Source organism: Marivirga salinae (genome assembly GCF_030503855.1).
Taxonomy (GTDB): Bacteria; Bacteroidota; Bacteroidia; order Cytophagales; family Cyclobacteriaceae; genus Marivirga; species Marivirga salinarum.
Genome location: NZ_CP129971.1, coordinates 2,170,001 through 2,227,671 on the forward strand (window position 1 = coordinate 2,170,001; position 57,671 = coordinate 2,227,671).

Sequence of the window (57,671 nt, forward strand, 5' to 3'; positions counted from 1 at the left end):
AGTCAGGGGAAGTAGACGCGAAACCTTGTGATCTACCCATGGTCAGGGTGAAGTTCCGGTAACACGGAATGGAGGCCCGAACCAGTTGACGTTGAAAAGTCTTTGGATGAACTGTGGGTAGGGGTGAAAGGCCAATCAAACTGGGAAATAGCTCGTACTCCCCGAAATGTTTTTAGGAACAGCCTCGGGAGATGTTTGATAGAGGTAGAGCTACCAATAGGACTAGGGGGAGTCAAATCCTACCAAATCCTGATGAACTCCGAATGCTATCAAATTATCCCGGGAGTGAGGGCAAGGGTGCTAAGGTCCTTGTCCGAGAGGGAAAGAACCCGGACCATCAGCTAAGGTCCCCAATTGTATGTTAAGTTGAACTAAGGCGGTTCAGTTGCTTAGACAGCCAGGATGTTGGCTTGGAAGCAGCCATTCATTTAAAGAGTGCGTAACAGCTCACTGGTCGAGCGACAGAGCATCGATAATGATCGGGCATCAAACATACAACCGAAGCTATGGTCTTGCTGGCAACAGTAAGAGGTAGGGGAGCATTCCATTTGCAGAGAAGGTGTGGCGTCAGCCATGCTGGAGCGGATGGAAAAGCAAATGTAGGCATAAGTAACGATAATGCTAGTGAGAAACTAGCACACCAATAGACTAAGGTTTCCTCAGCAATGCTAATCAGCTGAGGGTTAGTCAGGACCTAAGGCGAAGCCGAGAGGCGTAGTCGATGGACAACAGATTAATATTTCTGTACTACCTTATAGAGTGAAGGGGTGACGGAGTAGTGAAAGTCCCGCGTACTGACGGAATAGTACGTTGAAGGGTGTAGGTATTGGACTTGTAGGAAAATCCGCAAGACTAGCTGAACCTGATAGTACCACAACGCTTCGGCAGCGTGGATAGTGGACCTAATCAGACTTCCAAGAAAACCCTCTAAACATATGTATAAGGTACCTGTACCGCAAACCGACACAGGTAGTCAAGGAGAGAATCCTAAGGTGCTCGAGTGATCCGTGGCTAAGGAACTAGGCAAAATGGCCCTGTAACTTCGGGAGAAGGGGCGCCTCGTTAGTGATAACGAGGCCGCAGTGAAGAGGCCCAGGCGACTGTTTAACAAAAACACATGGCTTTGCGAAATCGAAAGATGAAGTATAAGGCCTGACACCTGCCCGGTGCTGGAAGGTTAAGGGGGGACGTTAGTCAGCAATGGCGAAGCGTTGAACTGAAGCCCCAGTAAACGGCGGCCGTAACTATAACGGTCCTAAGGTAGCGAAATTCCTTGTCGGGTAAGTTCCGACCTGCACGAATGGTGTAACGATCTGGGCACTGTCTCGGCCACGAGCTCGGTGAAATTGTAGTAGCGGTGAAGATGCCGCTTACCCGCAACGGGACGAAAAGACCCCATGAACCTTTACTATAGCTTCACATTGACATTGGGTAAAATATGTGTAGGATAGGTGGGAGACTTCGAAGCTGTGTCGCCAGGCATGGTGGAGTCGTTGTTGAAATACCACCCTTATTTTATCTGATGCCTAATCCCGTGTAACGGGAGACATTGTGTGGTGGGTAGTTTGACTGGGGTGGTCGCCTCCAAAAGAGTAACGGAGGCTTTCAAAGGTTCCCTCAGCACGCTTGGTAACCGTGCGCAGAGCGCAATAGCATAAGGGAGCTTGACTGTGAGACCTACAAGTCGATCAGGGTCGAAAGACGGATATAGTGATCCGGTGGTTCCGCATGGAAGGGCCATCGCTCAAAGGATAAAAGGTACTCTGGGGATAACAGGCTGATCTCCCCCAAGAGCTCACATCGACGGGGAGGTTTGGCACCTCGATGTCGGCTCGTCACATCCTGGGGCTGGAGAAGGTCCCAAGGGTTGGGCTGTTCGCCCATTAAAGTGGCACGCGAGCTGGGTTCAGAACGTCGTGAGACAGTTCGGTCTCTATCTGTTGTGGGCGCTAGAAGTTTGAGAGGACCTGATCTTAGTACGAGAGGACCGGATTGGACAAACCGCTGGTGTACCAGTTGTGCCGCCAGGTGCATCGCTGGGTAGCTATGTTTGGAAGGGATAAGCGCTGAAAGCATCTAAGCGCGAAACCCGCCTCAAGATGAGACTTCTTTAAAGGAACCCTATAGATGATGGGGTTGATAGGCTGCAGGTGTAAAGGCAGTGATGTCATAGCCGAGCAGTACTAATTATCCGTAGCTTTCCGTTCAACAAGTCTTGTGTTTACTTTAAGACTCTTTCACTTTAACATGTTGATTAATCCGTAAAAGATCGGGTTAATTATAAAATATTGATACTACCGTATCATAAAGATATTAAGTCGATAACACTATAAGTTATTGCAGACTTTATGGTGACTATAGCGGTGGGGTACACCTCTTCCCATTCCGAACAGAGAAGTTAAGCCCACCAGCGCTGATGGTACTGCCGTAAAAGGTGGGAGAGTAAGTCGTTGCCAACTTTTATTATATAAGCCTGATAGCTAATCGCTATCAGGCTTTTTTTATGTCTATACTTTTTGGATTTCCTCAAATCTCCCTACAGATAATCAGGGTTGAGCCAGCCCTGCTTTTCCATATACTCCACTTCTAACATCGGGTAATTATAATCTAACACCACTTTTCCTACTAGGCTATAGAAACCTTTGCCTCTAAAAGGATATTCCTCGCTGATTTTGGGGAAATGAACTGTGTCGAAAGTATTCTCATAACTGTCATGAAAAGTACCGAAGTACATTGATTCTTTGTTTTTTGTAGAGGTTCTTTTTATAGTAACCATATAGCCGATGAGATGTACTTTCTTATTTATTTTATTTCTTAATTCTGTAGCATAGGTATCAGGCTTGATTTGACTATTAATTAGTATGTAAGGATTACATGTGGGATAGCCCAATATCATCAATTCATTAAATGACTTTTCTAAAGCGGTTGTTTCCATTTTTGGAAGGCTGTAATTTACAGGCTCTTCTTCAAATAGATTTATATTATTTTTCTCTTTCTTTTTGAGGTAGAGGGAATAGGCTTTCCATAAAAGATGTTTGTTGGGTTTATTGAAGCTGTTAAAGGCTCCAATTTTTATCAGGATGAATAGTTGCTCTTTTTTGATAGGAATTCTTACTTTAAAGTCCTCGATACTTTTGAAAGACCCATGGTTTTCTCTTTCAATTACAATTCTTTCAGCTACTTTTCTTTCGAGATCTTTAATATGAATAAACCCTAAGTAAATTCTCTTTCCTTCTATTCTGGTGAGGTAATGACTTTTATTAATGCAAGGAGTCACAATTTCTGCTCCTGCTTTTCTCGCTTCGTGGATATAAAATTCGGTTTTGTAAAATCCTCCGAAATTATTGATAACGCCTACCATAAACTCTATTGGGTAGTGTGCTTTAAGGTATAAACTCTCATAGCTTTCGACTGCAAAGCTGGCAGAATGTCCTTTTGCAAAAGAAAAACCTGAGAAACTTGATATCTCGAACCAAACTCTTTGAATTACCTTTTCATCATATCCTTTTTCACGACAATTTTTAAAATACTGATTTTCTACTTTTTCAAATTCTTTACGAGACCTATATTTACCTGACATTCCTCTTCGTAATATATCTGCTTCACTTAAAGTTAGTCCACCAAAGTGATGGGCTACACGGATAACATCTTCTTGATAGACCATTACACCATAAGTTTCTTTCATGAGTTTATCCATTATGGGATGGATTGATTCATAATTCCCATTGCTATGGTGACGCTCTATATAAGTTTTCATCATGCCTGACTGCGAAACTCCAGGGCGAATAATAGAACTGGCTGCTACTAAAGTGAGATAATCTTCACATTCTAGCTTTGCAAGCAACATTCTCATTGCGGGAGATTCCACATAGAAGCAACCCATAGTATTTCCGTTTTTGATTAGATTCTTAATGGCGGGATCTTTTTCCAGTATTTTTGTATGAATTTTACGGGGATCTATTTTTTTGCCTTGATTTTCTTCTACTATTTTAATGGTATCTTGAATATGCCCAAGACCTCTTTGACTTAGGATGTCATATTTGTAAATACCGATATCTTCTGCACTATACATATCAAAATGGGAAACAGGAAAGCCCTTTGGTGGCATTTCTGTTGCTGTAAATGCATAAATGGGTTGTTCGGTGATTAATAATCCGCCTGCATGAATCGAAATATTGGCTGGAAATTCTTTGGCTACCATGTGTTGGGTATAGTGCAATACCTTGCGCAAGTAATCATCTTTCTTTCCGTAGTTGGGATTTTCAGACAGTTTATCAATTTCACTTTTCGGCATACCAAATACTTTAGCTATTTCACGTAGCATCATCCGGTATTTCATAGTAGTATGAGTGCCTAGAAGGCAAGTGTGATGTGCATTATGTTTATCAAACATATATTGAATTACAGCATCTCTATGTTGCCAAGAGAAGTCGATGTCAAAATCTGGGGGTGAGGTGCGTGAAGGATTTAGAAAGCGCTCGAAATAGAGATCAAGATCAATGGGGTCTACATTGGTTATACCGAGACAATAAGCTATCATACTATTAGCGCCACTACCACGCCCTACATGAGGAAACCCTTTTCTTTGAGCAAATTGTATCATATCATAAGTGATAAGATAATAAGCAGTGAAATCCTTTTGCCTTATGATTTCCATTTCTCTTTCAAATCGTTCGGTAAGCACTGCATTTTGTTTTCCGTATCGATTTTTAAAGCCTTTTCTAGCTTCAGATTCAAAATAGTGCCAATCTTCTATGGCAGAACCCAATAAAGAGCGTTTATTTTTAGATTGTCCAAATTGAATTTCAAAATGACATTCTTCTATTAGTTTATCTGATTGCTTTAGCATAAATTCAAAACCTTGATAATGCTGTTGGAGCATTTCTTTAGGTTGCATGAATTCATTGGGTTGTGCCTGAAATTTTTTATCCAAACGACTAAGTAATTGGTTTTGCTGAATCGCTCGTAATAGGCGATGCATATTAAAACCTGTTTTGTTTTTGAAGGTAACAGGAGCTAAAGCCAATAATTTTTCTTTTTGAAATTTATGATGCTGATACCTCAAGCGGTTGAGTTCTTCAGGTTTTATTCCAATGAATTCGTTGGTGCGCAGATTTTCAGGAGCAGTATGCATAAGGTAAATAACAGCAACATTATCAGTAAACCGAGGTCTGCTTTGCAAGGGAAAATCATTTCGGTTGTGGTAAGATAAAAAGGCATTGAGTTCTTCGAAGCCTTGATTGTTCCGGGCCATGCCTATATAGATTAATTGTTCTTGTTTACGAAATTCAATTCCAGGGATTACTTTTAGTGGATAGTGAGCATATTCATTTTTCAAATAACGAAAAACTTCGATATAGGCAGCTGTACTATGGATATCAGTCAATGCAATTTTATGAATACCATTTTCAATGCATTCTAATATCAGTTCTTCGGGCGATAAAGTACCGTATTTGAAGCTGAAGTGTGTGTGACAATTAATATACATTACTAATATTTTTAGTAAAATTACTAATAATATTAGTCTCAATTCAAATTTATTTTATTTTTCTTGAATTGAAGTAAATTCTTGTTTAGCAACTGACTGCACTATATATTCGAAACTCTATGGAGCTATCCTTTTTAATTACCATTCTGGTTATATTAACTGCCATTGTTTTATTCGCTACCGAAGCTGTCCGCGTAGATTTGGTAGCGATTGGTGTGATGGTATTGTGGATAGTGTTTGGCGTTTTAGAGCCGGAGGAAAGTTTTAGAGGCTTTGCTAATAGTGCTACGCTTACCGTAACAGCAATGTTTATTTTAAGTAGTGCATTGATAAGGGGTGGGGTCATAAAATTGTTAGCGCCTTTGACTACTCGTTTATTCAATAAATCCTATAGTGGGGCTATTTTGGGGATGAGTTCGGGAGTAGGTTTGTTGTCTGCATTTATCAATAATACACCAGTTGTAGCAACTTTTATTCCCATTGTTTCTAAAGCTGCAAAAAAGCTCAATTTGCACCCTACTAAGTTCCTTATCCCACTTTCATATGGAGCTATATTAGGTGGAACCTGCACATTAATAGGAACTTCTACCAATCTTCTGGTGGCGGGTATTGCCAAAGATAACGGTTTCGATGAAATCGGATTATTTACTATGACTCCTATTGGACTTGTGTTTTCAGGGGTAGGTTTACTGTATCTGATGTTTGCAGGAAAACATTTATTACCTAAGGAATCACAATTAAAGCCTTTACAAGATGAAAGTCAAATCAATAAATTTTTGACTGAGGTTGAAATACAGGAATTACCAGATGAACAAAAGGGGATAAGCATAGAAGAATTGTTTAAAGAGAAAGATTTATCCTTTGAAGTACAGGAGTTGAAAAGAGGGGATGAATCTATCAAAAATCCAAAAATGAGCACTAGACTACAAACTGGTGATGTGATGTTGATTAAGGGAGAGCTGGATAAGGTGAAAAAAGTGGTGGCTGATAAGCACCTTTCTATAGTGAAATCCATAACAGATAAATATTTCCCAAGGGAAGAGACTAAGGTGGTAGAGGTTATTATTATGCCGGGGACTCATTTGGTCGATAAGAAACTTAAGAACATAAATTTTCTAAAGAACTATCATTCTCATTTGCTCGCCATTAGACATAGGGGGAAACGTAAGTTTAGCGACATGGGAAATACCCGATTAAAGGTTGGAGATATTTTATTATTGCAAACAAGTAAGGAAGGTTATGAGCTTTTGCAAAAGGCGGAAAGTAATCCAAATGCTCCTTTTTTATCAATCAAAGAGACCGATTTAAATATACCGAACAAAAAGAAGCTTTATATATCTGCAGGAGTTTTAGCATTGGTGATATTGACAGCTACTTTTAATATTTTACCTATAGTGGCTTCCGCTTGGGCGGGTGTTTTTCTATTAGGGGCTTTTAGGATTATTAGCATGACGGATGCCTATCGTTCAATAGATTGGCAAGTGATATTTTTATTGGCAGGTTCTTTAAGCTTTGGGGCAGCAATGGAGAAAAGTGGATTGAATGATTGGTTGGTAACTCATTTAACATCATTAACTGAAAAAGAGTTAGCACCATTTATTATAATAGGCGTCATTTATTTAATGACCATGATTTTTACCGAAATCATGTCGAACAATGCAGCTGCTGCTTTAATGGCTCCGCTTTCCATGGCAATTGCAGATGCTTTAGGCTACAGTCCTCTACCTTTTTTAATAGCGGTGATGATAGCGGGTAGTGCCAGTTTTATGACACCAATCGGCTATCAGACCAACACCATGGTGTATAGTGCCGGAAATTATGAGTTTAAAGATTTCTTTAAAATAGGAGCGCCACTCGGATTAATTTTTTGGATTATTGCTTCCTTACTAATTCCTATTTTTTATTCTTTTTAAAGCTGTGGTTTTTAGGTAATCAAACGCATTTTAAGGTTTTTTAAGTGTAGGGATGCCATTCAAGTTAAATCGTGTAATAGCTTGATTATTTTGGTTGTCCGATACAGTAAAAACGACATCATTATAATCCTTATCGCTTCTTTCATCATTTATAAATTGGTCTTCAAATGCAAGTACTATTGAATTAAAGTTTTTGAACTGGAATAATACATGTTGTTGTACTTCTTCTGAATTAAGGTAAGTATCTGTGTAAAAAGTTTTATTTTCGTAATTTACCTGACCCGTTCTCCAGCCATCTAAAATTAAAAAGAATCCAACAGTGGTTCCGGCAGGGAATGTCTGATCACCCAATTGCAGCATGTCTCCCTGATTCAGAATATCATCACTTATATGTGGGAATAAAATACTTAAATCTAATTCCCCTACTTCTACTGTACTTGTACTTGGATTGTAAATATAATAACCTAAAGAATTTTTCAAAGTGGCTCCCTCTAATACAAAAGTTATGTAAACTTCTGACTCTTTGGTTAATACAATGTTAAGACTATTTGATTCCTCAAATAAAGAGGGGTATTCATTCGTAAAATCTTTACTAGGAGGAAAAATACTATCTAATTCTTCGAGTATGTCTGGTTCTAAATCAGAAGGAATAATCTCATCTGGTGTTTCTGGAATATCTGGATCCACCTCTGATTGCTTACAGGCAAACGTTAAAACAGAAAGTATAACTAAGATAATTAAGGTATTTAAGATTTTCATTACTGGCTTTATTAAGGTGTAATTTATTTATTACTTTCACCAAAGATAGCCAGGGTCATTATATGAACTGTTACATATCAAAAGTTAGGATTTGTATATATGCCATGTTTATAAAAGGTATAAGCTGAATATATTCTTACCAAAGCATTGATTAAGAGTAGAATATACATTCAGCTGTTAGAGTGAGTTTTTAAGCCCCAAACCAATTCTCATCCCGTCTCAGTCTCTTATCCAACCCAATAGTATTGCCTCTGACTATGCTTTCCAAACCATGCTTGTGGCGGATTTTATCCAAGGCTTGGTAGAGCTGGATGTATTCTTCCGTATCGTCAAACAGATTGATTTGGTAGTTACCGTGTACCAGTCCGCTGAGGCGTACTCCAATTAGTCGAAGCATCATTCTACGGGTATATAATTGGTCAAATAGTTCTTTTCCATAGCGGATTAAAGTTTTATCGCTGGCGGTATAGCTGATTTTCTTTTGCTTGCTTTCCGTATCAAAATTGCTATAGCGAATTTTAATAGAGATGTTGGAAGTCAAGCGGTTCTGCTCACGGAGTTTATGCGCCAGTTTTTCTATCATGGCTACCAATACAGCTTTCATTTGTTTCACGTCCATGCTGTCATCATGGAAAGTACTTTCTGTAGAAATGGATTTTTGTTCGCTATAGGGCGTAATAGGCGTATGGTCTATGCCTTGCGCCCTTTGCCACATCACAATCCCATTTTTCCCAAAGGTATATTCCATCAGTTTTTTTGGGATTTGCCTGAGCGTTTCCACTTTCTTCACCCCCATGGAGCGCAAAAGCTCCGAGGTTTTCTTTCCAATCATCGGGATTTTATGCACGGGCATAGGATCCAAGAAGGCGATTTCGGTTCCCGGAAGTATTTGCCTAGTATTGTTAGGTTTTGCTTCTCCTGTGGCTACTTTCGATACCATTTTATTTTGCGAAAGCCCCATGCTGATCGGTAATCCACTTTCACTGATAATTTTCTTTCTCAGCTCTTTTCCCCATTCATAGCAACCAAAATATTTATCCATTCCGCTTACGTCCAGATAAAATTCATCCACAGAAGCCTTTTCAAAAAGAGGCGATTCGCTTCTAATGATTTCCGTAATCAGTTTAGAGTAATGACTGTAGTTTTGCATATCTCCTGCTATCACCAAAGCTTCTGGGCAGAGTTGTAATGCCGTTTTCATGGGCATGGCTGAATGTACGCCATATGCCCGAGTCTCATAGCTACAGGCCGCTACCACCCCCCTGTGTCCGCCCCCAACAATAACAGGCTTACCGTTTAGTGTTGAATCTAAAAGGCGTTCGACAGACACAAAGAAGGTGTCCATATCTAAATGAATGATGGATCTGGTAGCATTTTCCTGCATAAAACTAAAATATTTAGCTTTTTTTTGGCTTTTTTGATAATTAATACTAAATTTATTATCAAAATTACTAAAATAAATAGTAATTCAATCGAAAAAGTTCACGGCTTTTAAAATTATTAAGTGGGATGGATGTAAAAATTAGATTATCGAGTAAGCGCCTTAATTCAGGAAGGTGTCAGGTGCATTTTCATGTGCGTACTAAGACTGGTGACAGCAGATGGTACGGTTACACACTGGCTGAACCACAAGATACCGTAAGTGAGGTGGTTGACAGAATTAGGAATCGTTTTAGCCGAGCTGAAGATAAAATTTCTTTGCATCAAAAGGTGCTGTATCATTTGAATGAGCACTACAGAGAAACGGATGATTTGATGATTTTCAGAGAAGCTTGATTATATTTGAGGTGGGTACAGAGTGCTGAGTACAAAGTACAGGCAGAGTAAAGATGGAAGATGGAAGTATGAAACAGTTGGATGAGGGGTGTTTAGTTTAGTGCCGAAAATCTACCATTTTCTAGATACTGGTTACTTGATACTAAGAAAATTGAATTATTTTGAAATAATAAGTTGAAAGTAAGAAGTAAAAAAATAAATAGTGTGAGGTTTGTTGAAGTTAATTTTGCACACTCGTTCACAATTAAGATTTTACTTAATACTTATAACCTAAAACTTAAAACTAAATAAAGCGATGAAGGAGTCTTAAATCTGGACTCTTGATTCTTTAATCTGATAAAATGAGCTTGATCAATAACAATATTAAATACCTCCGAAAGGAAAAAGGCTGGACACAACAGGACTTGGCTGATGAGTTGGGTGTGAAGCGTCCGCAGATTGGTTCTTATGAAGAAGGTAGGGCAGATCCTAGAATTCAAACTTTGATCAAATTGTCGGATCTTTTTAATGTGAGTGTAGATGATTTATTGGGAAAAGATTTATCGAGCCCGATGACAATTAGCCGAAAACCTACTAAAGTTTTGGCGATTACTGTGGATAGCCAAGAAAGAGAAAATATTGAATTAGTTCCTCAAAAGGCTTCTGCAGGCTATACCAATGGCTATGCGGATCCTGAATACTTACAGGAGCTGCCACGCTTCCAATTGCCTAATTTGCCTAGAAACAGCACTTACCGAGCATTTGAAATTAGTGGTGATTCTATGTTGCCTCTTGAACCCGGAACTATAATTATTGGCGAATATGTAGAAAGTCCTGATTCAATCCGAAATGGGAAAACCTATATTATCGTTAGCGAGCAGGAGGGAGTAGTTTATAAAAGAGTATTCAATTATGCTGAGGAAAAGGGAGTCTTATTTATGGTGTCAGATAATACCGTTTATTCTCCTTATGAAATTCCTTTGGAGAGTGTAATGGAAATTTGGGAAGCAAAAGCTTTTATCAGTACTCAATTTCCTGATGTGAAAAATAATGAAAATGCGCCTATGAGCCTAAGAGAGCTTACGGATATTGTACTTGAAATTAAAGAGGAAGTAACAAAGTTGAAGAAGTGAATATGTAAGGTGGTAGTAACTTCCACCAACCAAAGGTTGGCGGAAGTCATCATTTTTTCTATTAAGCTTTCAGTGCAGCAACACCTGGTAATTCTTTGCCTTCCATATATTCTAACAAAGCACCACCGCCAGTTGATACATAGCTTACTTTATCGCCATAACCTAAGCTGTTTACAGCTGCAGCTGAATCTCCGCCACCTATAAGTGAAAATGCGCCATTTTCTGTAGCTTTTACTACTGATTCAGCAATTGATTTTGTGCCTTTTGCGAAATTTTCCATTTCAAATACACCCATTGGGCCATTCCATAGGATAGTTTTTGATTCTTCTACTGTTTTTTGGAAGATGGCAGTTGCTTCAGGTCCAATGTCTAATCCCATCCATCCATCTTCTATGGCATGATTTTGACCAATTTTTGTATTGGCATCATTGGAAAAATCATCTGCTACTATCGAATCAATTGGTAGTTTTAATTCAACACCTTTCTCTTTTGCTTTTTGAATTAATTCTTTAGCTAAATCTAATTTATCTTCTTCCACTAATGAGTTTCCAATCTTTCCACCCATAGCTTTAAAGAAAGTGTAAGACATTCCACCACCAATGATTAGATTATCAACTTTGTCTAATAATTTTTCAATAATTAAAATTTTATCAGAGATTTTAGCTCCTCCCATGATTGCCGTGTAGGGCTTGTCCGCTTTTTCTAATACTTTATCAGCATTCTCAATCTCTGCTGCCATTACGAAACCCGCCATTTTATCTTTAAAGAATTTTGCTACAACTGTGGTAGATGCATGGGCACGGTGTGCGGTTCCAAAGGCATCATTCACATATACATCTCCTAATTTTGACAGGGCTTTGGCAAAAGCTTCATCTCCTTTGGTTTCTCCGTCATGAAAGCGTACATTCTCCAATAATAAAACCTCACCATTTTTTAAATTCTGAGCCTCACTTTCTGCTTTTTCACCTATAGTGTCTTCACTGAAATGAACTTTAGCTCCATAAGCTTTTTCCAAATCACCTACTATGTGTTTTAGTGAAAATTTATTTTCAGGTCCATTTTTCGGCCTTCCTAAGTGGGACATTAAAATTGCTTTACCACCATCGTCCAATATTTTTTTAATGGTTGGAATGGTAGCTTTTATTCGGGTGTCATCAGTTACCTGAAAATCTTTATTTAAAGGCACATTTAAATCGACTCTGATTAATGCAGTTTTGTTTTCGAATGAATAGTCTTTTACGGTTTGCATTGAGTTATAATTATGGTTATAAAATTTATTCTTTTACGGCTGCTCTTTGCAGTCGATCGTTTATTGCTTTTCCCAATCCCTCAGAAGGTACTTTTTCAGTAATGATCAAATCTACATTACTCTCATCTAATTTACGAAGATGCGAAAATAAGTTTTTAGCTGCTTCGTGCATATCTTTAGTTTTCGAGAGTACTAATGACATTTCTACGTCCTTATAAAACTTTGAAAATGATAAAACCCCTATTTTTGATTGAGGATTCTGTTTGATTAATTCTTTAATATTCCCTAGAATTATATTTTTTCGAGGAGCGTAATGACTTTTGAGCATACCTGGTGCATCAGGTTTTGAACTCGAATGTGGTAATGTTTTTACTTTACCAATTAATTTTTCGATTTCATCTACTTCCAAACCTCCTAATCGATAGATAACTGTTTCTCCATTTTCAAATCCCACTATAGTGGATTCTATTCCTACTTCGCTAATTTTTCCTTCTAAAATAAAAGGCAATTTATCGCCTAGCTGTTGTTGAACATGCTGGGAATTGGTTGGACTGATATATCCAAAAGGATTTGCACTGGGAGCCGCCAATGGGTAGTCCAGTATTTTAAGTAAGCTTAATGCTTTTGGGTGATTTGGGATGCGAAAAGCTACCCTGTCTAAGCCTGAGCAGGTTAAATCAGGTATTTTATCATTTCGCTCCAATAAAATGGTAAGAGGGCCAGGCCAAAAAGCTTTTGCTAGTATTTTGGCAGTATCTGGAATCTCTTTTACATATTCACTTATTGCCTCTAAACTGTGTGAGTGTAGAATCAAAGGGTCGAAGTGAGGACGATTTTTGACCTCAAAAATCTTACTTACTACATCAGCTTTTAGCCCATTACCTGCTAGCCCATATACAGTTTCAGTAGGAAACCCGATTAGGTTATCAGTATCTAGTAATTTTTTTGCTTTATTGATATCGCTATTGATTTCTGCCATAATTCAGAAGGCGAATTTAAGTTATTTTTTTATTGATGTCACAGATTTGTAAATTGAGAATGATATATTTAAACTTGAAATCACCAAAACAGATAAAACTATGAGCAGAAAATCTAGGAATCTAATAAAACTAGTAGCTATTATAATAGTATTGGTATTAGTTTTTATGGAATTAGGAATTATTGCTATTCCAGCACTAGCAACCTATAAATTTTGGTTAAGTGTTGTAGCATTCGCAATGGTATTGTTAGCCTCAAGGTAATAAATTAAAAAGGCTGTCAAAAACTCCACGTTTAAGACAGCCTTTTTAGTCATTTCTTTTATTTACAGAATTTTTCTAATGCCTCTATGGCATCTTGAAAACCTCTGTTTTTAGCTTTTATTAAATCATCGCAACCTTCACTTTTCTTGTCGGTATTGATTTTGATAAAACCACTCCAATAATAACTTTCCCCATTTTCAGGATTAATTTTCAAGCTTAAATTTAATAAGCTATCTGCTTTGTTGAATGAGCCAAACTGCAACAATGTTTTCGCACTATTAAGATATGGTATATGATTATTTGGAGAAAGTTTAATTGCAAATCTATTATCTTCTAAGGCTGCATCATATTGTTTTAATTCAAATAATGCTGTGGCTCTGTTGATATATAAATCTGCATCATTAGGGCGTAAATCTATTGCCTTGTTGTAATCTAACAAAGCTTTTTCGTAATATTTGGTCTCTAAATGTACATTTCCTCTATTATAATACGGCTTATAATTAGAAGAATCTTTTTTTATTGATTTTGTAAAATCATCTATTGACTTCGAATAATCTAATATTTGCAGATGCGCTACACCCCGCATATTGTATGCGTCTGCATTATCATTATTCTTAGAAATTACCTTGTCTAAGTAATTTATAGCCTCTTTATAATTTTCTGATTGCATGTTCTTTCTACTTTCGGTCATTAGTTCTTGTTCAGAAGGGCTGCAAGCGAAAAATAATATTGAGCAAATTAGTAATATAATAGTGTTAACTTTGAACATATGTTTAAACAATTAATGTTGTAATATATAAAAAACCTTACATGAATGACTTAAATGTTGTTTGTGCTGTTTTCGTTAAAAAAAAGCGTTTTACATTTGTATTAAGCTTTACGATTCATTTATTCAAATGGGCGTAATTTTAAGGTTGATAGTTTACCCCGGTTTGGTTCACCGGGGTTTTTTTATGCCTTGTCAATTCTTTCTACATTTTCAAATTCCATTATGAAATCCTTACCAAATGCTTGTGACGGAGTTAAATAGCCTTTTGAAGGATTTTTATCTAGTTTTAGAGCAGAAACTAATGCTGTTTTGGCTGTTAGGAAATATGCTTCTGGAGTAATTAATTCGGCTTTAAAACTATTTCCAGCATCATCCATTATCTTTCCAATCACATAAGTTTTGCCAGATTTTAGATTATCTTCTTTTGGCCCAGAAACAGAGTTTTCTATTCTTCTTCTTACTAATTTTTGGATCCAGCCAATCCCTAAAAGAAACTTTAAATTTCTATATTTCTTGATTTTCTTGATCATTTTAAGACTAGCGCCACTAAATACCTTAATGTTGGGGATTTGCGTTTGATGGTAGCTTGTCATTAAATCACCCCAAGGAATAGTCATACACCACTGTTTTTTATGTGGAAATTCTATTTCTTTTACATCATATGCTAATGGCACATTTTTAATTTCTCCATTTTCTCTTATAAATCCACCTTTTGCAATGTTTTTAGCCATTGTAACTGCTGTACCTCGTGACATACCAGTTTTTGAGCCTACAAATGCTAATTCCAATGATGTACCACTAGGGAGTTTATCTTTTAAATAGCCAGCTAGGCAATCGGTAGGTACTACATCAAAGCCAACGCCAGGAATGAGAGCAATTCCTGCTTTTATAGCTTGTTCATGATATTTCATTACATCTTCAAAAACCCAGATTTCGCCTGTAATGTCAAGGTAATTAGTTTTTGATTTTATGCATGCTTCTACCATCGGAACTGCTGTTTCTGAAAATGGACCAGCACAATGAATTACGGTATGGAAGTCTTTTAATAATCTTTCTAATTTATCTGTATCGTTTAATTCAACGATATGATACGGAAAACCAGTTTCTCTAGCTATTGATTGAATTGCTTTTTCATTTCTGCCAGCAATTTCTACGTTTATTCCCTTTCTCTTGGCTTCTTGCGTAATTAATTTTCCGGTATAACCGTTAGCGCCATATATCAGAATCTTATAGTCCATTTAATAAGTTTTTTGATTTTTTGACCATTCTCAAAATTGAAGGCTCTTGTGTTAAGGTTTCTACTTCTTTTATTTTAATCCATTGAAAGTCATTGCTTTCATGATTTATTCGAGTTTTTTCATTACTCTCGCAAAAATAAGCAAACCTAACGTCATAATGGTAATGTTCGGGAATTCCTTTATTCTCTGGAATAAGATGGATGTCGATGTCATAAACATCATTTGAAACTAACTTTAAATTTTCAAGACCGGTTTCTTCATTTACTTCTTTTCTGGCTACTTTTTCCAAATCTGTTTCACCATCTGCATGGCCACCTGGCTGTAGCCACTTATTAAGCTTTTTGTGATGCAGTAACAATATTTCCTTTGAATGACTATTGATAATCCAAGCGGAGGCTGTAAAGTGTGCCTCTAAGTTATTTCTACTGAATGCTTTTTTGCCTTTTGCTTCGTAAAGCTCCAGCATTTTATTTTTATATTCTTCTTCCTTTTCTGAGAGCGGTCTGTATTGCTTTAGTGCTTCCATTTTAAGCTAGAATGGGTAAAAAAAAAGCCGTCATTTGACGGCTTTAAATATTGATTTAAATTAGATTTAGTTAGCTAATTCTAAATTTAAAGTAATGCTAGTTGGATCATCTGTACCTTTTGGGAATGGTGCAGAATAAGATAATGATAAATTACCGTTATCTTTATTCAAAGAGGCAATCGTTAAATCTTTACCTGGGCTCAATGAAACAACATCTAGATTTTCATTTAAAGAAAATGTACCTTCAGCAGCTAAAGTTTCACCATGATTTAAATTTGCATCAGTAAATGCTTCTATGTCGGATACTTCATATGCAGCACCTTCAACAGTAAATGTTATGGAAACTCCAGATAATGCTTCATCTAAAACATTTGCTCCAACAATATTCCAAGTACCTTTTAATTCTTCAATTTTTTTCTCTTCTGCAGTTGGCTCGTCTTTTTTACATGAGCTAAGTATTACAACAAATGATAATGCTAAAAAGCTTAATAGTTTAATGTTCCTTTTCATAATGAATTAATTAGTGATTTGTATTCTAAAGTTTAAAAGTCTGAATTATTGTTCATAATCCAATAAAATATTTATTTTTTTTTATGTAGTGTTTCAAATTAATTATCCCCAATATTAATCAATTTTTTTGCAAAATCATTGTATTCTATTGGGTTATTTGATGCAATTAAGGTGATTCTTTCGTCAGAAGTCCTTCTCAATAAGTCTTTATACCATTCTATTCCTTTTGAGTCTAAATGTGATGTTGGCTCATCCAATAGAAGTACCTTAGCTTCAAAACAACAGCATAAAATTAACTTTAACCTTTGCTGCATTCCAGATGAAAATTCTGCAATAGGTTTATTCATGCTTTGAGCCAAATTTGCATTGTTTATTTCATTCATTATATCTGTGCCGAAAAGGCTGTTTTTGAATTTTGAATGAAAATCTAAGTGTTCTTTTAATGTATATTCTTCAATTAAGTTTAGATAAGGAGCAGCAATGCCTAATAATTGATAAATATTTTCTTTTTCTACCAATTTACCGTTTTCGATAAAATTAACTTTGCCTTTACTAGGTGCAATCACCCCCGCAATAATCTTAATAAATGTAGATTTCCCACTTCCATTTTCTCCTGTAATGGCATAAGTATTATTTGTTTCGAATGTCTGATTCAAATTTTCAAATAACTTATTCTTCGGGTATTTTTTGCTGAGCCCTTCAAGAGTTAATTGCATAGGATGCTTTTTAAGATATCTCTATATGAAATAAACATTCTAATTATGGGTATTTCATTAAAATTGCGCCATTAGTATATTTCACTTAGTTTCTATTCAGTTTCCGTAGCCTTTCATGATACCTCTTTCAGATTTTCTAACAAAAGCAGTTATATTATCTCTTTCTTCACTACTTCTGATTAAAGTTTCTATATTTTCAAGTGCTTCGGCATTGTTTTTACCACTTAAATAGAGACTCCTATAGATTTCTTGAATATCATTGATTCTTTCATTGCTAAATCCTCTTCTTCTAAGTCCAACGGAATTAATACCACAATAAGTAAGAGGTTCACGAGCTGCTTTAACATAAGGAGGGACGTCTTTTCTGACCAATGAACCACCAGATATCATCACATGACTACCGATCTTTACAAATTGATGAATGGCTGTTGCACCACCAATTATAGCCCAATCATCTATGGAAACATGCCCTCCAACTTGAACTGAATTTACCAAAATGCAATTATCTCCTATCATACAGTCATGAGCGATATGTACATAAGCCATAATTAAAGTTTTTGAACCAATTTTCGTAACTTTTCTATCGTTTGTACCTCGGCTGATGTTAACATATTCTCTAATCACTGTGTCATCACCAATTTCAGTAGTAGTGACTTCACCGCTAAATTTTAAATCTTGGGGCACAGCAGAAATAGTAGCACCTGAATAGATTTTACAGTTTTTACCGATTCTGGCTCCTGAGTTTATCGTGACATTAGGCCCTATCCAAGTGCCGTTTCCAATTTCTACATCTTTGTCAATGAATGTAAAAGGTTCGATTATGACATCCTTACCTATTTTTGCATCAGGATGAATATAATTTAATGACTTGTCCATGTAAATAATTTTATAAGCAAAACATGCTTTTTCTAACCTTAATTAAGGTTTTATTCTTCTTCTTTTTTAACAATTCTAGCGGTAAGCGTTGCTTCACTCACTACACTATTTCCTACATACGCATATCCTTGCATTTTGGCTATTCCTCTTTTTATAGGAGCTAAAAGTTCGCACTTTAGGATTATAGTATCACCGGGCCTCACCATTTTTCTAAATCTGCAATTATCGATACCTAAAAAATAAGTCCAATATTCTGAAGGCTCATCAACGGAACTAAGAACTAAAATTCCTCCTGTCTGAGCCATTGCTTCAATTTGTAAAACACCCGGCATTACAGGGTTTCCAGGGAAATGACCCTGAAAGAAATTTTCGTTAATGGTGATATTCTTTAAACCTATTACTGTTTTGTGGTCTTGGTGAATAATTTTGTCTACCAATTGAAAAGGATATCTATGGCGCAACATTGCAGAGATGCCATCAATATCCATAACAGGTTCTGCATTAGGATCGTATTTGGGAGCAGACTTTTCTGATTTTTTAATATACTTTTTGATTTTCTGTGCGAAAGCCACATTAGTAGAATGTCCAGGTCGAGCAGCTAAGATTTGTCCTTTAATTGGTCTTCCTACTAAAGCTAAATCACCTACTACATCTAGTAACTTATGTCGAGCAGGTTCATTCTTAAATCTCAGTTCAATATTGTCAAGGATCCCTTCTTCTTTAACTTCAATATGAGGTTTGTCGAAAATTTTAGCAAGTTCTTTTAACTCTTCATCAGAAACTAATTTATCAACCACAACAATGGCATTATTTAAATCACCACCTTTTATTAAATTGTTATTATAAAGTTGTTGAAGTTCATGAAGGAATACAAAAGTCCTACAAGTTGAAATTTCTTTTTTAAATTCTGCTATATTATTTAAAGAGGCATGCTGGCTACCCAAAACTTTAGAGTTATAGTCTATCATAACCGTAACTCTGTAGTCATCAACAGGCAATAGTGCCATCTCTACATTTTTCTCATCATCTGTCAGGAAAAGGCCTTCGGGAACTTCAAAGAAGTTTCTTAGTGCATTTTGCTCTTCTAAACCTACTGATTCCAATGCTTCATAGAAAAGCTTAGCACTTCCATCCATGATAGGTGTTTCAGGACCATCTACTTCTATTAAAACATTGTCAATTTGTAAACCCACCAAAGCAGACAAAACATGTTCTACTGTTGATACTCTAGCTTCACCTCTAGCAATAGTAGTACCTCTTGAAGTGTCTACCACTAAATCGGCATCAGCTTCGATGATTGGCTTTTCAGGAAGATCTACTCTTTGAAATTTAATTCCACTATCGATTTCATCAGGCTTGAAGGTTAAAGTGACTTTATGGCCAGTGTGAAGTCCTACACCAGAAACACTTACCGCTTTTTTAATAGTGTGCTGCTTATTATACATTTAGTTCTTTTTTTCAGACGGCAAATTTAAAACTATTTTTTCCAATTGCTGAATTTGTTGGTGTAATTCCGGCAACCTTTTAAATAAAGTACTGGCTTTAAGGAATTGCTTATGTTCAAAACCAATCATTCCTGATAGAATTGTACCGCTTTGTTTTACGGACTTAGATATACCGGCCTTGGCACTAACTGTAGTACGATCAGCGATTTCAATATGTCCTACTATTCCAACTTGACCCGCTATTACGCAGTTTTTACCCACTTTTGTGCTTCCTGATATCCCGGCTTGAGAAGCAACTACAGTATTTTCGCCAACCTCAACATTATGCGCTATTTGAACTAAATTGTCTAATTTCGCTCCTTTTCTGATAATGGTTGAACCCAATGTGGCGCAATCAATAGTGGTGTTGGCTCCAATGCTTACATTATCTTCTAAAATAACATTTCCTAATTGTGGAATTGTTTTATAAGTTCCGTCTGATTGCGGAGCAAAACCGAATCCATCGCTTCCGATCACTGCACCTGCTTGAATATTACAGTTAATCCCAATTTTAGAATCGGCATAAATCTTTACACCTTGATAAATTATAGAATTGTCACCAATTACAACGTTATCACCTATGTGAGCTTGAGGATAGATCTTTACATTATTTCCAATCTTTACATTATTTCCAATATATGAAAATGCCCCTCTGTAAATATTTTCACCCACAGAGCTTCCTTCCCCGATAAAAGATGGATCTTCCACGCCCAATTTTGCATAGGACATAATCTTATTATATTCTTCCAATAATTGAGTAAAGGCAGAATACGGATCTTCCACCTTTATTAAAGCCGGTTTAATGGTTTTTTTAGGTAGGAAATTCTTTTTTACTATGATGGCTGCTGCATCTGATGTATAGATGTGGTTTTCATATTTTTCATTAGAAAGAAAGCTAATTGTTTTGGCTTTTCCCTCTTCAATTTTTCCCAGATTATCGACTACTCGTTCTCCATCGCCTTCAACCGTGCCTCCGATCATTCCAGCTATTTGATTTACGCTAAACTCCATTTAAAATAGTTATGGTTGCTATAATTTACAAAGATACGTTTTTAGGTAGGCATAGGTAATATTTTTTGACAATTTTACTCATAGCTTTGATGTTTGGTAAATCGGCTGCTTGAGCTATGTCCATCAAATGCCCTTTTTTAGTTATTATTTTAATGCTTTTCCCACCTTCTACATAGGCTGAATTTGTAACCTCACCATGAGAAAGGAAAAAGGCTGCTTCTTTATTTAATAAATTAAACTCTTGAGCAATTTTTGCTTTTAGCGCATTGATATCAGTTTTTTTAAGCGGTTCGTTTCCTAATTTTATTTTAAATAAATCGCGTTGAAGAATTCGTTGACTTAAATTTTTAAGCACTTTATCTTTATTGCTTTCCCAAACTTTTATGGCATGCCAGATATCAGAATCATCTAATTTAGAAAATTGATGAACGATTTCCGGTTTCTCTTGAAATTCTTCTAAAGTGAAATCATTTTCCAGAAAATATTTTAAAGCAGGCGAGATATTATCCAAACTATGCACTTCTTTTGCTCTACTCATCAAGTGAACCAACATCCTTTCAGCACTTAAAGCTGTTTTATGCAAGTAAACTTGCCAATACATCAATCTTCTGGCATTAAGGAAATTTTCAATACTATAAATGGCTTTTTCTTCTACCACAATTTCATCCTCAATCACGTCTAAATGACTAATGATTCTATCTACACTTATATTTCCTTCTGATACTCCTGTATAAAATGAGTCTCTATTAAGATAATCTAGCCTATCCACATCCAATTGACTAGAAATCAATTGATGGAAGAATTTTCTTTTATATGAGTTTTTGAACATTGCAATGGCAGTGTCCAACTGACCTGAAAATTCTTTATTGAGCATTTTCATAAATTGCAATGAAATATTTTCATGCGTAATTCCTTTTATCAAACTGTACTCTAAGGCATGAGAAAAAGGACCATGACCAATATCATGAAGTAAAATTGCAATTTGAGCGGACTCGTATTCTATTTCATTAATATTGACACCTTTTTCTTTTAAATGATCTAAAGCCAAGCCCATTAAATGGGTTGAGCCCAATGCATGATGAAAACGAGTATGAGTGGCACCGGGATAAACCAGTTCGCTCAAACCCAATTGCCGAATCCTGCGTAAGCGTTGGAAATAAGGGTGGTTGAAAATACTGAAAAGTAATTCACTTTTTATTGTAATGAATCCGTAAATAGGATCGTTTACCTTTTTTAACTTCTTCAATTCTAATAACTTTAAAGGCTCAAATATATACTATGCAAAATTATCAAATCTTATGGGCAGATGACGAAATAGATCTGCTTAAACCTCACATTATTTTTTTAGAAAACAAAGGTTATCAAATTACTCCAGTTAATAATGGTTCGGAGGCAGTAGATTTATGTAAAGAACAAAAATTTGATGTTGTTTTCCTAGATGAAAATATGCCCGGCATGACAGGGTTGGAAGCATTGAGCCTTATTAAAAGTAATAATCCTAATATTCCAGTAGTGATGATCACGAAAAGTGAAGAGGAATATATTATGGAGGAAGCTATTGGTTCCAAAATTGCTGATTATTTGATTAAACCGCTCAATCCTAATCAGATATTGCTTTCAGTTAAAAAGATTTTAGATAATAAGCGCTTAGTCACTGAGAAAACGAACCAAAGTTATCAGCAAGATTTTCGTAATATTAGTATGGCTTTTGGTGACGATATGGATCACCAAGAATGGGCTGAAATGTATAAAAAGCTTGTTTATTGGGATTTGGAAATCGATCAAACAGATGATCAGAGTATGTCTGAAGTGCTTTCTATGCAACATGTGGAGGCTAATACCAACTTCGCTAAGTTTATTGATGAAAATTATGAAGATTGGTTGAACGAATACCAAGATGAAGCACCTTTATTGAGTCACAAATTAATGGAAGAAAAGGTTTTTCCTAAGATGGGGGAGGAACCTGTATTTTTTATAGTGATTGATAATTTAAGGTTTGACCAATGGAAGTTGTTGGAGCCTGAAATTCTTAAATACTTTAATATTGAAGAAGAAGATAATTACTACTCTATTTTACCGACAACCACTGCTTATTCCAGAAATTCCATTTTCTCAGGATTATTACCAGATGAAATGGCGAAAAAGCATCCTGATTTGTGGGTGACTGAGGATGATGACGAAGGCAAAAACAACTTCGAAGATAAGTTTATCGAAAGACAAATGAAGCGGAAAAATGTCCAAGGTAAATTTACATACAATAAAATAGTGAATGTGAATCAGGGTAAACAAGTCTTGGATCATGTGTCCGCTATGATGGATCATGATTTGAATGTGTTGGTTTATAATTTTGTGGACATGCTTTCTCATGCAAGAACGGACATGAAAATGATTCGTGAATTAGCGCCTGATGAATCCGCATATCGTTCCTTGACAAAAAGCTGGTTTTTGCATTCTCCACTTCTTGAGTTATTGAAGAGGGTTTCTACAAAGAAAGCTAAGGTTGTGATTACCACCGATCATGGGACTATCAGGGTGAAAAAGCCATTTAAAATTGTGGGTGATCGAAATGTGAATAGCAATTTGAGATATAAACAAGGTAAAAATCTAGGGTATAAAAAAAGCAATGATGTTTTAGAAGTTCCTAAACCAGAAAGATTTCATTTGCCAACAATAAATGTGAGCACATCCTATGTATTCACCAAAGGAGAAAGCTTTTTTGCCTATCCAAATAATTATAATTACTACGTTAATTATTTTAAAGATACCTTTCAGCATGGAGGAGTTTCAATGGAAGAAATGATAATTCCCATTATTTCATTAACTTCGAAAGATGGAAAGTGAAATCTCTGAAAACATATCATTTTCGGACGTACATTTAGATGATTTGCCTCAAACAGTGGCTGAAATTTATTCTTTTGCAAAGAATTATAAAATTTGGCTATTTAAAGCTGAAATGGGTGGAGGAAAAACTACTTTTATTAGTCACCTGTGTGATTATTTAGAGGTGGAAGATCATGCCAGTAGCCCAACTTTTGGGCTGGTGAATGAATATTTGTCAGCTAAAGCAGGAGAAATCTATCATTTTGACTTCTACAGAATTAAAAATGAACAAGAAGCGTTTGAAATAGGAGTGGAGGATTATTTCTATTCTGATAAGTTATGCTTGATAGAGTGGCCGGAAATGATACCTTCTTTTATTCCAGATCAATTTTTATTGATTGAGATTTCCCTTTCCAAGGAACTGACAAAAAGGAATTTTAAAATAAGTAAGCATGGCTAAGGAGATTTCAAGAAAAGGGTTTGATGTTTTAGCAAGAAAAAGCGCCCTATATCCTCAAGAAGAGTTATTAGCTATTGAGCGTGGTAAAAATGCTATGCAAATAGGTATACCTAATGAGATTTCCTTACAAGAAAAAAGAGTTCCACTTACACCAGGAGCTGTTGCATTATTATCTAATAATGGACATGAAGTAATAGTGGAAAGCGGAATGGGATTGAGCAGTAACTTCACGGATAATGAATATAGCGATGCTGGAGCCAAAATAGTTTATTCATCCAAAGAGGCTTTTGAAGCGCAATTGGTAGTGAAAATAGAACCGCCCGTTAAGGAAGAAATAGAAATGTTCAAGCCGGGTAGTTTTTTAATTTCTGCACTTCAAGTTGGGCAATTAAATAAAGAATATTTTCAATTGATCAATGAAAAAAGGATAACCGCTATTGGAATTGAATTGATTGAAGATAAAGTGGGCGGCATGCCAATGGTGAGGGCAATGAGTGAAATAGCCGGTATTTCTGCTATTCAAATTGCCACCGAATTATTAAGTAATTTGAATGATGGTAAAGGTATTATTTTAGGTGGTATAACTGGTGTTAGACCTACTAAAGTTGTGATCCTAGGTGCTGGAACTGTTGGGGAATATGCCGCAAGAGCAGCTTTAGGTTTAGGTGCTAACATTGAAATTTATGATAATCATTTATATAAGCTAAGAAGAATTAAGCATGCTTTAGGTCAACCAATTCATACTAGTTCAATGGATACTGTTATGTTGAGTGATTCTTTGACTGAAGCTGATGTTTTAATTTGTGCTATTAGAGCCGAAAAGGGTAGAAGTGGATGTATTGTAAATGAAGAGATGGTCATGAATATGCGCAAAAATGCGGTGATTATTGATGTCAGTATTGATCAAGGTGGTTGTGTTGAAACTTCAGAAGTGACTTCTCACGATAATCCAACTTTTAAAAAATATGATGTGATTCATTATTGTGTACCCAACATAGCATCAAGAGTTTCGAGAACAGCAAGTAATGCCGTAAGTAATATTTTAACGCCTATGCTGCTTCAAGCGGGTGATGTTGGAGGAATTGAAGAAATGATATTTTCTCATTCATGGTTTATGAAAGGCGTTTACACGTATAAAGGTAGCCTAACAAATATGCATATTGCTAAAAAATTCGATTTGAAATATAAAGAATTGAGTTTGTTGATGGCGGCCAGATTCTAAGTCAATCTAAAACCTATCAAAAGCATATCATCCACTTGTTCTGCAGTTCCTTTCCAATTCTCAACCATTTCTTTAATCTGCTTTTCTTGCTTATGAGCAGCATCTTTATGGATAGCCTCTAAATTTCTCCTTAAACGCTTTATCCCCAGTTTCTTATCTTTTGAGCCACCAAATTGGTCTTGAATTCCATCTGAAAAAAGGTAAATCATTATTGAATTATCAATGGAGATAGTATGGTTTTTAAATTCCATTTTTTGATGGCTAATAAAGCTTTCTCCAATTGAATACCGATTATCTCTTATAGTATTTAAATCTCCATTTTCGAAATAAACTAATTTGTGTCCAGCTCCTGAAAACACTAATTTGTCATCATGGATGGCACAGAGTCCTATTTCCATTCCATCATTGCCATAGCTTTCATCTTGCTTTAACATAATTCTCAACCTCCTATCCATCTCAGTCAAAACTTCAGCCGGTTGATTATAATCCAATTCAATAATTACTTGAGATAACAGGGCATCTGCGATCATGCTCATAAATGCACCAGGAACTCCATGCCCTGTGCAATCGATAGAAGCAATAAATTTAATTTCTTTTCCATCAATTTTTTTCTGGTGAAACCAATAGAAATCGCCACTTACAATATCTCTGGCTTTATAAAATATGAAAGACTCAGGTATTGATTTCTTGATTGTTTTTAAATCTGGTAAAAGTGAATTTTGAATCTTTTGTGCATAGTTGATGCTGTCAGTAACATCCTTATTTCTTTTTTCTAATATGCTATAGGCTTCCGAAAGCTGGTCTCTGTGTGTTTCTATTTCTTCTTTTTGACTTTTGAGTTCTTCTGTCATTTCGCCCAACTGGAAATTTCTTTCTTCTATCTCTTTATTTTGAGAGTTCAATAACGTTAAAGCTTTTTGCTTCAATCGGTTTCTACTGATATATACAGGTAAAGACAACGCCAGAAGTAATAGAATAATTAAAGAGCCAAGAATTACAATGTTCTTTTGAGTGATGGATTCTTTAGTTAATTTACTTTCCTGCTTGAGTAAATTTATTTCAGCTTCTCTCTGCTTCGATTCATACAATTCTTGTAGTTCAAGAAATTTCTCCGCTGTTTCTTCACTATAGATTTTGTCGTTTGTCTCAACAAATCTCTTCAAGTCATTATAGGCTTGTGTGTTATCTCCCAAAGTTTTATGGATACTACTTCTGAGTTCGTATCCTTTCCTTAGATAATAGTTAGATTCCGATTTTTTAGCACTATTTATGGAGGAATCTGCAAATTGTAAGGCATTATTAAATTGCTTTTTCTTTACATAGATATTTGAAATAGTGAGGTATGCCTCACTTATAGCAGCATAATCCCGATCAGAAGTATATTGGATTTCCAAACCTCTTAAAAGGTAAATCAAGGCTTTGTCAAAATTATTATTTCTTTCTAAAGCCACGCCATAATTTAAATAGGCAATAGATCTAATATAATCCTCACTTTCATCTTCAAATTCCACTGCTTTCTCAGCATAATATTCAGCAGAATCAAATTCCTCCATGCGCACAAACATATCGGCTATGTTTAATAAGCCAATCATCTGATCTTGAGGCAGGTTGTTTTCCTTTGCATACCGAATATTGTATCGATAATATTCCAATGCTTTATCATAATTACCTATTTCATCATAAATAAGCGCAAGGTGGGTAATGATATAATCTATTAACTTTTCATTTTTTGATGCTTTAGCAATTTCATAAGCTTCTAAATTTATTTTTAAGGCCTTGTCGAGCGCCCCCAAATTATAGAATGAATAAGCAATCATTGCTTTTCCATATACGATATTAGTTGTGTCTTTTCTTTTTATAGCTAGATCCAGTAATTGTTCAGCATAGGAAATAGCTTTTTTATTATCATTGAATTGATATTTTGAGCTTAACTCATAGTATAAGCTCATCCGCTGAGAATCGGATTTCGCATTCTTTAAATCTTCTTTCAATTCTTTTATTGACTGACCAAAACAGCTCAGATTAAAAAAGACTAGAAAAATGAAAAATACTTTATGCACTTATACTTTTTTTATTATCTGATTGATGTGCAATTTATCAATTCATTTTATAATAAATCAAAGGTTAGGGTATTTAATGTTTTAGAAGTATTAAGAATCTGATTTTATGCCTTGTATAAGTCGAAGATAAAAATTGACTTTAGTTTTTCATCTTTCTTTTCAGTAATTGAGCATTAAGTGCCACTATAATTGTACTTAAGCTCATTAATCCAGCACCAACTGCAGGGCTTAAAATGATTCCTGCAAAAGCTAAAGCGCCAGCTGCCATAGGAATAGCCACAATGTTATAACCTGCTGCCCAGAATAAGTTTTGCATCATTTTTTGATAGGTAGACTTTCCAAATTCCAGAAGATATACTATGTCCATAGGATTGCTATTGACCAAAATAATGTCAGCGGTTTCAGCTGCCACATCCGTTCCTGATCCTACTGCAATTCCTACATCTGCTTTGGCTAGGGCAGGTGCATCATTCACTCCATCGCCTGTCATCGCCACTATTTCCCCTTTATTTTGTAAATCCTCGATGATTTTTTGCTTGTCTTCAGGAAGCACTTCAGCATAATAATCATCCAAGCCTAACTCTTTGCTTACTGACTTTGCCACTTCTTCATTGTCTCCAGTAGCCATGATGACTTTTAAGCCATTTTCTTTTAATTTTTTCACAGCTTCAAAAGACTCGTCTCTTATTTCATCTGCCAATGAAATATATCCTATCAAATCTTTATCTTGGAGGAGATAAACTATTGTTTCAGCTTTTTCATTTTTTGCATCCTTCGGTAATTCAATATTATTTTCTTCCAAATATCCTGGGCTTACAATTTTAATTGATTTCCCATTGATTTTTGCTTGAATTCCTTCACCAGTTAAATTCTCAAAATCAGATATTTCTTCAAAATCCAATTCTTTTTCTTCATGTTTTGTCAAAATTCCTGTCGCAATAGGATGTTCAGATTCCTTTTCTAGTGATGCGGCTATTTTAAGAATTTCATCATCTTTAAATTCATCTGAAGTACTTTTAATCTGATTTACCACAAAATTTCCTTTTGTGAGCGTACCGGTTTTATCAAAAATAATGGTGGTGATTTTTCTTGAATTTTCGAATGCTGTTCTATTTCTAATAAGCAAACCATTTTTAGCCGATACAGAAGTTGAAATCGCCACAACCAAAGGCATAGCCAATCCTAATGCATGAGGACATGCAATAATCATAACCGTTACCATTCTCTCCAATGCGTAATCAAATTCCTTCCCTTGCCAAAGCCACACTCCTAAAGTGGTAAATCCAGAAAAAAGTGCAATATAAAATAGCCAAGCAGCGGCTTTATTTGCCAAGTTTTGGGTTTTGGATTTAGTCTCTTGAGCGGATTTCACCATTTCCACTACTTTATTTAAGTAGGAACCTTCGCTATCTTCTTTTATTTTAAATTGGATAGAGGAAGAGCCGTTAACTGATCCGCCTATCACTTCATCTCCTTCTTTCTTGCTTACAGGTTTTGATTCACCCGTAATCATGGATTCATTTATATCACTTTTACCTTTTTCAATAATACCATCTGCAGGAATTTTCTCTCCGGGCTTTACCAGTACTAAATCTCCTGCTTCCAATTCTGAGATTTTAACTTCATGTGTATCTCCATTCTTATCTAGTTTTAATGCAGTGGAGGGAAGTAGTCTTGCCAATTCTTCTACTGCACCTGAAGCGCCCATTATTGATTTCATTTCAATCCAGTGCCCCAATAGCATAATGGCAATTAAGCTAGCTAATTCCCAAAAGAAGATTTTCCCTTCCAATCCGAAAACGACTGCTGAGCTGTAAAAATACGCCACACTGATGGCCAGCGCAATTAAAGTCATCATGCCTGGTGATCGGTCTGCAATTTCATCTTTTAATCCTTTTAGGAAAGGAAATCCGCAATAGAAAAAGACAATTGTGGACAATGCAAACTGCACGTACCTATCGTATTGGAAACGCAATTCATATCCCAACAATTCCTGGATCATAGGTGCTAAAACCATGATAGGAATAGTGAGAATGATGGAAATCCAAAACCTTTTTTTGAAATCTTCTATCATCTGTGCATGATGTTCGTGATGATCATGGTCTTCATGATCGTGACCTTCATGTTTACTGTGATCATGGTTTTCTTGAGAATGTTGATGACTTGAAGACATTGAAATAATCAGTTAAATTGAAAATCTATTTAAAAAGTAACTAATACTATAAATGGAATTAATTTATTAATGTTTCGTAGGCTGTGATTAATAAACTCAGACTTGTTTTTTATAGTGCCATTTATTGACAATTGTAAACTAGCCTGTCATTATTGCAGCTTTTTGCCTATATGGCGCACTAAATAAAAGAAGCTAATAAAGTTGAAATTAATTTCGATTTTGCAAGATGATTAATTTAAATAATTGATAATCAAATCATTGTGCATTAAATATTTTTTCAATATTGTTGATTTTCATTGAAAAATGGGTTTAGATGCACAATGCTTGCATAGGCAGAAGCACAATTGGAATTAATTCTTTATATTTATAAACAAAAATTTACTTATGAAAGTACTTGTAATAGGAGCTGGAAATATGGGATTGGCTTATGCCAAAGCCCTTGTTAAATCTGAATTTCTGACAAATCACAACTTAATGATTTCAGATACCAGTCCTGAAAAAACAGAAGAACTAAAGAAAATTAGTCGTTTTGATGTTTTCACTAATCTCTCAGACTGCCTTCCAAAAGCAGATATTATATTCATTGCTGTAAAACCTTATCATACTGATGAGTTGTTTGCAGAACTTAAGCCGATGATGTCTCCAGATCAGATTGTAATTTCTATAATGGCCGGAGTTACCATTCAAAGCATGAAAGATGGTTTGGGAATAACTAAGGTGGTTAGAGCAATGCCTAACCTTCCTGCGCAGGTTGGAAAAGGTTTAACTTCTTTTACTGCTTCTGATGAAGTTTCAAGATTAGAACTTTCTACAGTGGAAAATTTATTGGATACCACAGGCCGTTCAGTTAGATTGGATACAGAAAATGATGTGGATGCATCTACTGGAATCTCAGGTAGTGGTCCAGCTTATGTATTCTATTTCATGCATTCTATGATGGAAGCAGCCAAGAAAATGGGTTTTTCACTTCATGATTCAAAAGTATTAGTTGGAACAACCTTCGAAGGAGCTGTGGAGTTATTTAATAAATCTGACCTTAGTCCTGAAGGTTGGATGAAAAGAGTGGCCTCAAAAGGAGGGACAACTCGTGCTGCTTTAGATTCAATGGAAGATAATAATATCAAACAATTGATAGAAGATGCAGCCTATGCAGCATTCAATAGAGCAGTAGAACTAGGGAAGGAATCTTAAACTATAGTATTGTGAAAACACATAGCAAAAGGGTAGTAGTAAAGATTGGAACTAATGTGATGACCAATAAGGACAATCGCATTGTGGTTCCTATTTTGAAAAGGATAGTAGATCAAGTAGCACGTCTTTATGAAGAAGATATAATGACTGTTATCATTTCTTCTGGTTCTGTAATTGCAGGGAAAGAAGTGTTGGATGATAATAAAATTGATAATATTGATAATGCTGCTCAACGTAGACAAGTTTATTCTGCAGTAGGACAACCAAGAATGATGCGTCATTATTATAGCATATTCCATGATTATGGAATGAGATGTGCGCAAGTATTAGCTACGAAAAGAGACTTTGACTTCGGTAGGCATAGGGATAATATGATAAACTGTTATGAAGGTTTATTAAATCAAGGAATTATTCCTATTGCAAATGAAGATGATGCAGTATCTCTTTCTATGTCCATGTTTTCTGATAATGATGAGTTGGCAAGTTTAGTGGCTGAATTAATTAAAGCAGATACACTAATTTTGTTGACTGATACAGATGGAATTTTTGATGGCCACCCCGATCATGATGATTCTAATGTGATTAGAAGCGTAAGTACTGATCAGGAAGTGGAACAATTTATTCAGGAATCCGATAAAAAAGAAGGAGAAGGTCGTGGAGGAATGGAATCCAAGATCAATGTAGCCAAAGGTGCAGCATCAAAAGATATCGTTACCTATATTGCTAATGGTAAACGTGAAGATGTTATTTTAGACATTGTTCATGGTAAAGATGTTGGTACAAGGATTTACAAAGAGGAAGAAGATTAATAAACTCTTCATCTTCTCAGAAATTTATTTTGAACTAAAATTTATATGCTTTTATGAAGCTTTTAAATACAGAACTTAAAAATGCAGTTTTACAATCGATGATAGATAATCTTGATAAGAATCGAGATGCTATTATTGCTGCAAATAAAAAAGATTTAGATGCATTTGACAGAGATGATCAAGCACTTTATGATCGCTTAGTTGTGGATTCGACTAAAGTTGATGATATGATTAGAGCGGTTCGTGAGGTGAAAGATCAAGATGATCCGGTTGGAACTGTGATCAGTGAAGATACGCTTGAAAATGGATTGAGCATCACGAATAAAGCAGCTCCATTTGGGACTATCATGATCATTTATGAGTCTCGTCCAGATGTAACTATTGAAGCTGCTGTTTTAGCATTCAAAGCCAACAATAAAATTTTACTGAAAGGCGGGAAAGAAGCCCATCACAGTAATGAGGAGTTGGTGAAATGCTGGCACCAATCGTTGAAAGAAAATGGGTTGGAAGATGATTGGATTCAGTATCTTAAAATGGATAGACCAACCACTCAGGAATTCTTAAGAAATCCTGATCAGCCATTAGATTTGATTGTTCCAAGAGGAGGCGAAAGATTAATTGATTTCGTTAAGCAGCATGCAAAATGTGCAGTTTTAGTAAGTGGTAGAGGTAATAACTTTGCATATGTGGCACCCGATGCTGATATGGAAAAAGTTATACCAGTGCTTGTAAATGCTAAAACGGATAAAATTTCAGGCTGTAACGCTCTAGATAAAATATTGGTAGATGAAAATCATCCTCAATTTGAAGATACACTCAAAACAATTGAAAAAGCATTGAGTGAGAAAGGTGTTCAAATTGTGGCTAGTGATAAAGTAATTGGTCATTTAGAAACCACTGATAAAATTGATAGCGAAGATGTTTGGTATGAGGAGTTCTTAGCCATGAAAGCAGCTATTTCTTCAGTAAAGGGATTAGATGATGCTATTGAGTTTATCAATAAATATTCCGGAGGTCATTCTAATATCATTTTAACGGAAACTCAAGATGATGCCATGAAATTCATGGAGCAAATTGACAGTGCAGCTGTTTATCACAATGCTTCCACTCGCTTCACTGATGGTGGACAAATGGGAGTAGGAGCAGAGTTGGCAATTAGTACTGATAAGTTGCACCACAGAGGTCCTTTAGGTTTAAAGCAATTGGTTACGAATAAATATTATGTCCTAGGTAATGGACAAATAAGAAAATAATAACCTGAGTTCGACATTAATTTGGAAATTCAGATTTTATGGTAAAGTTTTTCTGATTCCGCTTGTAAACAGCGATTTTCTTCCTGAAAATTTCTTACAATAGCCCGCTATTGCTTCAAAATTTTTAGTTGAAACTCACTATTTACAAACGGTCTGAATCCTAAATTAATAATCGAATTCAGGTTAATAGTAACGGGAATCCTCAAAGTAAAAAAAGCTTGCCAATTGGCAGGCTTTTTTTTATTCAGTTAATTCCAAATATTGTATGCCACTTGGAATCCTATTCTTAAATTTAGTGAAGTTCCGGTTTGGGCTTTTATAATCTGACCTCTTCTATTAAATAATTTATCTGGAGCAGGATCGTTCATCATTTCTGAAAAATCAATTATATGTCGAATTCCAATTCCTCCAAATAGAATAAATGTAAAAGCATCATAGTTATAAATTTTGCCTAATTTGAAATTCATACCAGGAATAATTCGCTCAACTCTAGAATCAAAAAAACGATAATATTCACATTCTCCCCATTCTTCATTACAGCTATATCCCGCTATTCTTTCATTTTCAAAACTTGCCCAAAATAATTGAGGTTCAATATCAATAAATGTTTTTGCGTTAAATGGATAGGGATCTTTTTCCTCAATAATGATCCTATAATAAAAATAAGCTTTGGCGCCATAGGTTTTTTGATACCATGAATCTTCAATTGTAGAATTTAACACATCGATATCATAAATATAACCTAATTCCATTCCATAGGCATTTCCATTTTTAGTTGGTTTTGAGATTCCAATATCAAAAGAGCTGTACTTCTCAAATGCCGAAGTGATGGAGATATAAGGCATCACTTTTTTCTTAGAGGATAGTTCTAATGAATCCAGAATATCTATTTGGCCGAAAGAATTATGAGTAATAAAGGTAAGGAATAATAAAATCGTAAAAATTCTATTCATTTTCTTGGAAGCTCAATATTTGACTTAGTTTTTTCAACTCGTATGGGTTGCTATAATCATATTGAAAGATCCCATCTTTTCCTGTTATAATCAATTCTTTTCTGCCGTAATTTGTGATTACATCGTAACTTGGAATGCTATCATAATGAGAAATCAGTTCAGGATTTGCCCTATCTTTAATATTAAAGACTTTAAAACCGAAATCTCCTTCACATACAAAAAGCACAGTATCGCTCACAGATAAACCATGAGGATTTTGCATATCAATGGTCGTTAATAACCGGGGATTTCTTAAATCTGAAACATCCAACACTTCCATTCTGTCTTCACCAGTTTGACAAGTAGTTCCGCTTCTTAAGGTTACATAGGCAATGCTATTGGAAACTACAACTGGATCACACGAGAACGAATGCTCAAAATCTGACAAAAAATTCGGAGTGGGGCCATTTTCTACTGAATATATTTTCATACCCCATTGAGTACCTAGAAATAAATAATTCTCATAAGGGAAAATAGTTTCAACTCCAGCACCTACTTCCTCAGTTCCTAGTAAACTTGGATTCTCAGGATTGCTGATATCAAAGGTTTTCAGACTTGTTTCATCAACTATGTATAAATAGCCTTTTAAAAAAGTAAACCTGGCCATTGAGCCACCTCTTCCTTCTCCGCTTGAATCAAATTCTGAATCTGAACCGCATGAAGGAAGTATAATTATAGCTGCTAAAACAGCTAATATGGATATAAATGATAGTTTAGTGATTTTCATTTCTTTAGCGTGATTTTAAAATTAACGATAGCATTTTGGTGAGTTCAAAGTAGTATATTCCCAACCTATAACGAGTCCTTTATCAGGATCAGGGCACTCAAAATATACTCCTTGCTGCTGTGGATATTGGGTACCAAACGGAAATACATTTTTCACTCTTGAAGCTATTTTAACATTTTCAGGATTGCTAACATCAATAGCTAATAAATCAGTGGCTTGGTCAGCATACAAAATATTGTCTCTTACTGCAACATCATTACTCCCCGTAATTTGTATAAAGCCAACGTTTTGTGGGTTTTTTGGATCATCATTGTTGAAAACATGAATCCCTTTTAATTGATCAACAACCAGCAAAAATTCATTGATAACATAGATTTTTCCTGGGTTTTCAATTTCTCTTGCGGGTAGTGTTTTTACATCTTGTTCACTTTCAGTAGCATAAATAGGGCGGTAACCCTCTACCTCTTCCACGTCAAAATTGGGGGTTCTTTCCCATTCATCACAAGAAATTAGCGTAAAGAGCATAAATCCTAAGGTCAAAAATTTAAAGGTATATCTCATAGAATAATAGTTAAATTCACTTTTTAAGTTCATTATAGTGACACTTGTAATTGAATTTTGGTTGTAAATCCTAATGCTATTTAAGGATTCTAATATTAAATAACACAAATGGTTTTAATTTGCTTCTGATTTACAGATAGATGCAAATGATTTTCTTGTAATTGTCTAATAGGCTCTATTTAATAACATTGAATCTGAAAATTATTCTACTAATACTTAAAATTAAGCGATGGAATTCATGATCAAAATATTACTTTTTCAAATAATTATAGCATCTTAGCAAGATATTAAATTCAGTAATGAAGTACATATTATTAACACTATTATTTTGCGGGTTCATTCATTCTTTTGACTCACTGGCTCAAAGAAAAGGAAATATTAAAGACAGCACTGAAGTCATAAGATTAAATAATTTATTTAAAATAAAATATGCCAGTGAACCTACCGAAAGTTTTAAATATGCTACTTCAGCATTAGAGATTTCGAGAAGAATAAATTTCTTACTTGGGGAAGCTACAGCCAATAATAATTTAGGAGTTTATCATAAGCAAAAAGGAGATTATGATCAAGCCTTAAGATATTTCAAGGAGTCGCTCAATCTCTATGATTCTTTAAAGCAAAAATCAGGAGCTGCAAAAGCCTTAAGCAATATAGGGAATATCTATTCGATAAATCAGGATTTTGAAAGAGCATTAGATTATTATACGGATGCAAAAATCATTTTTGAGCAGCTCAATGACTCTTCCAGGTTATTGCGGATACTTAATAATATTGGGAATATCTATTTAGATAATGGACAGGAAAAGGAGGCAATTGATTATTATAGAAGGGTTCTGAATATTTATCAGAATAGTGATGATAAAAGCAATTTATTTGATCCATTTAGCAATATTGGTAAAATATATTTTGATCAACAAGAATATGATAGTGCGCTTTATTATTTTAACAAATCCTTGAAAAAGGAAGAAGCTGCTGATAATAAATTTGGTATAGCAGGCTCTTTGGTTAAAATTTCACGTCTTCATAATGCAAGAGGCAATCATATTGCAGCTAGAGATGCCGCATTAGATGCGGTAGAAATAGCGCAAAAAATTAATGCAAAACCTATTTTACTGGATGCTTATAGTACACTCGCAGAAGTTTATTTACATCTCAATGATCTGGAAAATTCATACGTTTATATGAATCAATACCATATCATGAATGATAGCCTTTTTAATGAAAAATCGCGGAGGGCTATTGCAGAACTCGAAAAAAGTATTGAATTAGAGCAAAAGGAGAAGGAAATAGCATTATTAAGGAAGGAATCTGAAATAAAGGATCTAAAATATCAAAACAGCCGACTCTACATTTACGGATCAATTGCATTTTCTATATTATTACTTGCCTTAGTCATAACAGCCTTATTAAAAATCAAACAAAACAGAAAAGCCAAATCATTATTGGAATACCAGAATTATGAAATTAGGAAAAGCAAAAGGGCTATAGAAATACAAAAAATGAAGCTGGAAAGCTGGAATCGAAATATTACAGATTCCATTGAATATGCCAAAAGTATTCAGGAGGGGATTATGAATAAGAATAATTTTAAAGAGAATCTTTCTGCCTCATTTGTTTATTATAAACCTAAAGATATTGTTAGTGGTGATTTCTATTGGTATTCTCGACAAGAAGGATGTGATATTTTGGCTTTAATTGATTGCACCGGACATGGAGTGGCAGGAGCTTTTATGACGGTTATTGCTAATGCCACCATGAACCAAATCGTAAATGAAGAAAAAGAAATAGAGCCTCATAAAATCCTAACTAAGTTGGATATTAAAGTGATGGAAATCTTGAAGCAAAAAGAGGTGACTACAACTAATCACAGTATGGATGTAGCTTTATGTAAAATTGATTATGTAAATAAATCAGTTACTTTTTCAGGTGCTAAAAGACCACTTTATGTTGTAGAGAATAATACGTTAAAAGAATTCAAAGGGAATAATTTTACAGTCGGGGAGTATTTCAATACACCAGACAAGAAATTCACTTTTCAAGAGATTGATATTGAAGAAAACCAAACATTTTATTTGAGTTCAGATGGTTTTGCTGATCAATTTGGGTTCAATACTCAGAAAAAATACCTCCGAAAAAGGTTCAAAACATTATTAGAAGGCATCTCAAATAAAAGCATGCCCGAACAATGCAAAAGCTTAGAGTTGGAGATGAAAAGATGGCAAGGTGAAATGGAACAAACCGATGATATGTTGGTGATAGGGTTTAGGGTTTGAGTTAATTTCTAATTGACTTTAAACCATAATAATTAAAAGCCCGCAGGCGTCTAAGGCGCAGAAAAGGTATCTATTTTAAGATGAGGCAATATTAAAAGTTATTCGATATATACCAATAATTTGTTGATCATGAGATTATGAACTCGATCAATAATTCATTAGCATTACCTTCTCAATCTAATTAAACTTTGAAATCACTGTATTTAAATTATCGATTCTTATACCTTCTACTCAGCTATCCTTTGATTAGTTGTGAACCTGAACCCATTGAAGTCTGTAATACTGATCAGCAATCACTTTATCAACGATATGACTTTCCTGTAGGTGTGGCTATTGAACCCCCTCATACAACTGAACCCATTGTCCAAACACAGTTTAATAGCATAACTCCTTCAAATAGATTTAAACCAGAATTTATTCACCCACAGGAAAAGACCTTTTACTGGCATCATGCCGATCTGCTAGTAGATTATGCCTTAGCCAATGAAAAGAGATTACATGCTCATACCCTAATTTGGCATGAGCAATTACCTATTTGGATGGAAAACTTTCAAGGCAGTAAATCCGATTGGGAAGCCATGATGAAGCATCACATTAGCACGATTGTAAAAAGATATAAAGGAAAAGTTCAAGCTTGGGATGTGATAAATGAAGCTTTTTTAGAAGATGGTACCTTAAGACCTAATATTTGGCTGAAAAATATAGGGAGCAGCTATATTGAAAAGGCTTTTCAATATGCTCATGAGGCTGACCCGGAAGCCTTATTATTTTACAATGACTTTAACTTATCATTTAGACCAACAAAGCGCAAGGCGGTGTTAGATTTAATGACCAATCTTAAATTAAGAGGAGTGCCAATTCATGGTATTGGTATGCAAAGCCATATTTCAACCATTTTCCCTTCAGATCAAGATTTTATAAGCACTATGGAAAAAATTACGCAGGCCGGATTCAAATTGCATATCTCAGAATTAGATATTTCCGTCAATTCCATCAGTAAAGAAAAATTTGAGTTAACTGATGAGATGCTGCAAAGACAAGCACAACGATATCGATTTATCTTTAATAATTATCAAAGAATAGAAAAACAATACCAGCACGGAATCACTATTTGGGGTGTAAGTGATGGTGAATCATGGATCCCTAATTATTTTGGCAGAGAAGATTACCCTTTACTTTTTGATGAATTTTTTAATCCGAAACCAGCTTACTGTGGGCTGATCAAATAACCTATGAAGAAACTAGTAACAATAATTCTATTCCTATCATTTTTCATCTCAAAATCTAAGGCTCAAGTAGCTATTAGTTATAATCCATTTCAGTCTGTTATAGGCATAGGCGCAGATTCGGATAAGCAACTCTGGTTCGACTTGAGAATTGCCACCAACACCTTTATTGCCAACACTAATTTAGAACTAAACCTATTTTATAATTTCTCTGTAAAAGAGCAAGCCAATATTTATGTTGGTGCAGGAGTTAATTTTAATCCTTTTAATGGATATCAGAATGTGAGTATCATCAATGGTTATGATGTTGTTGTAGGAAGCAGAATAAAACCCTTTGAGAAATTCCCAAAAGGCTTTATTCAATTTGAAATATCACCTTATGTCAATCGATACTTCGACTCAGGTAGATTGAGAACTATGCTAGGTCTAGGCTATAATTTATAGACCTTATAATTCTTCTGGTATCTTATTCAATTAACATTTTCCCACCAACTGCACCACCAGCAGACTGCAACTGATAACGATAAAGCCCAGCAGGTAAATCTTTTCTTTCAAACTTGATAGATTGTTTGTCTGAACCAAGATTATCATATTTCTCTTGTCTTACTAGCTGCCCTTTCAGGTCAAAAACGAATAAATTAACAGACTGTGTTTGTGGAAGGCTAAATTGAATAGTGGTCTGATCCGAAAAAGGGTTTGGATAAGTAGAATGATTAATTGGTTTTTGTTCATTTTTAGAACTCAAAATCCTTTGAGTAGTAAATGACCAGCTGATGGCTTCATTTTCTTTACCTGTTACACTTATAACCTTGTTCTCAGGTATTTTAACTTCATAAGTGCTAGACTCTAAGCCATCATGTACCAAATATAATCTTTGCCCCTCAACATAAATTTTTGATAACGGAATTACTTTACTGTAAATGTCTTTCACTAGAATCCCAGTAAAATCTATTTCCTCAATTTCCTGGTCAAAAGTAAGGTAGATTTTAGTATCCTTTGCTACTGATGTGGTGTCAGCAACTGGATAAGTTTCTTCTAAAGCTATATTACAAACTTCATCACCCATAATAATCCATCCAAAATCATCAATCAATTGTTGTCTATATTCTTCAGATGCACAATAATTTAATCCTTCTGCATTAAGAGTAATATCAGATAGTATATTGCCATTTGTCGCCCAACCTTCTAAGGTTAAGTCATAATTAGCTAGTGATAAACCTGAATTTGTTAAAAAATCAAATAGGCTGCCTACATTGGTTAAGTTCCAATCTCCTAGGTTTTGATCAAAAGCAGAAGCTTTATTGAACATACCGCTCATATCAGTTACATTGGATACATTCCAATCACTGATAATCTGATTGAATGAAGAGGCATCATAAAACATATTTGACATATTAGTCACATTGCTCACATCCCAATGTCTTATGTAGTGATTAAAGGATTTAGCTTTGTAGAACATACGACTCATATCAGTAACAATAGACAAATCAGGATCATTTGAGGCAGTGATTGTTAAATTTTCTGCTCCAGCAAATGCTGAATTCATAGATTTCCATTTTGAATCGTTCCAGCTTTCAATATCTAAAACTTTAAGTTTATCACCATGATTATCAAATTTTATATTGGTTAAATCACCATATATTTTTATGCGGTAGTTTCCCGCATGAGGAAAAGTGAGAGTATGAAAATTATTTCCTATTTCCTGTCCTTTATTTTCACTATTATCTACTTCTTCCCAGAATATTTCATAATCTGTGCCAGTAACAGGAATATTTACTTGATTGTCTTCACTTGTACCTTCATTATCCGTTTTCCAAGTGCTTACAAAAAAAGCAGATTCACAATCTTTAATGTCCAAAAAACCATTTGTACCACTCCAATGCCAACCTTTTTCATTAATTAAATAGCTTCGAGCATCTGCTGATAAACAATATTTTAAATCTTGAGCTCCGAACATAATGTCAGAAGGAGTATTCTCCATAGCTGCCCAACCAATGAGTGTTTTGTCATAATTATAGGTACTTAAACCTGACTTGCTTAATAAATTATGCATATTTGTCTCACTAGAAATATTCCAGTTTCCTAAATCTTGATTAAAGGCACTCGCCCAAATAAACATCCATCTCATATTAGTCACATTAGAAACATCCCAATTCGATAAATCCTGATTGAATGATTTGGCATTGACAAACATTTCCACCATGTTAGTCACATTAGAAACATCCCAATTCCCGATATCCCCATTAAACGAGCTGGCTCCATCGAACATTCGGAACATATCAGTCACATTTGATAAATTTGGGATATCAATTGCACTCTGTACTAAATTAGAACATCCGTTAAAGGCATAATTGCATTTCGACCAAACAATATCACCCCATTGTTCTATATCAAGGATTTTTTTCCTGTCTCCTTCATTAAAAAATGTAATCCTCGTAAAATCCCCACTTATTTTAACCCGATAAGTCCCAGCACTAGGAAAAGTAACTGTATGACTATTAATACCAGTCTCACTGCCATTATTATTATCTTCATTGCCTACTTCTTCCCATTCTATTAAATAGTCAGTGCCTGTTCCGGGAATGGTGATCTGATTATCTTCACTGCTTCCGGGATTATCCGTTTGCCAAACGGTGATAAATGGAGCGTCTTGGGCAAATGCGAAACTTGTTTGAAGGATTAATATTGTGAATAAAGACAAAAGTATTCTTTTCACTTTTGAAAAGTTGGATTGGGGAGTAAAAATGTACATAAAGGGAGATTAAGTGGAATGTTAAAAATTTAATGTATATAGATTGTACAAAAGTACGGGTTTTAATGAAAACTTAAAATATTTACTAATAAAATGGATAAGAATGTAGCTGATTTAGAGTAGATTAAAAACTTTCATCCCACTCTAATTTCCCCTGAGAAACACCCATTAAATTGCACAAGCGGTATAAAATTCTAGCGCCTACATTTCCGTTCCAATCGGTGTTTTCGCCTGGGGCAACTTCATTTAAATCAAAGCCAATGATTTTCTTGCCATTTTTAACTAACCTTGTCAATAAATAAATGATTTCGGAATAGCTAATACCACCTGGTACTGGCGTACCGGTATTCGGGCATAATTCTGGTCTCAAGCCATCAATATCAAAGGTGATATAGACTTCATTTGGCAATTCTTTAATGATTCTATCGCAGATGATAGTCCATGATTCGCCTTCGAACATCCCCACTTTTATATCATCATCATAAAAAATACTCACTCTTTCACCTTGCTTCTCAGCGAATTTAATTTCCTCTTCACAAAAATCTCTAATGCCTACCTGAACCATTTTTTCTATTTGTGGAACAGTTTGCAACATATTATAGGAGATGGAAGCATGAGAATATTCGAAATTTTCATAAGCTTTCCTGAAATCCATGTGCGCATCAATTTGAAGCACGCCAAATGATTCATGTTTGGTGGCTATAGCTTGAACTGCGCCTAAAGGCGTACTGTGGTCACCACCTACTAATCCCAAAAGTTTATGCTTATTAAGCTGTTTTAAAGATTCGGATTTTACCCATTCCACCATTTCGGCACAAACCGAATTGACTTCTTTCAAAAGGCTTTTTCCTTTTTCGCTATTTTCTTCTCCTGATTCCAATAAGCCAATATATTCCTCCGCCATTATGCGATGCTTATTGCTTTTGGTTAATAAATCCTGATTAATAGGAAGCATTTGAATCCCCATTTTCCAAGCATCTATTATATCTTTCTGATAGAGATCTACTTGTGTGGAGGCTTCCAAAATATGTTGTGGCCCTTGGGCGGTACCGGATTCATAAGATACGGTCACTTCCCATGGAACGGGAATTAAAATTAAATCTGCAGTTTTTTCATCAAAAGGTAAAGCAAAAATATTATCTACATTGCCTAATCCGTTGGGGTCAAAGGCATTTAATATATCTTGTTTCTTAGTCATAAATAATTATTGAATTTCTTCTGGTCTAATATATTCTATAAAATCACAATTTTTTTCCGAAACCTCCGACCAAGAGGAATAAGGAATTTGAATATGCACTATACCAGCTGGTTCTACATAACCCACTTCAGCACCTGTAATGTATTCAGAAACATAGGTGATGGAAGGATTATGGCAAATAATAATTGCGGATCGCATTTCTGCTGGGATTTCCGATATCACGCGTAACATAATCCTAGCTGAAGCTTCATAAACATCTTCTGATGCTTCAATATGATCAGGTTTAACGCCCAATTGCTCATTAATCCTGTGCATAGTTTGCGTTGTCCTTTCTGCAATGCTATGTAACATTAAATCAGGGTGAAACTCTTTATGTTTCAAATACATGCCCACTTTAGAGGCATCCTGTAAACCCTTTGCAGTTAATTGGCGTTCCGTATCTTTTAAGCCGGCATTTGGTTCTTCTGCCTCGCCATGGCGAATTAAATAAAGGTCTTTAATCATTTGATTGATTAGCTGTTTGCAAGTAAAATTAAGATTAATCATTTAACTATCTCAATAAACGAGTAAAAACCTAAATTCTTTTTTTCTAAAAAAAAATAATGATATTTGAATTTCAATTTAAAATAAGCCAGTAGATATGTCGAAAAATTTAGTGATAGTGGAGTCACCAGCCAAAGCCAAAACTATTGAAGGTTATCTTGGAAAGGATTATAAAGTGCTTTCTAGTTATGGTCACGTTCGGGATTTGCCAAAAGGAAATAATGCCATCGACATCGAAAATGGGTTTAAACCTACTTACGAAATCTCAAAAGATAAGAAAGAAGTTATTAAGGCTTTGATAAAGGAAGCCAAATTAGCAGAAATGATCTATCTCGCGACTGATGATGACCGCGAGGGAGAAGCTATTTCATGGCATTTGAAAGAAGCTTTAAAATTAGATGATAGTAGAACCAAAAGAATTGTTTTTAGGGAAATCACAAAATCAGCTATTCAAAATGCGATTAATTCTCCTAAAGGAATTGATATAGATTTAGTAAATGCGCAACAAGCCAGAAGGATTTTAGATAGATTGGTGGGTTTTGAGCTTTCTCCAATCCTTTGGAAAAAAATCAAAACCGGGCTTTCGGCTGGTAGAGTCCAATCGGTTGCGGTTAGAATAGTAGTGGAGAGAGAGCGAGAGATTGAAAAATTTAAAGCGGAATCATTTTATAAAGTACAAGCCTTCTTTAATGTAGAGGGTAAAGAATTAAAGGCAGAACTTCCGGGCAGATTCAAAACGGAAGAAGAAGCGATGGCATTTTTAGAGAAATGTCTGGATGCTGAATTTTCAATAGGAAAATTAGAGAAAAAGCCGGCTAAGAAAACTCCAGCTCCGCCTTTTACCACTTCCACTTTGCAGCAGGAAGCTTCAAGAAAATTAGGTTTCTCAGTTTCTCAAACCATGACATTAGCCCAGAGGCTTTATGAATCAGGTAAAATCTCATATATGAGAACCGATTCCCTGAATTTGTCGGATGAAGCGAGAGAAGGTGCTGCTAAAGAAATTAAGTCTGAGTATGGGGCAGATTATGCGCATACCAGAGTTTTTAAGACAAAATCAGCTGGAGCACAAGAAGCTCACGAAGCCATTCGTCCAACCAATTTTGCTACAAAAGAAGCAAGCAGTGACTATAACGAACAAAGGCTTTATGATTTAATTTGGAAAAGAGCCATTGCTTCCCAAATGTCGGATGCACAAATTGAAAAGACCAATGTAAGTATTGATATCTCTAATACAGATCAGACCCTAAGTGCTAGTGGTGAGGTTGTGAAATTTGAAGGGTTCTTGAAAGTTTATATTGAATCCACTGATGAGGAGGAAGAAGGCGAGACCAATGTAACCAAAGGCATGTTGCCTCCATTACAAGTTGGACAAACTTTGGATTTAAAGAGAATGCAATCCAGAGAAGGCTTCACCAGACCACCTGCTCGCTATAATGAAGCAACTTTAGTGAAAAAATTAGAAGAATTGGGAATTGGACGACCATCTACCTATGCTCCAACCATTTCTACTATTCAAAAAAGAGGCTATGTCAATAAAGAATTCCGAGATGGAAAAGATCGGAAATATGTTGAAATGGTCTTGGAAAATGGAAAAATAAACCGTTCAGAGAAAACTGAAATTACAGGAGCTGAGAAAAATAAATTATACCCAAGCAATTTGGCTATGGTGGTAAATGATTTCTTGGTGGAGCATTTTCCAAATGTTACCGATTATAATTTCACCGCTAAGGTAGAGCATGAATTTGATGAAATTGCCAAAGGCGAAAAGGTTTGGAATAACATGATCCAAAAATTCTATGGCGAATTTCACCAAAAAGTGGACGAGGCTGAAAACATTGAAAGAAAAGATGTTAATACAGGCCGCGAGTTAGGAGTTGATCCTAAAACTGGCAAGAAAGTTATTGTCCGGTTAGGGAAGTTTGGCCCATTAGTACAATTAGGGGAAACTCCTGACAAAGAGGACGAAGAAGCTGAGAAACCAAAGTTTGCGAGCTTAAGAAAAGGGCAGTTTATTGAAAATATCACGCTAGAAGATGCCATGGAGTTGTTCAAATTGCCTAGAGAATTGGGTGATTACGAAGATCAGAAAATGGTGGCTGCAATTGGTCGTTTTGGTCCTTATGTTCGTCACGATGGAAAATTTGTAAGCATTCCAAAAGGAGAGGATCCATTGGATATCACGGCTGATAGGGCAATTGAATTAATTGAAGAAAAACGAAAAGCAGATAGAGAGAAATTCATCAAAAGTTTCGATGAAGATCCTGATGTTCAGGTGTTGAATGGGAGATGGGGGCCTTACATTAAGTTTGGTAAAAAGAATGTTAAAATCCCTAAAGATAAGGAACCAACAGATTTGACTTATCAAGAATGTGTTGAGTTAGCTGAAAAAACTCCTGACAAAAAAGGAGGAAGAAAAGCGGCTCCAAAGAAGAAAGCAACAAAAAAGAAATAAAATGAAAAGCCCTTTAATTTTGATTGAAGGGCTTTTTTATTCGATATTGATTCTTAAAGTTGAACATCTTTATAATCATCATATTTATTGAACACATGCTGAACATAGGAGCAGTCGGCTTTTATTTTAAAGTGTTCATTTCTTGCCTTCTCAGCTACATGATCTAATAATTTTCTACCAACACTTTGTCCTTTTAAATCTTCAGAAACTTTGGTGTGTTTTACGTTTATCAAGTTTTCACTTTCTTTTGTGAATTCCATTTCAGCCTTAGGATTTTCTTCTTCGCCAACAAAAAGCTTCCCGCTGTGTTGATTTTCTTTTATTTTGATCTTCATGCTTATACTATTTATAATGCAAACTAACTAAAATGCTGTGCAAATCAAGATGGTTTCAAGTTTACTTGTAGCTTTGCAATTTTAAAAATCACTAATCAGAATGAATAAAGGTATCCTTTACATGATTATTGCAGGCTTTTTGTTCGCAACAATGAACGTTTTCGTGAAAATGTTGCCGAATATTCCAGCAACTGAAATTGTATTTTTCCGATCGCTTATTTCATTTGTGATGAGTTTTGTCTATCTCAGATCAATTGGTGTTCCGGTAATGGGGAATAATAAAAAGCTTTTAATTGCTAGAGGTGCCGTTGGGGCGGTTGCTTTAACCATGTATTTCTATACACTTCAAAATATTCCGCTGGGTAGTGCCGTAACCATGCAATTTCTTTCTCCAATTTTCACTTCCATTTTAGGGGTTTTTATAGTGAAAGAAAAAGTCCATCCTAAGCAATGGATTTTCTATATCATGGCTTTTGCAGGTTTAATTATTATTCAAGGTTTTGATCCTAGGATTTCTATTCAAATGTTTGCCATCGGAATAGGATCCTCCATTATGGCAGGTTTGGCTTACAACATCATCAGGAAAATCAACAAAACGGAGCATCCAATGGTTGTTGTCTTTTATTTTCCTTTGGTCACTACACCGCTCACAGGACTTTACTCAGCTTTTAATTGGGTAATGCCTTCTGGAATAGAGTGGTTGATTTTATTGGCTATTGGTGTTTTAACTCAATTTGCTCAATATTTCATGACCATGTCATATCAATCAGAGGATTTATCCAAAGTAGCAAGCTTAAAATATTTAACTATTGTTTATGCCCTCGGCTATGGTTATGTGTTCTTTGATGAGACTTATAATTGGATCGTTTTTTCCGGAATTGCTTTAATTTTGGCTGGCGTAATTTTAAATGTATGGTTTAAAAATAAGATCGGAAAGGCATAATTACTGATTTTCATCATTTTTTCTCGAACAAATAGACCGTATCATCGAATTGATTAGGTTTTGATTGGTCGTTCCAAAGGTTTTTCACAATTTATGGATTGAAAAATAATGAGCTTCTTGTAAGATTGTTATATCTTTAAAAATAATAATTCATGTGTAGGTGAATTTTTGAATGAATATTAGTAAAGAAAATATCTCTTTGGAAAAGGAAAATCTTCAGTTAAGGAATGAATTAGAGGCGGTCAAGAAAAAGCTTGCGCAATATCAATACGCAGCAGCCGGAGCTAATGAGGGATTATGGGATAGAAACCTCATTACCGGAGAGGTATTCATTTCTCCTCCTTGGATTACCATGCTTGGTTACCAATCGGAAGAAAATCTTGAAAAGTTTGAGCTCTGGGAAAATTTGATGCATCCAGATGATAAATCCAAGTCCATAAAAGCATTAAATGATTTTATTGAGGGTAATCGTGAAGAATACAACATTCAATTTAGACTAAAGCACAAAGCAGGGCATTATATCTGGGTGCAATCCACTGCTAAACTTACACTTGATCAGGAAGATAAGCCGGTCAGAGTTTCAGGTTCCCATAGAGATATCACTGATAAAAAGCGCAGTGAAGAGATCATAAAATCCAGTGAAGAAAAGTATAAGCATTTCTTCCAAAACTCTCTGATTGGTATTATGAGAGTTCGTAAATCAGATTTAGAAGTAGTAGAAATAAACCAAAAAGGACTAAATATTTTAGCACTACCTGAGAAAAAGCGTCATATGAAAATGACAGATCCATTTAAGGATCAGGTAGATATTACAAGGTTTTTAGGGCAATTGACTGATAAAGAATCAATAGAAGAATTTGAAGCCAAATTTGAAAGATGGGATGAGTCCGAAACCTGGGTTTCTATTTCGGCTTTAGAAATTGAATCTGATGATATCGCTTATTATGATATAATCTTTAGAGATATTAGTGAGTTTAAGGAAAATCTTGATGAGTTACAACGATTAAATTTTGAATTGGATAATTTCGTTTATCATGCTTCCCATGACATTAGATCTCCTTTAAGATCATTGATGGGCTTGATTGATATTTTAAAAACGGAGTCTAGGCCTGGAGAAATCCGGAAAATAATAGACATGATTACCGGAAGCATTAATAGGTTAGATAAATTTGTGGTGGATTTATTGGCAATGTCAAGGGATAATCGAATGCAAGAACCTGATGCTGTGCCTATTAATTTTATGGTGGAAGTCAATAATAGCATCACTAATTTTCATCACGTCTACACCACCAAAAATCTTGAAATCAGAACTAAAATTATTCAATGGTATCCTTTCCATTCTGATTTAACTAAAATCCGTATCATACTTAATAATTTAATTTCTAATTCTATTAAGTATAGAAAGAATTTAGATACCGATTTTTCATTTATAAATATTTATATTGAAACTTCTGAAAAGGAAGCTGAAATAACAATCGAAGATAATGGAGAAGGAATTCCAAAGGATAAGCTTCAAAAAATATTTGATATGTTTTATCGTGCTTCCGAAAATAGTGAGGGTAGCGGATTAGGAATGTATATAGTTAAAAATGTAATTAAGAAATTAAATGCTAAAATAGACGTTCAATCTAAAGAAGGAGAGGGGACAAAGTTTATTATCAACGTTCCTAACAGTTATAAAATAGAAGATTATAAATAAAATATTTCATGTCAGTTCATAAAAAACCTATTAAAAAAATCACTACACATCAATTGCAGGAGATGAAAAACCGAGGCGAGAAGATCTCTATGCTTACCGCTTATGATTTTTCTATGGCAAAATTGGTGGATGCTTCCGGTGTTGATGTTATTTTAGTGGGTGATTCTGCTTCAAACGTAATGGCAGGACATGAAACTACATTACCTATCACGCTTGATCAAATGATCTATCATGCTTCTGCTGTGGTAAGAGCAGTCGAAAGAGCTTTAGTAGTAGTGGATATTCCTTTTGGTTCTTATCAAGGAAATTCATCAGAAGCTTTAAGATCCTCAATTCGGATCATGAAAGAATCTGGTGGCCATGCAGTTAAAATGGAAGGTGGTTCTGAAATTCAGGAATCTGTTAAAAGAATATTAAGTGCTGGAATTCCGGTTATGGGGCATTTGGGTTTAACACCTCAATCTATCTATAAATTTGGTACCTACACTGTAAGAGCAAAAGAGGAAGAAGAAGCAGAAAAGTTGATTGCAGATGCCAAGATTTTGGAGGAATGTGGTTGTTTTAGTATTGTTTTAGAGAAAATACCCGCTCAATTAGCCAAAAGAGTAGCTAAAGAAGTGAATATCCCAATCATAGGCATAGGAGCAGGACCATATGTAGATGGTCAAGTATTAGTGCTTCATGATTTATTAGGTATTACAACTGAATTTAAGCCTAGATTCTTGCGTCATTACGCCAAACTGGACACCATCATCACAGAAGCCATTGGTAAATATGTGGAAGATGTTAAGAAAATTGACTTTCCTAATGAGGATGAAATGTATTAGTGTTTTTGGGGATTAGCATCATAGGGCTTTTACATATTGTCCATATGGACGAATTTAAGACACATGATTTGAATATTAGCTACTGAATTTTATTAGAACGTTCCCGATTAAAATTCGGGACAGGCTATCCCTTTGAAGAAAGGGATCTAGCCATTTTAACCAAAGGTTAAAATATTAAGAAAGCAAGTTATAAAACTGACAAATTGAGTTATCAATTTCCATTAGGTCTTGGAAAAGAGTATTGAAACTTCGTTTCAATAAGACAAGATCCCTTTCTTCAAAGGGATGACGCACAGAATTTATTGAGGTGCAATAAGTGAATTTATCATACTGAAATAAAGAAAGACTGATTTCATCTCTGATGGAACCGAAGGAAGCTGTATCTCATTTTTTATGGAAAGATGGCTTGTACCATGAAGTGTTTTGTCATTAGAATTAAATCGTCCAATCTCATAAACAAACCATCAATCCCTAAAAACCCTCTTCAAAGAAATATATACTACACCAATCGCTATTAAAACTGTTCCGCCTGCTATTACAAATTCCATAATTTTTTGTTTAGAAACCTCATGTTTTAAATATTGTTTTGTATTGCAGAAGGAATGCTTTAAGAAATAATTTTATCTGCCCCTACTTTTATTTAATTTCACATTCCGAAATTTGGAACAAGGCTTCTAAATGATCGTTACTTATTGATGTTTATGTTTATTAAAAAATTTAAATCAAATACATTATAACCATGTCTAAAACTGCAAAGATTTTATATACCAAAACAGATGAGGCTCCGGCTTTGGCAACCTATTCTTTCTTACCAATAGTAAAAGCATTTACTGATTCAGCTGGAGTGGTTGTTGAAACTCGTGATATTTCTTTAGCTGGACGTATCATTTCTCAATTCCCTGAAAGGTTAAAAGCAGAGCAACAAATCAATGATGATTTAGCTGAACTAGGTGAAATTGCTAAATCACCAGAAGCTAACATTGTAAAATTACCTAATATCAGTGCTTCTGTCCCTCAGTTGAAAGCTGCAATCAGAGAATTACAATCATTGGGTTATGATTTACCAGATTACCCTGATGAGCCTGAAAATGATGGTGAAAAGAAAGTAAAAGCTAAATATGATAATGTAAAAGGGAGTGCTGTAAACCCGGTTTTGAGAGAAGGTAATTCTGACAGAAGAGCACCTAAAGCGGTAAAGGAATTTGCACAGAAGCATCCGCATAGTATGGGAGAGTGGAGCAAAGATTCTAAAACGCATGTAGCCAGCATGAGTGAAGGAGATTTTTACGGAAGTGAAAAATCATTGACTTTGCCTTCAGCAACTGAAGTAAAAATTGAATTGAAAACAAAATCAGGAAATGTTAAAGAACTGAAAAGTGGTTTAAAACTTCAAGAAGGCGAAATTATTGATGCTGCAGTGATGAGTGCTTCTGCTTTGCGCGCTTTCTTGAAAGCTCAAAAAGAAGAAGCGAAAAAGGCAGGTGTTTTATTTTCCATACACTTAAAAGCAACCATGATGAAGGTTTCTGACCCTATCATTTTTGGTCATGCAGTAAAAGCTTTTTTCGAGCCTGTATTTGAAAAGCACCAAGCTACTTTAGATGAAGCAGGTGTAGATGTTAATAACGGATTTGCTTCTTTACTTTCTCAAATAGAGGATTTACCAGAAGCTAAAAGAAGTGAAATTGAAGCTGATATTGAAGCATGCTACAATGATGGGCCAGATTTAGCTATGGTAAATTCTGATAAAGGAATTACTAACCTTCACGTTCCTAGTGATGTGATTATTGATGCTTCCATGCCTGCTATGATTAGAACTTCAGGTCAGATGTGGAATAAAGATAATAAGACACAAGATACAAAAGCTATTATACCAGATAGAAGTTATGCTGGAGTTTACCAAGAAACAATAGATTTCTGTAAGCAAAATGGTGCATTGGATCCGGCCACTATGGGAAGTGTTTCCAACGTGGGCTTGATGGCACAAAAGGCTGAAGAATATGGTTCACACGATAAAACTTTTGAGATTCCTGAAGCTGGAACTGTTGAAGTTAAAGATGCAAATGGAAATGTTTTATTGAGCCATGAAGTTTCTGAAGGAGATATTTGGAGAATGTGTCAAGTGAAAGATGCACCAATTAAAGACTGGGTGAAATTAGGAGTTAATAGAGCAAAAGATACTGGAGATCCTGCAGTTTTCTGGTTGGATAGCAATCGTTCGCACGATTCAGAATTGATCAAAAAAGTTAATGAATACTTGAAAGACCATGATACTAATGGTTTAGAAATTAAGATTATGAATCCTGTGGAGGCTACTCGTTTTTCTTTAGAAAGAATAGTAGAAGGAAAAGATACAATTTCAGTTACGGGTAATGTATTAAGAGATTATTTAACTGATCTTTTCCCAATTTTAGAGGTTGGGACAAGTGCTAAAATGTTATCTATCGTACCATTAATGAATGGTGGTGGATTGTTTGAAACTGGTGCGGGTGGTTCTGCTCCAAAACACGTTCAACAATTCATGGAAGAAGGTCACTTAAGATGGGATTCTTTAGGCGAATTTTTGGCATTAGCGGTTTCATTGGATCACTTAGGTAAAACTTTCGGGAATGAAAAGGCTAAAATATTAGGAGCTGCTTTAGATAATGCGACTTCAAAATTCTTAGATGAAAATAAATCACCTTCAAGAAAAGTAAATGAGATTGATAATAGAGGAAGTCATTTCTATTTAGCTATGTATTGGGCTGAAGCACTTGCTAAGCAAGAGGAGGATGCTGATTTGAAAAAGATTTTCAGTAGAGTAGCCGAAACAATGAGCTTAAAAGAAGCACAAATCAATGAAGAATTGATTGCAGCACAAGGTAAGCCAGTTGATATGGGAGGTTACTATAAGCCTGAGGAAAGCGTTTTAGTGAAACAAATGCGCCCAAGCAATACTTTAAATGAAATACTAGACTCAATTGTGAGTTAATCTGAAATTACCCCACAGTAATTTTAAAGCTTCTTTTGGATTTTTAATCTAAAAAGAAGCTTTTTTTATGTCTTAAAATTTTCAGATTCTTATCATAATTGAACAAAAACGGAGTAAATGCTAAGCTTTCTTATTAATCTATGAGTCTGTTGTCATGATCGATGAATGTTTAATTTTTTTCGATAAAATTATTTTTAGAGATTTTAATTATTTATTTTTGATGTTGTAGCTTTTAGAATAAATGCCATTAACTCCACTAACCGAGCCATTAGGAAGTCAAAGAGCTTCTCATCTTCTAAGAAGAACAGTATTTGGTGCGACTCCCGATTTAATTCAAGAATTTGCTCAATACACCCCTCAAGAAGCATTAAATAGATTATTTATCGCAGATATTGCGAAGCCTGAGCCACCAATAGACCCTGCAACTGGTCAAGAGTGGATGATGTCAGGAACCTCTGAAGCCAATAGTGAAGGTTTTGAACTAGAACAATATTTCCTAGGTTGGCAATTAGGTCAGTTTTTAGGTTCGAATACAACTGAAGATCAAAAATTATCTTATATTTTTCGAGAAAGGCTAGTTTATTTTTTACATACTCATTTTACAACCAAGAAATCTATTGTCAATAATAGCAGAGCTTTATATTTCCAAAATCAACTTTTCCGTCAGTTTGCCTTTGACCAATTTTTAGCAATAGAAGAGACAGATGAAACACTAAGTTTCAAAGATTTAGTTATAAAAATCTCCTTGGATAATGCCATGTTACAATTTTTGGATGGGCGATTAAATGTGAAGGGAAGCCCAAATGAAAATTATGCCAGGGAATTATTAGAATTATATTCTATAGGAAGAGGATTGGAAGGAACGGATAAAGGTGATAATGAAACCGGTGATTATGGTACTTTTACTGAACAAGATGTTCAGGAAGGAGCAAGGATTTTATCAGGCTTTAATGTCGATCCTTCTTTTAGTTTATTAGATGAACAAACCGAATTACCCACAGGAGTGGCCAAAGGAAATGGTTTAACTGCAGCGCAACATGATAATAATAGCAAACAATTAAGTTTCCGATTCAATAATGCAGTAATCAGTCCTAATCCCGAACTATTGTTAAATGGAGAGGCCACTTATGAAAGTGCGGTAGATGAAATCAAACAATTCATTGATATTATTTTTCAGCAAGAAGAGACCGCAATTCACATTTGTAGGAAAATTTACCGCTTTTTCGTCTATCATGAAGTAAATGAAGAAATTCAAAATGGAGTAATTAAGGATATGGCTGCAGTTTTTGTTGAGCAAAACTTTAGCCTTCAGGCAGTGTTACAAACCTTATTGAGTAGTAAAGAATTTTATGAAGGGGCTGATGGTATTTCAGATGACCATTTTGGAAGCATTATCAAAAGTCCTTTAGATTTAATAATGGGCCATGCAAGAAGTGTTGATTTGCAATTGCCTGATTATCTTTTAAATCCAACTGCATTTTATGAAATCACAAATGATTGGTTAAGGAAAATGGGGGATATGGGTTTAAACTTCTATGAGCCTTTTGAAGTGGCTGGTTATTTAGCTTATCACCAATTTCCTATTTATCACAGAGGTTGGATCACAACATCTTACCTTACCCAAAGATATGCTTATGTACAAAGCGTAAGCAATGCCAATATGGAGGGAATGCCTGTTCAGTTAAAGACACCAATTGAATATGTTGAGCATTATGTTGATAATACTACTGCTTCAAATGCTAAAGATTTGGTGATTGAGATTGCCAATCAATTTTTAGCACTTACAGATAATTTAGGATTTCAAAACCCTGGTAGTAGTCCTTTAACAGAAGAGAGATTAAATTATTTTTTAGATGCTTTTTTGAAAACTTTTCAAATAGACGAAAACCCAGAAGAAGCATGGACCATCCGATGGACACAAGGAGTTGATCGAGAGACGGTAGAAAGACAATTACAGGATCTTTTTAATGCTATTTTGCAATCACCTGAATATCAATTGATGTAGGCCATGAATAGACGAAAATTTTTAAAACAATTAGGATTTGCAGCAGGTGCGCCCATTGCCTTTCAGGGAATTCCTTTGCGTCTTTTATCCTCGCATCAACCACTTAAAAATCTTTTGCCAAAAAGTGATAACGATAAAGTATTGGTTATCCTTCAATTGCATGGTGGAAATGATAGTCTAAATAGCTTTATTCCAATAGAGAATTATGATCTCTATTATAATAGAAGAGCCAATATTGCTATTCCTTATAAAAGTGGAAACAGAACCTTAATTCCATTGGATAGCACACTGGATGCTCCCGATCAGGTTGGACTTCACCCTGATATGATTGATTTCAAGAGTATGTATGATCAAGGTCAGGCTGCAGTTTATCAAGGAGTTTCTTATCCTAAAAACAATGGATCTCATTTCCGTGGTCGTGATATCTGGTTCATGGGTGGTGATTACGATGATTATTATTCATCAGGTTGGATTGGCCGATATCTCAATCAGGTTTATGCACCTTCTGCCTATCCAGATGATTTTCCTAATGCTGGTATGCCAGATCCTTTAGCTTTGGAAATGGGGAATGATACTTCCTTATTATTCCATCAAGAAGGAAATATCCCAACGTCCATTTCACTTGGCAATAGCCCGGGGCAATTGTTAAATCAAATTGAAAATTTAGAAGGATTTTCTGATCAAGGAGTGGATCCAAGAGGACTTCCACCTGAACATCTCAATGGTTCTCCCTATAAAAAGGAAATGGATTGGATATTAGGATTGGAGGATAAATCTGAAACTTATATTAAAAGATTGCAAGAGATTTATCTTTCGTCAAATGAAAGCTCAGTTGAATACCCAGAAATTTATCCTTTTAATGCGCCTTCTGGTAGTTTAAGAAACCCATTAAGTGGTCAATTGAAATTAGTCTCCCGTCTTTTAGGTGGAGGTATTAAAACTAAAGTGTTTTTAGTGAAAATGGGTGGTTTTGATAATCATGCAGGACAAGTTGAGAGCACTAATACGACCATGGGTGTTCATGCCACAAAAATGTATCATATTTCTGCTGCTATGAAAGCATTCCATGCTGATCTGAAAGCAAGAGGTATGGAAGATAAGGTTCTCACCATCAGTATGAGTGAATTTGGCAGAAGAATTCCATCAAACGGAAGTTATGGGACAGATCATGGAAAAGGTGGTGCAGTGATGGTGTTCGGTAATAGAGTAAATCCTGGAGTCTTTGGGACGAATCCTGACCTGAACAAAAGCAATGTTGATTTGCAGTTTGACTACCGACAGCTTTATGCAAGTATTTTGCATGAATGGTTAGGCGTTGATCAAGCAAGTATAAATAATGATATTTTCTTTCGAGATTTTTTCAATGCTACGGATGAAAATGGAAATCCATTGCCTGATGTTGAAATGGTTTCTAATAGCATAACAGGAACTAATTCTTGGCTTGGGAAACATTTTAATGTAGACAATCCTTTTCCAAATCCTGCTGGTAATCAAACTAATTTGAGAATCCAGAGTAATGAACCAGGTAAAGTACGAATTGAAATTCTAGGTATTAATGGCCAATCAATTGGTGTGCTGAATAAAACACTACAGCAAGGTGGCAATGATATTCAATTAGATGTTTCGGGGTTAAAATCAGGCATTTATACTATAAGAGTAAATGCTAAGAACATAAACGATACAAAAAAACTTATCAAAAACTGATTTTATGCCTAAGCTTAGACTATTACCAATATTACTAACCCTTTTTCTAATATGCTCAGTTTTTGATGGTTTAGCTCAACGAAGGAAAAAACCAAGCACTCCTGCGTCTCAGGCTCAAGAATTTCTCAATACCCAATGGTGGTTAGGTATAAGAGGAGGAACTAATTTCACTCAGACGACCTTAATTAAAAGCTATTCTGGATTGAATCCTATCAATTATAGTGATGAAAATTTGGAAAAGGAATATGAAGATTTTGCGAACCCGGCCTTTCATATTGGTCTAGATGTCACTTTCTACCATAAAGGCTTTTCTATTTTAACTTTTCCTACCTTTTTCAGAAATAATATTAATTATAGCAGTGAATTAAATTGGTCTGGAGAAACGGAAAAAGATCAATATGAAACTAGTTATAATGTAAATCAGAGTATAACATTTCTTGAATTGCCAGTAGCTGTTAAATATGATATTATAGGCGATAAAATAAGACCTTTTGTGATGGCAGGAGCTTTTTATTCCATTGCATTTGATGCAAATAAAGAAGTTCAAATTTTTGAAACAGATTATGCTTCTGGCCAGCCAGTGGAATTTGAAAGAGCTAATATTAAACTCAATAATAAAGAGGAAATTAAGAATAATTGGGGAGTATTGGGTGGAGTTGGCGTAAGCTTCGATTTTTGGAATATCCGGTCTATTATTGATGTACAGTACCGACACAGTTTTCAGTCTATTGTAAATAGTGAAACTCGTTTTGATGAAAACACTTTTTCCTCTTTCGGAGAGGTTCAAGATGATTACAGTCTTCAAAATTACAGTACCTCTTTAAGTTTTGTTTTTCCACTTCGATATATAGATAGCCAGTTTAAAGCATTATGAAACGGAACCTACTATTTCTTATCTTAATTTCTTCAATTTTTACTTTGTCATGTGATAATGATGAAGTGGAACCGCAGCAACAATCATTTTTGAAAATTTATGATGATGCGAATTATAATGCTTCTTATAATCCTGTAGGGCTTCAGTTTAATGCTAATAATTATTACATTTTATCAGAAAGAAGACTTTCATCCAGTGATTTTTCAGGTATAAATTTGGTGGTCACAGATTCAATTGGCGATTTCGTGAGTGAACAACAATTGGAGGAAATGTTTGTAGCCCCAACAAAATCGCTTTTGAAAGTCGGTAATCTACTCTATTTCTTCTGCATGGATAGAAATACACTTCGTCCATATTTAGTGGTTATTTCAGAAGACGGTACTTTAAATACTATCAGCCTGAATACTACTGCATCTTATCCACTGGCAGCAAATGTAACAGCTAATAATAACTTATTGCTTTTATCTTATGATCCAGATGGGCTCAATTCAATCATAACAGAAGTCACTACGGAAGGTCAGATTTTGCAACAAGCAAGCTATTCTATAGGCCCAGGAAGTGATGTTCAGGATGCAATTGTTAATCACTTTACAAAAAGAAGTGCCAGATTACCATTTTTCTGTGGACAAGCAGGAGGCAGTACTTATTATTTCAATGGATTTTATAATTATACCTTGTCCATGGTATTTACAAACTTTGGAGATGATCCTACAGGTGTATTGCAAGGGCAAGGATCAGATGCAGGATTGAAAGCCGCTTATTCATCTGCATCAGGAGGTTTTTCTATTGTTGGCTTTCAGTTTTCAGACCATTTTATGAATGCTAAAGCAACACTACCGACAAGTAATATTAGTTCTTCGGTTAATCTATTCGACAGAAATGTTCCAGAAATTGCGGAAAAAGCCATTTGCAGAATTATTCCATATAATG

At 35.2% G+C, this 57,671-nt stretch carries 45 protein-coding genes and 2 rRNA genes (2 of these 47 running past the window's edge); 24 read left to right on the forward strand and 23 right to left on the reverse strand.

Annotated features, from left to right (window positions below; all coding sequences use genetic code 11):
- Together QYS49_RS09185 and rrf are read left to right on the forward strand one after the other, a co-directional pair.
- Positions 1 to 2,206, forward strand: a 23S ribosomal RNA gene (locus QYS49_RS09185); it begins 689 nt to the left of the window's first position.
- 141 nt (positions 2,207 to 2,347) lie between these two features.
- Positions 2,348 to 2,459 (forward strand): 5S ribosomal RNA (gene rrf / locus QYS49_RS09190).
- A 77-nt stretch (positions 2,460 to 2,536) separates the two neighbouring features.
- On the opposite strand, the gene dnaE is transcribed toward rrf, so the two are convergent.
- Positions 2,537 to 5,488: a DNA polymerase III subunit alpha gene (gene dnaE, locus QYS49_RS09195; protein ID WP_308351498.1), complete on the reverse strand. Its 2,952-nt coding sequence runs from the start codon at positions 5,486 to 5,488 to the stop codon at positions 2,537 to 2,539.
- A 119-nt stretch (positions 5,489 to 5,607) separates the two neighbouring features.
- On the opposite strand from dnaE, the gene QYS49_RS09200 reads away from it, so the two are divergent.
- Positions 5,608 to 7,401, forward strand: coding sequence for a sodium:proton antiporter (locus QYS49_RS09200; RefSeq protein WP_308351499.1), 1,794 nt, complete (start codon positions 5,608 to 5,610; stop codon positions 7,399 to 7,401).
- 30 nt (positions 7,402 to 7,431) lie between these two features.
- Here QYS49_RS09200 and QYS49_RS09205 read toward each other — a convergent pair whose 3' ends face one another.
- A complete protein-coding gene (locus QYS49_RS09205; protein ID WP_308351500.1) occupies positions 7,432 to 8,160 on the reverse strand; it encodes a DUF4114 domain-containing protein in 729 nt (242 codons plus the stop codon).
- Positions 8,161 to 8,350: 190 nt separating this feature from the next.
- Positions 8,351 to 9,544: a DNA polymerase IV gene (gene dinB / locus QYS49_RS09210; RefSeq protein WP_308351501.1), complete on the reverse strand. Its 1,194-nt coding sequence runs from the start codon at positions 9,542 to 9,544 to the stop codon at positions 8,351 to 8,353.
- A gap of 125 nt (positions 9,545 to 9,669) precedes the next feature.
- Here dinB and QYS49_RS09215 point away from each other — a divergent pair, with 125 nt between their 5' ends.
- Complete coding sequence (locus tag QYS49_RS09215; RefSeq protein ID WP_308351502.1) at positions 9,670 to 9,936, forward strand: hypothetical protein; 267 nt, start codon at positions 9,670 to 9,672, stop codon at positions 9,934 to 9,936.
- A 341-nt stretch (positions 9,937 to 10,277) separates the two neighbouring features.
- On the forward strand, positions 10,278 to 11,048 hold the full coding sequence (locus QYS49_RS09220) for a helix-turn-helix domain-containing protein (protein WP_308351503.1): 771 nt from the start codon (positions 10,278 to 10,280) through the stop codon (positions 11,046 to 11,048).
- A gap of 61 nt (positions 11,049 to 11,109) precedes the next feature.
- Here QYS49_RS09220 and QYS49_RS09225 read toward each other — a convergent pair whose 3' ends face one another.
- Together QYS49_RS09225 and QYS49_RS09230 are read right to left on the reverse strand one after the other, a co-directional pair.
- Entirely contained in the window at positions 11,110 to 12,297 is a 1,188-nt protein-coding gene (locus QYS49_RS09225) for a phosphoglycerate kinase (RefSeq protein WP_308351504.1), read from the reverse strand.
- Between the two features lie 25 nt (positions 12,298 to 12,322).
- Complete coding sequence (locus tag QYS49_RS09230; RefSeq protein ID WP_308351505.1) at positions 12,323 to 13,276, reverse strand: L-threonylcarbamoyladenylate synthase; 954 nt, start codon at positions 13,274 to 13,276, stop codon at positions 12,323 to 12,325.
- A gap of 100 nt (positions 13,277 to 13,376) precedes the next feature.
- Between QYS49_RS09230 and QYS49_RS09235 the strand changes: the two genes are divergently transcribed.
- Positions 13,377 to 13,538 carry a hypothetical protein gene (locus tag QYS49_RS09235; protein ID WP_308351506.1) on the forward strand — a complete coding sequence of 54 codons (162 nt, stop codon included), beginning with the start codon at positions 13,377 to 13,379 and terminating at the stop codon, positions 13,536 to 13,538.
- A gap of 58 nt (positions 13,539 to 13,596) precedes the next feature.
- Here QYS49_RS09235 and QYS49_RS09240 read toward each other — a convergent pair whose 3' ends face one another.
- From QYS49_RS09240 to QYS49_RS09280, 9 genes are all read right to left on the reverse strand, one after another.
- The gene (locus QYS49_RS09240; RefSeq protein WP_308351507.1) at positions 13,597 to 14,229 is read right to left on the reverse strand and encodes a tetratricopeptide repeat protein; all 633 of its coding nucleotides are present in this window, start codon (positions 14,227 to 14,229) and stop codon (positions 13,597 to 13,599) included.
- Positions 14,230 to 14,489: 260 nt separating this feature from the next.
- Positions 14,490 to 15,545 (reverse strand): saccharopine dehydrogenase family protein, encoded by a 1,056-nt coding sequence (locus QYS49_RS09245; protein ID WP_308351508.1) that lies wholly within the window; start codon positions 15,543 to 15,545, stop codon positions 14,490 to 14,492.
- Entirely contained in the window at positions 15,535 to 16,071 is a 537-nt protein-coding gene (locus QYS49_RS09250) for an NUDIX hydrolase (protein WP_308351509.1), read from the reverse strand. Before QYS49_RS09250 ends, QYS49_RS09245 begins: the two co-directional genes overlap by 11 nt.
- Positions 16,072 to 16,137: 66 nt before the next feature.
- A complete protein-coding gene (locus tag QYS49_RS09255; RefSeq protein ID WP_308351510.1) occupies positions 16,138 to 16,581 on the reverse strand; it encodes a hypothetical protein in 444 nt (147 codons plus the stop codon).
- A 98-nt stretch (positions 16,582 to 16,679) separates the two neighbouring features.
- Entirely contained in the window at positions 16,680 to 17,297 is a 618-nt protein-coding gene (locus tag QYS49_RS09260; RefSeq protein WP_308351511.1) for an ABC transporter ATP-binding protein, read from the reverse strand.
- A 96-nt stretch (positions 17,298 to 17,393) separates the two neighbouring features.
- Positions 17,394 to 18,173 (reverse strand): acyl-ACP--UDP-N-acetylglucosamine O-acyltransferase, encoded by a 780-nt coding sequence (gene lpxA / locus QYS49_RS09265; RefSeq protein ID WP_308351512.1) that lies wholly within the window; start codon positions 18,171 to 18,173, stop codon positions 17,394 to 17,396.
- Positions 18,174 to 18,223: 50 nt separating this feature from the next.
- Positions 18,224 to 19,618: a bifunctional UDP-3-O-[3-hydroxymyristoyl] N-acetylglucosamine deacetylase/3-hydroxyacyl-ACP dehydratase gene (locus tag QYS49_RS09270; RefSeq protein WP_308351513.1), complete on the reverse strand. Its 1,395-nt coding sequence runs from the start codon at positions 19,616 to 19,618 to the stop codon at positions 18,224 to 18,226.
- Positions 19,619 to 20,668: a UDP-3-O-(3-hydroxymyristoyl)glucosamine N-acyltransferase gene (gene lpxD, locus QYS49_RS09275; protein ID WP_308351514.1), complete on the reverse strand. Its 1,050-nt coding sequence runs from the start codon at positions 20,666 to 20,668 to the stop codon at positions 19,619 to 19,621.
- Between the two features lie 25 nt (positions 20,669 to 20,693).
- Positions 20,694 to 21,914 (reverse strand): HD domain-containing protein, encoded by a 1,221-nt coding sequence (locus QYS49_RS09280; protein ID WP_308351515.1) that lies wholly within the window; start codon positions 21,912 to 21,914, stop codon positions 20,694 to 20,696.
- Positions 21,915 to 21,946: 32 nt separating this feature from the next.
- Here QYS49_RS09280 and porX point away from each other — a divergent pair, with 32 nt between their 5' ends.
- The 3 genes from porX to QYS49_RS09295 are packed head-to-tail and all read left to right on the forward strand — an operon-like array spanning position 21,947 to position 25,170.
- The gene (gene porX / locus QYS49_RS09285; protein ID WP_308351516.1) at positions 21,947 to 23,509 is read left to right on the forward strand and encodes a T9SS response regulator signal transducer PorX; all 1,563 of its coding nucleotides are present in this window, start codon (positions 21,947 to 21,949) and stop codon (positions 23,507 to 23,509) included.
- Positions 23,499 to 23,948 (forward strand): tRNA (adenosine(37)-N6)-threonylcarbamoyltransferase complex ATPase subunit type 1 TsaE, encoded by a 450-nt coding sequence (gene tsaE / locus QYS49_RS09290; protein ID WP_308351517.1) that lies wholly within the window; start codon positions 23,499 to 23,501, stop codon positions 23,946 to 23,948. The genes porX and tsaE overlap by 11 nt, the downstream gene beginning before the upstream one ends.
- A complete protein-coding gene (locus tag QYS49_RS09295; protein ID WP_308351518.1) occupies positions 23,941 to 25,170 on the forward strand; it encodes an alanine dehydrogenase in 1,230 nt (409 codons plus the stop codon). The genes tsaE and QYS49_RS09295 overlap by 8 nt, the downstream gene beginning before the upstream one ends.
- On the opposite strand, the gene QYS49_RS09300 is transcribed toward QYS49_RS09295, so the two are convergent.
- Together QYS49_RS09300 and QYS49_RS09305 are read right to left on the reverse strand one after the other, a co-directional pair.
- Entirely contained in the window at positions 25,167 to 27,230 is a 2,064-nt protein-coding gene (locus QYS49_RS09300) for a SpoIIE family protein phosphatase (protein WP_308351520.1), read from the reverse strand. The two genes, QYS49_RS09295 and QYS49_RS09300, sit on opposite strands and share 4 nt — an antisense overlap.
- 139 nt (positions 27,231 to 27,369) lie before the next feature.
- A complete protein-coding gene (locus tag QYS49_RS09305) occupies positions 27,370 to 29,403 on the reverse strand; it encodes a copper-translocating P-type ATPase (RefSeq protein WP_308351521.1) in 2,034 nt (677 codons plus the stop codon).
- 384 nt (positions 29,404 to 29,787) lie between these two features.
- On the opposite strand from QYS49_RS09305, the gene proC reads away from it, so the two are divergent.
- Genes proC through QYS49_RS09320 form a run of 3 tightly spaced genes read left to right on the forward strand, consistent with a single transcriptional unit; the run spans position 29,788 to position 32,656 of the window.
- The gene (gene proC / locus QYS49_RS09310; protein ID WP_308351522.1) at positions 29,788 to 30,594 is read left to right on the forward strand and encodes a pyrroline-5-carboxylate reductase; all 807 of its coding nucleotides are present in this window, start codon (positions 29,788 to 29,790) and stop codon (positions 30,592 to 30,594) included.
- A gap of 11 nt (positions 30,595 to 30,605) precedes the next feature.
- The gene (gene proB, locus QYS49_RS09315) at positions 30,606 to 31,403 is read left to right on the forward strand and encodes a glutamate 5-kinase (RefSeq protein WP_308351523.1); all 798 of its coding nucleotides are present in this window, start codon (positions 30,606 to 30,608) and stop codon (positions 31,401 to 31,403) included.
- A gap of 53 nt (positions 31,404 to 31,456) precedes the next feature.
- Positions 31,457 to 32,656: a glutamate-5-semialdehyde dehydrogenase gene (locus tag QYS49_RS09320; RefSeq protein ID WP_308351524.1), complete on the forward strand. Its 1,200-nt coding sequence runs from the start codon at positions 31,457 to 31,459 to the stop codon at positions 32,654 to 32,656.
- A 248-nt stretch (positions 32,657 to 32,904) separates the two neighbouring features.
- Here the strand turns inward: QYS49_RS09320 and QYS49_RS09325 are convergent, their stop codons facing one another.
- From QYS49_RS09325 to QYS49_RS09335, 3 genes are read right to left on the reverse strand one after another with little or no spacing between them, the layout of a single operon-like run.
- A complete protein-coding gene (locus QYS49_RS09325) occupies positions 32,905 to 33,609 on the reverse strand; it encodes a hypothetical protein (protein WP_308351525.1) in 705 nt (234 codons plus the stop codon).
- Positions 33,602 to 34,375 (reverse strand): LVIVD repeat-containing protein, encoded by a 774-nt coding sequence (locus QYS49_RS09330; protein WP_308351526.1) that lies wholly within the window; start codon positions 34,373 to 34,375, stop codon positions 33,602 to 33,604. Before QYS49_RS09330 ends, QYS49_RS09325 begins: the two co-directional genes overlap by 8 nt.
- Positions 34,376 to 34,396: 21 nt before the next feature.
- Entirely contained in the window at positions 34,397 to 34,936 is a 540-nt protein-coding gene (locus tag QYS49_RS09335) for an LVIVD repeat-containing protein (protein ID WP_308351527.1), read from the reverse strand.
- 299 nt (positions 34,937 to 35,235) lie between these two features.
- Here QYS49_RS09335 and QYS49_RS09340 point away from each other — a divergent pair, with 299 nt between their 5' ends.
- The 3 genes from QYS49_RS09340 (at position 35,236) to QYS49_RS09350 (ending at position 38,879) form a co-directional block, all read left to right on the forward strand.
- A complete protein-coding gene (locus QYS49_RS09340) occupies positions 35,236 to 37,209 on the forward strand; it encodes a tetratricopeptide repeat protein (protein ID WP_308351528.1) in 1,974 nt (657 codons plus the stop codon).
- A gap of 188 nt (positions 37,210 to 37,397) precedes the next feature.
- Positions 37,398 to 38,438 (forward strand): endo-1,4-beta-xylanase, encoded by a 1,041-nt coding sequence (locus tag QYS49_RS09345; protein ID WP_308351529.1) that lies wholly within the window; start codon positions 37,398 to 37,400, stop codon positions 38,436 to 38,438.
- Between the two features lie 3 nt (positions 38,439 to 38,441).
- A complete protein-coding gene (locus QYS49_RS09350; protein ID WP_308351530.1) occupies positions 38,442 to 38,879 on the forward strand; it encodes a hypothetical protein in 438 nt (145 codons plus the stop codon).
- 22 nt (positions 38,880 to 38,901) lie between these two features.
- On the opposite strand, the gene QYS49_RS09355 is transcribed toward QYS49_RS09350, so the two are convergent.
- The 3 genes from QYS49_RS09355 to QYS49_RS09365 all read right to left on the reverse strand — a co-directional run bounded on the left by QYS49_RS09355 (position 38,902) and on the right by QYS49_RS09365 (position 42,889).
- On the reverse strand, positions 38,902 to 41,151 hold the full coding sequence (locus QYS49_RS09355; RefSeq protein WP_308351531.1) for a BspA family leucine-rich repeat surface protein: 2,250 nt from the start codon (positions 41,149 to 41,151) through the stop codon (positions 38,902 to 38,904).
- A 160-nt stretch (positions 41,152 to 41,311) separates the two neighbouring features.
- The gene (locus tag QYS49_RS09360; protein WP_308351532.1) at positions 41,312 to 42,385 is read right to left on the reverse strand and encodes an agmatinase family protein; all 1,074 of its coding nucleotides are present in this window, start codon (positions 42,383 to 42,385) and stop codon (positions 41,312 to 41,314) included.
- Positions 42,386 to 42,391: 6 nt separating this feature from the next.
- Entirely contained in the window at positions 42,392 to 42,889 is a 498-nt protein-coding gene (locus QYS49_RS09365; RefSeq protein ID WP_308351533.1) for a SixA phosphatase family protein, read from the reverse strand.
- Positions 42,890 to 43,025: 136 nt separating this feature from the next.
- Here QYS49_RS09365 and topA point away from each other — a divergent pair, with 136 nt between their 5' ends.
- Positions 43,026 to 45,383, forward strand: coding sequence for a type I DNA topoisomerase (gene topA, locus QYS49_RS09370; protein ID WP_308351534.1), 2,358 nt, complete (start codon positions 43,026 to 43,028; stop codon positions 45,381 to 45,383).
- A gap of 53 nt (positions 45,384 to 45,436) precedes the next feature.
- Here the strand turns inward: topA and QYS49_RS09375 are convergent, their stop codons facing one another.
- Positions 45,437 to 45,718, reverse strand: coding sequence for a GNAT family N-acetyltransferase (locus QYS49_RS09375; protein ID WP_308351535.1), 282 nt, complete (start codon positions 45,716 to 45,718; stop codon positions 45,437 to 45,439).
- Between the two features lie 100 nt (positions 45,719 to 45,818).
- On the opposite strand from QYS49_RS09375, the gene QYS49_RS09380 reads away from it, so the two are divergent.
- The 8 genes from QYS49_RS09380 to QYS49_RS09415 all read left to right on the forward strand — a co-directional run.
- On the forward strand, positions 45,819 to 46,661 hold the full coding sequence (locus tag QYS49_RS09380) for a DMT family transporter (RefSeq protein ID WP_308351536.1): 843 nt from the start codon (positions 45,819 to 45,821) through the stop codon (positions 46,659 to 46,661).
- Positions 46,662 to 46,833: 172 nt separating this feature from the next.
- On the forward strand, positions 46,834 to 48,360 hold the full coding sequence (locus QYS49_RS09385) for a PAS domain-containing sensor histidine kinase (protein ID WP_308351537.1): 1,527 nt from the start codon (positions 46,834 to 46,836) through the stop codon (positions 48,358 to 48,360).
- A gap of 8 nt (positions 48,361 to 48,368) precedes the next feature.
- Positions 48,369 to 49,187, forward strand: coding sequence for a 3-methyl-2-oxobutanoate hydroxymethyltransferase (gene panB / locus QYS49_RS09390; protein WP_308351538.1), 819 nt, complete (start codon positions 48,369 to 48,371; stop codon positions 49,185 to 49,187).
- Positions 49,188 to 49,926: 739 nt separating this feature from the next.
- On the forward strand, positions 49,927 to 52,158 hold the full coding sequence (locus tag QYS49_RS09395; protein ID WP_308351539.1) for an NADP-dependent isocitrate dehydrogenase: 2,232 nt from the start codon (positions 49,927 to 49,929) through the stop codon (positions 52,156 to 52,158).
- A gap of 241 nt (positions 52,159 to 52,399) precedes the next feature.
- Entirely contained in the window at positions 52,400 to 54,163 is a 1,764-nt protein-coding gene (locus tag QYS49_RS09400) for a DUF1800 domain-containing protein (protein WP_308351540.1), read from the forward strand.
- A 3-nt stretch (positions 54,164 to 54,166) separates the two neighbouring features.
- Positions 54,167 to 55,867: a DUF1501 domain-containing protein gene (locus QYS49_RS09405; RefSeq protein WP_308351541.1), complete on the forward strand. Its 1,701-nt coding sequence runs from the start codon at positions 54,167 to 54,169 to the stop codon at positions 55,865 to 55,867.
- Between the two features lie 4 nt (positions 55,868 to 55,871).
- Positions 55,872 to 56,741 carry a porin family protein gene (locus QYS49_RS09410; protein ID WP_308351542.1) on the forward strand — a complete coding sequence of 290 codons (870 nt, stop codon included), beginning with the start codon at positions 55,872 to 55,874 and terminating at the stop codon, positions 56,739 to 56,741.
- A protein-coding gene (locus QYS49_RS09415; RefSeq protein WP_308351543.1) for a hypothetical protein crosses the window boundary here: on the forward strand, positions 56,738 to 57,671 show its 5' portion. The gene runs 254 nt beyond the window's last position; only the first 934 of its 1,188 coding nucleotides appear in the window; its start codon is at positions 56,738 to 56,740; its stop codon lies off the right edge, out of view. Before QYS49_RS09410 ends, QYS49_RS09415 begins: the two co-directional genes overlap by 4 nt.

Bases quoted from the DNA above. Each gene is read 5' to 3' on its own strand.
- QYS49_RS09270 (WP_308351513.1), bottom strand. From the start codon at position 19,618: ATGTATAATAAGCAGCACACTATTAAAAAAGCGGTAAGTGTTTCTGGT.
- QYS49_RS09255 (WP_308351510.1), bottom strand. From the start codon at position 16,581: ATGAAAAGGAACATTAAACTATTAAGCTTTTTAGCATTATCATTTGTT.
- QYS49_RS09320 (WP_308351524.1), top strand. From the start codon at position 31,457: ATGAAGCTTTTAAATACAGAACTTAAAAATGCAGTTTTACAATCGATG.
- QYS49_RS09410 (WP_308351542.1), top strand. From the start codon at position 55,872: ATGCCTAAGCTTAGACTATTACCAATATTACTAACCCTTTTTCTAATA.
- QYS49_RS09250 (WP_308351509.1), bottom strand. From the start codon at position 16,071: ATGGAAGCACTAAAGCAATACAGACCGCTCTCAGAAAAGGAAGAAGAA.
- QYS49_RS09380 (WP_308351536.1), top strand. From the start codon at position 45,819: ATGAATAAAGGTATCCTTTACATGATTATTGCAGGCTTTTTGTTCGCA.
- QYS49_RS09325 (WP_308351525.1), bottom strand. From the start codon at position 33,609: ATGAATAGAATTTTTACGATTTTATTATTCCTTACCTTTATTACTCAT.
- QYS49_RS09330 (WP_308351526.1), bottom strand. From the start codon at position 34,375: ATGAAAATCACTAAACTATCATTTATATCCATATTAGCTGTTTTAGCA.
- porX (WP_308351516.1), top strand. From the start codon at position 21,947: ATGCAAAATTATCAAATCTTATGGGCAGATGACGAAATAGATCTGCTT.
- QYS49_RS09385 (WP_308351537.1), top strand. From the start codon at position 46,834: ATGAATATTAGTAAAGAAAATATCTCTTTGGAAAAGGAAAATCTTCAG.
- QYS49_RS09335 (WP_308351527.1), bottom strand. From the start codon at position 34,936: ATGAGATATACCTTTAAATTTTTGACCTTAGGATTTATGCTCTTTACG.
- QYS49_RS09240 (WP_308351507.1), bottom strand. From the start codon at position 14,229: ATGACCGAAAGTAGAAAGAACATGCAATCAGAAAATTATAAAGAGGCT.
- QYS49_RS09205 (WP_308351500.1), bottom strand. From the start codon at position 8,160: ATGAAAATCTTAAATACCTTAATTATCTTAGTTATACTTTCTGTTTTA.
- QYS49_RS09365 (WP_308351533.1), bottom strand. From the start codon at position 42,889: ATGATTAAAGACCTTTATTTAATTCGCCATGGCGAGGCAGAAGAACCA.
- QYS49_RS09360 (WP_308351532.1), bottom strand. From the start codon at position 42,385: ATGACTAAGAAACAAGATATATTAAATGCCTTTGACCCCAACGGATTA.
- panB (WP_308351538.1), top strand. From the start codon at position 48,369: ATGTCAGTTCATAAAAAACCTATTAAAAAAATCACTACACATCAATTG.
- topA (WP_308351534.1), top strand. From the start codon at position 43,026: ATGTCGAAAAATTTAGTGATAGTGGAGTCACCAGCCAAAGCCAAAACT.
- proC (WP_308351522.1), top strand. From the start codon at position 29,788: ATGAAAGTACTTGTAATAGGAGCTGGAAATATGGGATTGGCTTATGCC.
- QYS49_RS09375 (WP_308351535.1), bottom strand. From the start codon at position 45,718: ATGAAGATCAAAATAAAAGAAAATCAACACAGCGGGAAGCTTTTTGTT.
- QYS49_RS09200 (WP_308351499.1), top strand. From the start codon at position 5,608: ATGGAGCTATCCTTTTTAATTACCATTCTGGTTATATTAACTGCCATT.
- QYS49_RS09230 (WP_308351505.1), bottom strand. From the start codon at position 13,276: ATGGCAGAAATCAATAGCGATATCAATAAAGCAAAAAAATTACTAGAT.
- QYS49_RS09260 (WP_308351511.1), bottom strand. From the start codon at position 17,297: ATGCAATTAACTCTTGAAGGGCTCAGCAAAAAATACCCGAAGAATAAG.
- QYS49_RS09400 (WP_308351540.1), top strand. From the start codon at position 52,400: ATGCCATTAACTCCACTAACCGAGCCATTAGGAAGTCAAAGAGCTTCT.
- QYS49_RS09405 (WP_308351541.1), top strand. From the start codon at position 54,167: ATGAATAGACGAAAATTTTTAAAACAATTAGGATTTGCAGCAGGTGCG.
- QYS49_RS09245 (WP_308351508.1), bottom strand. From the start codon at position 15,545: ATGGACTATAAGATTCTGATATATGGCGCTAACGGTTATACCGGAAAA.
- QYS49_RS09305 (WP_308351521.1), bottom strand. From the start codon at position 29,403: ATGTCTTCAAGTCATCAACATTCTCAAGAAAACCATGATCACAGTAAA.
- tsaE (WP_308351517.1), top strand. From the start codon at position 23,499: ATGGAAAGTGAAATCTCTGAAAACATATCATTTTCGGACGTACATTTA.
- QYS49_RS09295 (WP_308351518.1), top strand. From the start codon at position 23,941: ATGGCTAAGGAGATTTCAAGAAAAGGGTTTGATGTTTTAGCAAGAAAA.
- QYS49_RS09235 (WP_308351506.1), top strand. From the start codon at position 13,377: ATGAGCAGAAAATCTAGGAATCTAATAAAACTAGTAGCTATTATAATA.
- QYS49_RS09340 (WP_308351528.1), top strand. From the start codon at position 35,236: ATGAAGTACATATTATTAACACTATTATTTTGCGGGTTCATTCATTCT.
- lpxA (WP_308351512.1), bottom strand. From the start codon at position 18,173: ATGGACAAGTCATTAAATTATATTCATCCTGATGCAAAAATAGGTAAG.
- QYS49_RS09215 (WP_308351502.1), top strand. From the start codon at position 9,670: ATGGATGTAAAAATTAGATTATCGAGTAAGCGCCTTAATTCAGGAAGG.
- lpxD (WP_308351514.1), bottom strand. From the start codon at position 20,668: ATGGAGTTTAGCGTAAATCAAATAGCTGGAATGATCGGAGGCACGGTT.
- dnaE (WP_308351498.1), bottom strand. From the start codon at position 5,488: ATGTATATTAATTGTCACACACACTTCAGCTTCAAATACGGTACTTTA.
- QYS49_RS09350 (WP_308351530.1), top strand. From the start codon at position 38,442: ATGAAGAAACTAGTAACAATAATTCTATTCCTATCATTTTTCATCTCA.
- QYS49_RS09220 (WP_308351503.1), top strand. From the start codon at position 10,278: ATGAGCTTGATCAATAACAATATTAAATACCTCCGAAAGGAAAAAGGC.
- QYS49_RS09395 (WP_308351539.1), top strand. From the start codon at position 49,927: ATGTCTAAAACTGCAAAGATTTTATATACCAAAACAGATGAGGCTCCG.
- QYS49_RS09225 (WP_308351504.1), bottom strand. From the start codon at position 12,297: ATGCAAACCGTAAAAGACTATTCATTCGAAAACAAAACTGCATTAATC.
- dinB (WP_308351501.1), bottom strand. From the start codon at position 9,544: ATGCAGGAAAATGCTACCAGATCCATCATTCATTTAGATATGGACACC.